This is a genomic window from Bradyrhizobium tropiciagri, assembly GCF_001189845.1.
GTDB classification, from domain to species: Bacteria; Pseudomonadota; Alphaproteobacteria; order Rhizobiales; family Xanthobacteraceae; genus Bradyrhizobium; species Bradyrhizobium tropiciagri.
This window is the reverse complement of sequence record NZ_LFLZ01000031.1, coordinates 1-57350: the sequence shown is the minus strand read 5'-3', so window position 1 is coordinate 57350 and position 57350 is coordinate 1. Positions and strand designations below refer to the sequence as shown.

The following is a 57350-nucleotide window of genomic DNA, read 5'->3' as shown; positions in this document are numbered from 1 at the left end:
ACCATCGCCGAGCAGCCCGACACCACGGGTTCGTCCAAGCCGGACAGCGCGTCGGGCACCGTGACCTTCACCGATGTGGACCTCAGCGACACCCACACGATGACCATCACGGGCGTCGCCGAAGCCGGAGCGACCGCGGGCCTGCCCGAGGACCAGTCCACCATCCTGAACTGGCTGTCGCTGGGGACGCTGACGGATTCGACCGGCGGGCTGACCGGATCGCAGGCCTGGACCTTCTCGGCCGCGGACCAGAATTTCGACTACCTCGCCGCCGGCGAGACGCTGACGCTGACCTACACGATCCAGCTCGACGATCATCATGGCGGCGTCGTCAACACGCCCGTGACGATCACGATCAACGGCGCCAACGACGCGCCGACGCTCGCCGACGTCAATGCCGGCACGCTCACCGACACCGCCGCCTATGACACGTTCAGCCCGCTCACCGGCACGCTGCACGGCCATGACGTCGACGACGGTGAGACGGCGACACTGACCTATGCCGCCCTCAATTCCGACCACGCCGCGGTCACGCAGATCGCGGGTCTCTACGGCCTGCTCACCGTCAACCCGGACGGCACCTACAGCTATGTTCCCGACGCCGCCGCGATCAACGCGCTGGCCAAGGGGACTTACGCGGACACGTTCACCGTCGAGACGATCGACACGCATGGCGCTGTTGGAACGGCGACGCTGACGGTCGACGTCATCGGCGCCAACGATGCGCCCGTGATCCATACCGACAACATCAGCATCACCGAAAATCCCAACGGGACCGACACGATCTCCGGCCTGACCGTCACGGATGTCGACGCGACGGCCACCGAGAATTTCTTGATGGCGGCGACGACGGTCGGTTCGGGCAGCAGCGTGACGCCGCCGGCGCAGGCGGGCCATCTGGCCGATATCAACGCTGCGCTGGCATCGTCGGCTCTCACCTATCACCCCGGCACCGCGCCGACCGACACCGTCACGCTCTCCGTGACCGACGGCAACGGCGCGAGCGACACGGTCAACCTGATATTCAACGTCCAGCAAAATCCGACCGCGCCGGTAACCCTGACCAGCACCGTCGGCAAGGACGTGTTGTTCGGGACGGCGGGTTATCAGGACCAGTTCGTGTTCGCGCCGAACTTCAACCACGACACGATCCTGAACTTCAAGCCCGGCGTCGACCACATCGACCTCACCGCGGTGGTGTCGACCAGCAGTGTCGATACCTGGATCAGCCAGCACGTTGCGCAGTCGCCGACCAATGCGGCCGATACGCTGATCACGGTCGACAGCGCGGACACCATTACGCTGCGCAACGTCAGCCCCGCGGCGCTCGGCCACAACGACTTCCTGCTTCACGTCACGTGACGGCTACCCGGCCGAGCCGCCATTGGCGGCGCGCCCGGTCGGCTCATTGTGCATCGCGCATGCCTGCTCGATTGGAACAACCCTCCGCGCGTGATATCCAGACGCCATGAGACGGCTGAAGGCGATACGAAGGTGGTTCGGGCGGCGCTTCGGTTATGCGCGGCTGGCCTGCGTGGCGCTGTTGGTCGGCTTTGCCGCGCTGCGGGCCGTGGATCCGGCTCCGGTGCAGGAGCTCCGCGTCAGGACGTTCGACACCTTCCAGGTGCTCGAACCCCGTCAGAAGACCGCGCGGCCCGTCACCATCGTCGATATCGACGAGAGGAGTCTTGCCGATCCCCGGCTCGGGCAGTGGCCGTGGCCGCGGACACGGCTCGCCGACATCGTCATCAATCTCACCCGGCTCGGCGCCGTGGTGATCGCGTTCGACGCGGTGTTCTCCGAGCCGGACCGTCTCAATCCCGATATCGCGGCGGATACGTTCAGCAGCCTCGACGAGGAGATGCGCGCCAGGCTGCGGCAGCTGCCGAGCAATGACAGCATTTTCGCCGACGCCATCAAGAACTCGCGCGTGGTGCTCGGCGAATCCGGCGGTCCCAATGTCCGCGCCGATCTCAACGAAAAGCTGCCGGTCACCGGGCTTGCGATGCTCGGCGAGGAGCCGCAGCAGTTCATGTTCCAGTTTCCGGGTTTGTTGCGCAACGTGCCGGTGCTTGAGGAGGCCGCCGCCGGGCGAGGCCTGTTCACGATCAGGCCGGAGCGCGACGGCATCGTCAGGCGGGTGCCGATGATGATGGTCGCGCAGGGCGTCACCATGCCGTCGCTGACGTTCGAAATGCTGCGGGTGGCGAGCGGCTCCGGCACCATCCTGATCAAGGCCGACAAGGGCGGCATCCAGAGCCTCGGCATCAAGGGCTTTGCGATCCCGACCGATCAATACGCCCAGCTCTGGATCCACTACGCCCGCCGCGACCCCTCGATCTATGTTTCGGCCGTCGATGTGCTGGATGGCCGGGTCCCGCCGGACCGGATCGCCGGCAAGCTGGTCCTGATCGGCACCTCCTCGGTCGGGTTGAACGACATCAAGACCACGCCGGTGACGCCGGCCATGCCCGGGGTCGAGGTTCATGCCCAGGTGCTGGAGAGCGCGCTCACCGGCGACGTCGTTTCGCAGCCGAGTTACGGCATCGCCATCGAATTCCTCGCCGCGATGATCATGGGGCTCCTGGTCATCGCCTTCGCGCCGAAATTCGGGCCGATCACGCTGGTCATCGTCGGCGGCATGTTCGCCTCGGTGCTGACCGGCACGTCCTGGTATTTCTATTCCCAGCATCGGCTCCTGATCGATTTCACCTATCCGCTGATGTCGACCACGGCGATCTATCTGACGCTGATCTTCTCGGCCTTCGTGCGCGAACAGCAGCAGCGCCGGCAGATCAGGTCGCAATTCGTGCAGTACATGTCGCCGGCGCTGGTCGAGCAGCTGGCGCAGTCGCCGGAGCGGCTCGTGCTCGGCGGCGAGGAGCGCGAGATGACCATCATGTTCTCGGACATGCGCGGCTTCACCACGATCTCGGAAACCTACAAGCGCGATCCGCAGGGCCTCACGGCGCTGATGAACCGCTTCCTCACGCCGCTTTCCAACGCGATCCTCGCTCGCAAGGGCACCATCGACAAATATATGGGCGACGCCATCATGGCGTTCTGGAATGCGCCGCTCGACGACAAGCAGCATCAGCTCAACGCCTGCGACGCTGCGCTCGACATGCTGGAGCGCGTCGACGACCTCAACCGTGCGCGCGAGCAGGAGGCCAAGGCCGGCGGCCATGTCTATGTGCCGCTCAACATCGGTGTCGGTCTCAACACCGGCACCTGCGTGGTCGGCAATATGGGCTCCGACGTGCGCTTCGACTATTCGGTGTTCGGCGACAGCGTCAATCTGGCCTCGCGGCTGGAGGGGCAGTCCAAGGAGTACGGCTTCCCGATCATCGTGGGATCGAAGACCGCGCTTGCCGTGAAGGAGAAGTTCGCGATCCTCGAGCTCGACTTCATCATGGTCAAGGGCAAGAAGGAGCCCGAGGTGATCTATGCGATTGCCGGCCGCGAGGACGTCGCCGGGTCCGGCCGCTTCCAGCGATTGCGCAACCTGACCATCGAGATGCTAGCCTGTTACCGCAGCCGTGACTGGGATGGCGCACTCGCTGCGATCGAGCGCGGCCGCAAGACCGACGAGGCGCAGACGCTGCAATATCTCTACCGCCTCTATGAGGCGCGCATCCGCGCCTTCCAGAAGGAGCCGCCGCCGGACGATTGGGACGGCGCCTTTGCGTTGACGACAAAATAGGCGCCGCACATTCGTCGTCGTCCCGGCGAAGGCCGGGACCCATAACCACAAAAGGCTGTTGACGAAAGATCGTCTGGCCGCGTGCCCATTGCGCCGGCCGCGGAGTATGGGTCCCGGCTCCCGTGCGCAATCGCGCACTAATTAGGCCGGGACGACAGCGGAGAAAATCACTCCACCCCGATCTGCGTCAGATCCTGGAACCAGTGCTGCGCCTGCACGAAGGTCTTGATCTTCGGCGACAGCGCATGCGGATTGGTGTCGTGCACCACCCATACCAGCGCGGCATCGTCGACGATCAGCGCGTGGGCTTGCGCCAGCAGCGCATCCTGTTTGCCGCTGTCGAAGGTCTGCTTGGCCTCGTCGATCAGCGCGTCGACCTTCGGATTCTTGTAGCCGCCCCAATTGACGCCCGTCGGCGCCACCTGGCCGGAATGGAAGAACCGCACGATGGCATACAGCGGGTCCGATGTGACATAGGCGATGTTGTTGGCGGTGATGCCGGCGTTCATCTCGTCGGCCGCGCCCTTGCGCCAGTGCGAATACAGCGTTTCGAGCTCGACCACCTTGAAATCGATATCGATGCCGATCTCCTTGAAGCTCTGCTGCAGGAATTCGTTCATCGGCAGCGACAGCATCTGGCCGGTGCCGCCCTGGGCGATGATGAAGGTCGTCTTCAGCGGCTTGTCCTTGGAATAGCCGGCTTCCTCCACCAGCTTCCTGGCGGCCGCGAGGTCGTATTTCAGCTCGAAGTTAGGCTTGCCGAACCACGGGCTCGACGGGTCGACCTGGCCCTTGGCCGGCTTCGCCAAACCATTCATCAGGCCGACCACCGCGTCGCGGTCGATCGCAAGGTTGAGTGCCTTGCGCAACCGGATATCGGTCCATGGCGAGCCCGGCAGCACGCTCAGGTGATAATTCCAGACATGCGGCGTCACGTTGTCGATGATCCTCATGCCGGCGGCCTTGAGCTGCGGCACGGCGTCGGGCGCCGGCGTTTCGATCAAATCGACCTGCCCGGCGAGCAGCGCGTTGGTGCGGGTCAGCGCTTCCGGCATCGGGATCAGGATCAGCTTGTCGGCCTTTGCGAGCCGCTTCTTGTCCCAATAGTCCGGGTTCTTGGTCAGCTCGGCGAGTTCGCGCGGCACCAGCTTGGTCAGCTTGAACGGACCGGTGCCGGAGGGCTGGCTCGCGAACTTGTCCCAATCCTTGCCGAGCTTGTCATATTGCGCGGGGCTCGAGACCAGAAACCAGAGCATCTGGTAGGGGAAGAAGGAATCGACCGTCTTGGTGGTGATCTCGACGGTGAAGTCGTCGATCTTGGCGTAGCTCGCAACCGAGGGCAGGCGGGTCTTCACCTGCGCGCTCTGCCGCTTATCGAATTGCGGCGCCTTGTCGTTCAGCACCTTGTCGAGGTTCCAGATTACGGCATCGGCGTTGAAGTCGCTGCCGTCATGGAATTTGACGTTCTTGCGCAGCGTGAAGCGCCACTTTGTCTTGTCGTTGTCGTCGACCTTCCATTCGGTCGCAAGCCCGGGCACCAGTTTGCCCGGCCGGTCGGCAACGTCCATCTCCCAGGCGACCAGCGGATCGTAGATCGTGTAGGCCGTGAACTGATAGGCGCCGGCGCCGCGATCCGGCTGGCCGGTCGTCAACGGAATGTCGGCCATCGAAATGCCGTAGCGCACAATGGACTCTGCCCGCGCTGATATCGCCGGCCAGCCCGCGGTCAGGGCGAGCGTCATCGCCGCCATCAGGATCGAATTGCGCGCACGCATAGAAAGGCTCCGTTGATGAGAAGTCGGAGCCAAATCAAGCAAGCATGATGCCAGATTAGGCATCTTCGCTTCACTGCGGTGCGATGTGGGAAGAAATGACGCGGCGAACGGTATTTTGCTGAAGAACTATTCCCCTTGGCACAGGCATTGCATACGCTTGCCCAAGAAATAATCACCAAAAACGTCACCAGACTTCGAAGGGGTTGCTCAGATGCGTAACAGGAAGACCAATGCGACGGCGATCATGCTGGCGCTTGCGATCGCCAATTGTGTGCCGGCGATCGCCAGCGCCGAGACCGTGCTGCGCATTGGCATGACGGCTGCCGATATTCCGCGCACGCTCGGGCAGCCCGACCAGGGATTCGAGGGCAATCGCTTCACCGGGCTCACGATGTACGACGCGCTGACGATGTGGGACCTGTCCTCGTCGGACAAGGCGAGCGCGATGATCCCGGGCCTCGCCACCGAGTGGAAGGTCGACGATTCCGACAAGACCAAGTGGATTTTCAAGCTGCGTCCCGGCGTCAGCTTTCACGACGGCTCGCCGTTCAACGCCGACGCGGTGGTCTGGAACGTCGACAAGGTGCTGAAGCAGGACGCGCCGCAATATGACGCGAGCCAGGTCGGCGTCACCGCCTCGCGGATGCCGACCTTGGTGTCGGCGCGCAAGATCGACGACATGACGGTGGAATTGACCACCAAGGAGCCCGACAGCTTCCTGCCGATCAACCTCACCAATCTGTTCATCGCAAGCCCGGCCAAGTGGCAGCAATTCTACGACAAGGCCGAAGGCGCCGATGCCAAGGCGAAGTCGCAGGCCGCATGGGCCGCGTTCGCCAAGGACGCGTCGGGCACCGGCCCCTGGAAAATGTCGAGCTTCACCCCGCGCGAGCGCCTTGAGCTGGTGAAGAACGATAAGTACTGGGACAAGGCGCGGGTGCCGAAGACCGACAAGATGGTGCTGTTGCCGATGCCGGAAGCCAATGCGCGCACCGCGGCGCTACTGTCCGGCCAGGTCAACTGGATCGAGGCGCCGGCGCCGGATGCGCTGCCGGAGATCAAGCAGCGCGGCTTCAATCTCTATTCCAACGAGGAGCCGCATGTCTGGCCCTGGCAGTTCTCCCGCGTCGAGGGCTCGCCGTGGAATGACATCCGCGTCCGCAAGGCCGCCAATCTCTGCATCGATCGCGAAGGATTGCGCGACGGCCTGCTCGCGGGCCTGATGGTGCCGGCCACCGGCACGTTCGAGCCCGGCCATCCCTGGCGCGGCAACCCGACCTTCCAGATCAAGTATGACAAGCCGGCCGCCCAGAAGCTGATGCAGGAGGCAGGTTTCGGTCCGAACAAGAAGCTGACGGTCAAGATCCAGACCTCGGCGTCGGGGTCGGGCCAGATGCTGCCGCTGCCGATGAACGAGTATCTGCAGCAGGCGTTGGCCGAGTGCTATTTCGATGTGCAGCTCGACGTCATCGAGTGGAACACGCTGTTCACCAACTGGCGGCGCGGCACCAAGGATCCGTCGGCCAACGGCTCGAATGCGATCAACGTCACCTATGCGGCGATGGATCCGTTCTTCGCGCTGGTGCGCTTCCTGCAATCGGGCATGGCGCCGCCGGTCTCGAACAATTGGGGCTTCAACAATAACCCGAAATTCGACGAGCTGGTGAAGAAGGCCCGCCAGACCTTCGAACCTGCGGCCCGCGACGCGGCGCTCGCCGAGCTGCATGCGGCCTCGGTCGACGACGCGGCATTCCTCTATGTCGCCCACGACGTCGCACCGCGCGCGATGAGCTCGAAGATCAAGGGCTTTGTGCAGCCGAAGAGCTGGTTCGTCGACTTCTCGCCGGTCACGGTCGCGCCGTGAGCGATTAGCGACATGCTCGTTACACCCTCTCCCCTTGTGGGAGAAGGTGGCTCGCGAATGCGAAGCCGGGTGAGGGGTTGCCTCCGCGGACGCCTCTTCCCGAATTGAACTGACTGCATCCGCGGAAAGAACCCCTCATCCGGCGCGCTTTGCGCGCCACCTTCTCCCACAAGGGGAGAAGGAAGAAAGAACGCAAACGTGCTCGCCTATACGTCCAGACGGATCGTCTACGTCATTCCGATCGTGCTCAGCGTCGCGCTGGTGTGCTTCCTCCTGGTGCACATCACGCCCGGCGATCCCCTGGTCGCGGTGCTGCCGGCCGATGCCTCGCAGGAGCTCGCCGCGCAATTGCGCGCCGCCTATGGCTTCGATCGTCCATTGCCGGTGCAATTCGGTCTCTGGCTATGGCGCGCGATCCATGGCGATCTCGGCAATTCGATCGCGACCGGGCGGCCGGTCCTGTCGGAGGTGATGCGCGCGGTCGGCAACACCGTGATGCTGGCGATTGCGGCTGCGATGATCGGCTTCACGCTCGGCCTGCTGTTCGGGCTGATCGCCGGCTATTTCCGCGACACCTGGGTCGACAAGGTCGCGACGTCAATTGCGATCGCCGGCGTCTCGTTGCCGCATTACTGGCTCGGCATGGTGCTGGTCATCATCTTCTCGGTGCAGCTCAACTGGCTGCCCGCGGTCGCGCCGGGCCCGGCGGCTCCGGCGCCTGGGCGTGGGACTGGGAGCACCTGCGCTACCTGGTGCTGCCGGCGATCACCACCTCGGTGATCCCGATGGGCATCGTCACCCGCACCGTGCGTGCGCTGACCGGTGACATCCTGAGCCAGGATTTCGTCGAAGCGCTGCGCGCCAAGGGCCTGCGCGAGACCGAGGTGTTCCGTCATGTCGTCAAGAACGCGGCGCCGACCGCGCTCGCGGTGATGGGCCTGCAGCTTGGTTACATGCTCGGCGGCTCGATCCTGATCGAGACGGTGTTCTCATGGCCGGGTTCGGGCCTGTTGCTCAACTCGGCGATCTTCCAGCGCGATCTTCCGCTGCTGCAGGGCACGATCCTGGTGCTGGCGCTGTTCTTCGTGCTGCTCAATCTCCTGGTCGACATCGCGCAGGCCGCGATCGATCCGCGCATCAAGCGGAGCTAGAGCATGATCCGGAAAAGTGGAGACCGGTTTTCCGTGAAGATCATGCTCCAACTAAGAGCCTTCCTATGAGTGCGATGTCGGATACTGCATTGCAGGCCGCACCAGCGAGCAAGGCGCGCGGCTATTGGGCGACGGTTGGGCGCCGCATCCGGCGCGACAAGGTCAGCATGGCCTGCGCCGTCATCCTGCTGCTGATCCTTGCCTCGGCGCTGCTGGCACCGTGGCTGCATCTCGCCGATCCCTATCAGGGCTCGATGATCCGCCGCCTGCGCCACATCGGCACGCCGGGCTATCCGCTCGGCACCGACGAACTCGGGCGCGACATGCTGGCGCGCCTGATCTATGGCGGACGTCTTTCGCTGGTGATCGGCATCCTGCCGGTGATCCTCGCCTTCGTGATCGGCACCTCGCTCGGCCTCGTCGCCGGCTATGTCGGCGGCAAGCTCAACACCGCGATCATGCGCACGGTCGACGTGTTCTATGCCTTTCCGTCGGTGCTGCTGGCGATCGCGATCTCGGGGGCGCTCGGGGCCGGCATCACCAATTCGATCGTGTCGCTGACCATCGTGTTCGTGCCGCAGATTACCCGCGTCGCCGAGAGCGTCACCACCGGCGTCCGCAACATGGATTTCGTCGAGGCAGCGCGCGCCTCGGGCGCCGGTCCCTTCACCATCATGCGGGTGCACATGCTCGGCAACGTGCTCGGCCCGATCTTCGTCTACGCCACCGGCCTGATCTCGGTGTCGATGATCCTCGCCGCCGGTCTGTCCTTCCTCGGGCTCGGCACCAAGCCGCCGGAGCCGGAATGGGGCCTGATGCTGAACACGCTGCGCACCGCGATCTATGTCAATCCGTGGGTTGCGGCGCTGCCGGGCGCGATGATCTTCGCGGTCTCGATCTGCTTCAACCTGCTCAGCGACGGCATGCGCAGCGCCATGGACATCAGGAACTAGCGATGAGCGACACCAATCTTTCAGCCGACATGCTGGAGCCGGTCGCCGATATTGGCGGCGCCGCGCAGCCGCTGCTGCAGGTCAACGGGCTGACCAAGCACTTCCCGGTGCGCGGCGGGCTGTTCAGCCCGCGCAAGACCGTGCGCGCGGTCGACGACGTCAGCTTCGCGGTCATGAAGGGCGAGACCGTCGGCATTGTCGGCGAATCCGGCTGCGGCAAGTCGACCACCGCGCGGCTGTTGATGCATCTGATGACGCGCGATGCCGGCGACATCATCTATGATGGAAGGCAGGTCGGTCCGTCGCTCTCGCTGCGCGACCTGCGCCGCGGCGTGCAGATGGTGTTCCAGGACAGCTACGCCTCGCTCAATCCGCGCCTCACCATCGAGGAGTCCATCGCCTTCGGACCGAAAGTCCACGGCATGGCCGATGACACGGCACGGACGCTGGCGCGCGAGCTGCTCGGCAAGGTCGGCCTGCGGCCGGAGATCTTCGCCAACCGCTATCCGCATGAAGTGTCGGGCGGCCAGCGCCAGCGCGTCAATATCGCCCGCGCGCTCGCGCTGTCACCGCGGCTCGTGATCCTCGATGAGGCGGTGTCCGCGCTCGACAAATCGGTCGAGGCGCAGGTGCTCAACCTGCTCGCGGACCTGAAGCGCGAATTCGGCCTGACCTATCTCTTCATCAGCCACGATCTCAACGTTGTACGCTACATCTCCGACCGCGTTCTGGTGATGTATCTCGGCGAAGTCGTCGAGCTCGGTCCGGTCGATGCGGTCTGGGATGCGCCGGCGCATCCCTATACCCGCGCGCTGCTGGCGGCGATGCCGTCATCGGATCCCGACAGGCGCACCGAGGTGCCGCCGATCTCGGGTGATCCGCCCAACCCGATCGATCCGCCGTCGGGCTGCCGGTTTCACACCCGTTGTCCGTTTGCGGAGCCGCTCTGCGCAAACGACACGCCTAAACTCAGCGATCTCGATACAATGGGCCATCAAGCGGCGTGCTTCATGGCCATTCCTGGCTCGGGGCACAGCCGCGCGCCGGCAAAAGCAAAAGGAGAAAACGCGGCATGACCAGACCCACCCCCAAGGACGTCAAGGTGATCGCGCACGTCGCCGACGTGCCCGCCGACGACGAAACCGCCGCCCGCATCGCCAATTCGATCGGACCCGCATTCGACGGCTTCGCCCCGATCTCCGGCACGCTGCCCTTCGACCTCGAACCCGCGAGCTTCCTGCTGGCGCAGATCGCGAAGGTGTCGAAATGAGCTCTGATCCGGCCCTAATGACACTGACCGCAGTCGCCAAGGCGATTGCAGAGAAGAAGGTCTCCTCGCATGAGGTGACGCGCGCCGTGCTGCATCGGATCGCCGAGTGGCAGCCGCGGCTGAATGCCTATATGGCGATCGAATCCGAACAGGCGCTTGCCGCCGCAACCGAGGCCGATGCCGCGCTCGCCAAGGGCAACAGTCGCGGTCCGCTGCACGGCGTGCCGCTGGCGCACAAGGACATGTATTACGAGGCCGGCAAGGTCGTGACCTGCGGCTCGCTGATCCGCCGCGATTTCGTGCCGAAGGCAACCGCGACAGCGTTGCAGCGGATGAAGGATGCCGGACAGGTCCGGCTCGGCTCGCTGCAGATGGTCGAGTTCGCCTACGGGCCGACCGGCCACAACGTGCATTACGGCGCAGTGCGCAATCCCTGGAACACCGAGCATATCACCGGCGGCTCGTCGTCGGGCTCGGGCTCGGCGGTTGCCGCGCGCTTGACCTTTGCCGCACTCGGCTCCGACACCGGCGGCTCGGTGCGGATGCCCGCGCATTTCTGCGGCGTCACTGGCCTGAAGACGACGGTCGGCCGCGTCAGCCGCGCCGGCGCGATGCCGCTGTCGCAGTCGCTCGATACCGTCGGCCCGCTGGCGCAGACCGCGGAGGATTGTGCGCTGCTGCTCGGCCTGATGGCCGGCGCCGATCCTGAGGATATGACGGCATCGACACAGCCGGTGCCGGACTACATGGCTGCGACCAGGCAGTCGCTGAAGGGTCTCAAGATCGGCGTCCCGACGGCGTTCTATGTCGACGACCTCGATCCCGAGGTTGCGCGCATCCTCGACGAGACGGTGGCGACGCTGACGAAGGAAGGCGTCGAGATCGTCAAGGTCGAGCTGCCCGATCAGCGCCAGCTCAGCGCCGCGTCGCAACTGGTGCTCGCGGTCGAGGCCGCGGCGCTCCACAAGCGCTGGATGATCGAGCGGCCGCAGGATTATGGCGCGCAGGTCCTGATGCGGTTGCAGAATGGCCTGACCATTCCCGCGGTCACCTATCTCGAGGCGATGCGCTGGCGCGGACCTGCGCTCGCCGCGCACAACGCGGCGGTCAGCGGTGTCGATGCCGTGATCGCGCCGTCGGCCCCGGTGTCGGCGCCGACCATCGCCGAGAGCGATGTCGGCAACGGTCCGGGCGCGGAAGCGGTGATCCAGCGGCTGACGCGGTTCACCCGTCCGGTCAATTATCTCGGCCTGCCGTCGCTTTCGATCCCCTCGGGCTTCACCAAGGAGGGTCTGCCGGTCGGGATGCAGCTGATCGGCCGCTCCTTCGAAGAAGCCACCTTGCTTCGGATCGGCGTCGCCTTCCAGCGTGCGACCGACTTCCACGCCAGGGTGCCCAAGCTCGCATGACTAGCCTCGTCGAGATCGACAACCTCAACATCCGCTTCACCGGCGATCGCACGGTCCATGCCGTGAACGATCTCAGCCTGCAGCTCGGCGAAGGCGAGGTGTTGGGGCTGCTCGGCGAGTCCGGCTCGGGCAAGAGCGTGACCTTGCGCGCGCTGATGCGGCTGCTGCCGCGAAAACGCACGCAGATCTCCGGCAGCGTGAAGGTGCTGGGCCGGGAGGTGCTGGCGATGGACGACGAGGCGCTGTCCGCATTCCGCGGCCAGACCGTCTCGATGATCTTCCAGGAGCCGGCGCTGGCGCTCGATCCGGTCTACACCATCGGCCGCCAGATCGCCGAGACGGTGATGCGTCACGAGGGCAAGAGTGAGCGCGAGGCCACGGCCCGCGCGCTCGAGATGCTCGAAGTGGTGCGGATCCCCTCGGCGAAGCGGCGGCTGGAGTCCTATCCGCACGAGATGTCGGGCGGCATGCGCCAGCGTGCGATGATCGCGCTGGCGCTGGCCTGCAAGCCGAAGATACTGCTCGCGGACGAGCCGACCACGGCGCTCGATGCCACCGTGCAGATCCAGATCCTGCTGCTGCTGCGTGAATTGCAGCGCGAGTTCGGCATGTCCGTCATCTTCGTCACCCATGACATCGGCGTTGCCATTGAAATCTGCGACCGCGTCGCGGTGATGTATGCCGGGCAGATCGTGGAGCAGGGCGCCTTGCGCGATATCGTCCGTACGCCGGTGCATCCTTATGCGAAGGGCTTGCTGGCTTCGACCATTCACGGCGCGATGCGCGGCCAGCGGCTCGAGACCATCCCGGGCACGCCGCCGTCGCTCGACAATGCGCCGGCCAGTTGCTCCTTTGCACCACGCTGCAAGTTCGCCGAGCCGCGCTGCAGCGAGAGCCTGCCGCCCTGCGTGCAGGTTGCGCCCGGCCGTCTGGCACGCTGCGTCCTGGCCGAGCCAACGGCAGTGACGGTCTAGCTCGCCCGCGCAACCGCGTCGGCGATCCAGCGCCGCACCGCTGATATCCGCCGGTCCCGCGCCTGCTCGGTGCGGGAGACCAAATAGATCGTCTCGTGATGCGCCGGCTCGAACGCAAACGGCGCCACCAGCCGCTTGCCGAAGCCAGGCCGTGCCTTGATGAGAGGCGCCATCGCGAGTGCCACGCCGAGCCCGTGCTCGGCGGCTTCCAGCATCGCCGGTACGCTGTCGAGCCACAGATGCCCGCGCGGGGCGAGCTGCGGCAGCCCGGCCTCCTTCAGCCAGGCCGGCCATGCGCGCGGTTGCGTCGTGACGTGGATCAGCACCTCGCGCGACAGGTCTGCAGGAGCCCGAAGCCCTGCCTTGACCAGCGCCGGCGTGCAGACCGGCAATCCCCTGACCTGGACCAGCGGCTCGACCCTCAGCCCGGCGGCATGTTCCCGTCCGTAGCGGATCGCGACGTCGACGCGGGAGCTGGTGAAGTCGGCATATTGATGGGTGGCCTCGATCCGCAGAGTCAGTTGCGGATGGCGACGCTTGAATTCCGGCAGCGCCGGCAGCAGCACCGCGCTGGTGAAGAACGGCAGTGAGCTGATCCACAGTTCCCCGCCGGTCTCGCCGCGTTGCCGCAGCATGTCGCGGCTCGCCTCGTCGAGCGTCGCCAGCGCCGCCGACACCTTTGCAAGGTAGCGCTCGCCGTCCGTGGTCAGCCGCACCGAGCGCGCGCCACGGACGAATAGCCTGGTGCCGAACTGCTGCTCCAACCCGCGGATCTGGTGGCTGATCGCCGACGGGCTCAGCGACAGGTCGCGGGCGGCGCGGCGGAAGCTGAGCTGCGTGGCGGCGCGCTCGAAGGCGAGCAGCGCCGCCAGCGGCGGGATGACCCGCGGATCGGGGGCATCCAATGGGTGAATCCTGCTCACCTCAAGTGATGAATGGCCTTTTGTCATGGCACTATTCTTGGATCAGATTGGCCAAACGCTCAATCCCGCTCACCTCAGGGACTGCTCGCCTTGGCCATCTTCGAACCTACAGCCACGCCGCATCACTGGAGGCCCGCTGCGCTGGCGGCCGGGCCGTTCGCTGGCCTCCAGGGCGGCGCGGTCGCGAGCCTCCTGACCGCCGAGGTCGAGGCCATGGCCAATGCGCGCAATTGGGGCACCGCGATCTCGGCCTCGGCCTGGTTCCTGCGGCCGACGCCAATGGCGGAGTTGCGTACGCAAGTGACGGTCGTGACCGAAGGCGGCCGGGTCAGCGTCGTCGACAACACGCTCTGGCCGGCCGGCGAGGCGCAGCCCTGTGCGACCGTGCGCGTGACGCTGTCACGCGAACGTGCGGTCGAGATCCCCGGCTTTCACCGCAACGCAGCCGACCCGGTCGATCCCATGCGCTTTCCGTTGCGCAGCCTGCACGCCGTCCATGGCCGCAGCTGGTTCATGGACGCGATGGAGGCCCGGGCCGGCGGCGATGTCGCCTGGTTTCGCATGCATCATGACGTGATTGCGGATGCCGGCCCGCTCGCGCGGGTGCTCGGTCCGGCCGACTGGACCCATGGCATCGCGCGCCCGGTGCAGAACGTGGTGGCCGATCCCAATCCGAACCTCGCGGTGCAGCTGTTCAGGCCGCCGCGGGGCGCGTGGATCGGCGTTCGCGCCGAGGCGCGCTGGCGCCCGGAGGCCGGGCTTGGTGTCGGCAGCGGGGTGTTGCTCGATGTCGATGGCGAGATCGGCCGGGTCTCGATGTCGGTCGTTCTCGTGCCCTTTCCGAGAAGCGCCCCCGGCTCAGGCCAAGGTTCCGCGGCCGGTTAACCCTAATTATTCCGTCAACTGTCTGTGGGATCACAAAAATAGCTGGCGAACCGTGCTCTGCTAGGCGCGACTTGAAATGGACGGTGGTCGCAAACGTCTGTACAACGTGGTGATCACGTAACTCTTTTGTTTTGCAGAGATCGGTTTTTATGGCAGCCGCGCCCGCTGTCCGGCGTTCCGAACTGGCTGAGGCGCTGCGCGCATGCCGCAGTGCCTTCATCGGCGTCGGCCTCATCAGTTGCATGATCAACCTGCTGTATCTGACAGGTTCGATGTTCATGCTGCAGGTCTATGACCGCGTGCTGCCGAGCCGCAGCGTTCCGACGCTGGTCGGCCTCGTCGCCATCGCCGCCGTGCTCTACATCGCCCAGGGCGTGCTCGATCTGCTGCGCGGACGGATCCTCGGCCGCGTCGGCACCTCGCTCGACGAGGCGCTCAATGCGCGGGTGTTCGACACCATCGTGCGGCTGCCGCTGATGGCGGGCAATCGCAGCGAGGGCCTGCAGCCGCTGCGCGATCTCGACAATGTGCGCTCCTTCCTCGGCAGCATGGGCCCCGGCGCGTTCTTCGACCTGCCCTGGCTGCCGTTCTACATGCTGATCTGCTTCGCGTTCCACTGGCTGCTCGGCGTCACGGCGCTGGTCGGCGCCATCATCTTGGTGACGTTGACGCTGATCACCGAATACATGTCGCGCACGCCGGCCAGGGAAGCGATGTCGCTCGCGGCGCGGCGCAACGATCTCGCCGCCTCCAGCCGCCGCAATGCCGAAGTGCTGGTGGCGATGGGCATGGCCGGGCGGATGAACAAGCGCTGGAACGAGGCCAACGAGGAGTATCTGTCCGGCAATCAGCGTGCCAGCGACGTCACCGGCGGCCTCGGTGCGGTCGCCAAGGTGCTGCGCATGATGCTGCAGTCAGCCGTGCTCGCGGTCGGCGCCTATCTCGTGATCCACCAGGAGGCCACCGGCGGCATCATCATCGCCGGCTCGATCCTGAGCGCGCGGGCGCTGGCGCCGGTCGATCTTGCGATCGCGCATTGGAAGAGCTTTGTCGCCGCGCGGCAGAGCTGGCAGCGCCTCAACCGCCTGCTGCAACAGATTCCGGCGCGGCCGGAGCAGACGCTGCTGCAGCCGCCGGAGAAGAAGCTCACGGTCGAAGCGGTGACCATGGTCGCGCCGGGCGACCAGCGTCCCATCGTGCAGGACGTCAGCTTCGCCGTCGAAGCCGGCAGCGGCGTCGGCGTGATTGGCCCGAGCGGCTCCGGCAAGTCGTCGTTGATCCGGGCGCTGGTCGGCGTCTGGATGCCGGTGCGCGGCAAGGTGCGGCTCGACGGCGCCGCGCTCGATCAGTGGTCGTCGGATGAACTCGGCCGCCATGTCGGCTATCTGCCGCAGGATGTCGAACTGTTCGCCGGCAGCGTCGCGCAGAACATCTGCCGGTTCGATCCCGAGGCCAAGTCCGACGGCATCATCGCGGCGGCCAAGGAGGCCGGCGTGCATGAGATGATCATCAAGATGCGCGAGGGCTACGACACACAGGTCGGCGAGCAGGGCACTGCGCTCTCCGCCGGTCAGGCCCAGCGCGTGGCGCTGGCGCGCGCGCTCTACGGCAGTCCGTTCCTGATCGTGCTGGACGAGCCGAATTCCAACCTCGACAGCGAAGGCGACGAGGCGCTGACCCGCGCGGTGCGCGGCGCCCGCGAGCGCGGCGCCGTCGTCATCGTGGTCGCGCACCGGCCGATCGGCATCGAAGGGGTCGACCAGTTGCTGGTGCTGAAGGACGGCCGCATGCAGACCTTCGGGCCGAAGGAAACCGTGCTGGCGCAGGTGCTGCAGCGCGCCGCCCCGCCGGTGCCGACGCCGATCAAGATCGTCGCCGATGCCGGGGCGGCCAAGTCATGAGCGACCGCGTGACCGATCAACCGCGCAACGCACATGCTTCGATCCGGAAGCACCTCGTGGTCGGCCTCGCCGTGGTTCTGGTGCTGGGCGGCGGCGTCGGCGGCTGGGCGGCGACGGTGCCGATCTCGGGTGCGCTGATCGCGCCGGGCTCGGTGGTGGTCGATACCAACGTCAAGAAGGTGCAGCATCCGACCGGCGGCGTCGTCGGCGAAATCCTGGCGCGCGACGGCGACACGGTCAAGGCGGGCGATGTCGTGGTGCGTCTCGACGAGACCGTCGTGAAGGCGAGCCTTGCGATCGTGGTCAAGACGCTGAACGGCCTCTATGCGCGGGCGGCCCGGCTCCAGGCCGAGCAGCAAGGCCTCGACAAGATCGCGTTTCCGCCGCAGCTCACCGAACAGGCGAGGGATCCCGACGTTCGCGATATCATGACGAGCGAAACCAAGCTGTTCGAGGTGCGGGTCAACGGCCGCGCCGGCCAGAAGGCGCAGCTGCGCGAACGCGTCACCCAGCTCAACGAGGAAATCGCCGGCCTGCAGGCGCAGGAAACCGCCAAGGACAAGGAGATCGCGCTGGTGCAGCAGGAGCTGGTCGGCGTCCGCCAGCTCTATGAGCAGCATCTGGTGCAACTCACCCGCCTGACTACGCTGGAGCGCGACGCGGCGCGGCTCTCCGGCGAGCGCGCGCAGTACATTGCGTCGCGCGCCCAGGCTAAGGGCAAGATCACCGAGACCGAGCTGCAGATCATCCAGGTCGACAAGGACATGCTCTCGGAGGTCTCGAAGGACCTGCGCGAGGCCAACGACAAGATCGGCGAATTCGTCGAGCGCAAGGTGACCGCCGAAGATCAGCTCCGCCGCATCGACATCCGCGCGCCGCAGGACGGCGTCGTGCTGCAATCCACCGTCCACACCGTTGGCGGCGTCATCACCGCGGGCGATGCCATCATGATGATCGTGCCGAAGGCCGACGATCTGTCGGTCGAGGCCAAGGTCAATCCGCAGGACATCGACAAGCTTCAGGTCGGACAGAAGACCGTGCTACGGCTCTCCGCCTTCAACCAGCGCACCACGCCGGAGCTGAACGGCGTCGTCACCCGCGTCTCCGCCGATACCACCACGGACCAGCGCACCGGGCAGAGCTACTACACCATCCGCGTCTCGATGCCGCCTGAGGAGGTCGCACGCCTCGGCAGCGAGGTGAAGATCATCCCCGGCATGCCGGTGGAAGCCTTCGTCCAGACCGGCGACCGCACGATGCTGTCGTATCTGATGAAGCCGCTGAGCGACCAGTTCATGCGCTCGTTCCGCGAGAAGTAGGGTCTAGCCAGGCTCTTTCCTCGCGTCTCCCTGCGAAAGCAGGGACCCATAACCACCGCTGGCTATTGGGATGCACGGCTGTGGCCGCAGCATCCTTCACAACGAAATCCTGTGGTTATGGTCCCGGGTCGCGCTCCGCTTGCCCGGGACGACAGAGAGGGATCACCGCTCCAAATTCTTCAACAACAACTCCAGCGCCGCCTTCGCGAACGCCTGCATGTTGGCCTGCCGGTCAACGCTTCCGGTCTCCAGCGTGATCACCTGCTGCCTGGGACCTGCGACCGCCATGCAGCTATGGCCGGCGGCATCGCCGTAGCGGTTGCCGGTCGGACCGGCGGCGCCGGTCTCCGACAATCCCCAATCGGTCGAGAGGCGTTCGCGGATCTGCCGCGCCAGCAACTGCGCATAGGGTTCCGACGACGAGCGAAGCCCGCGCATTGCGTCGTCCGGAATATCCATCAGCGCGCGCCGCGCATCGCGGGTGTAGATCACGCCGCCGCCGAGGAAGTAGGCAGACGCGCCCGGTACTGCGAGCAGCGATGCCGAGATCAGCCCGCCGGTGGACGATTCCGCGACCGCAATCGTCTGCTTGTTCGTGATCAGTTTCGCGGCGACCTGTTCAGCGATGGATGTGAGTGCGTTCATCGGCGCTCTTTCTCGTTGCTTGCCATGAAAATCCCGTGGGGCGTTCTGCCTTCCTAGCACACCACATCGGCCTCTGCCGAGTTGCGGAGCACAGCCCGGGCTGCTTGAATGCCAGACAAGAACCAGGCGCCGCCCGGCAGATTGCCGTGAGAGCGTGCGCAGAGGAAACTCGCCGAGGAAACCTGATGACGTCGCCGATCGCAGGCGGCGTGGATTGCGATCTGCATCCCGCCGTGCCTCACCTCACCAGCCTGCTGCCATACTTGAACGATTACTGGCGCGATCAGGTGACGACGCGCGGCATGACCGATCTGATCTCGCAATCCTATCCGACCAATTCGCCGATCTCGTCGCGGCCGGACTGGCGCCCCGCGCAAGGCAAGCCGGGCTCAAACCTTGCCGACATGCAACATCAGGCGCTCGACAGGTTCGGTACGGCGTACGGCATCTGCAATCCGCTTTACGGCGTGCAGATGGTTTTCTCCGAGGACATGGCCGATGCGTTCTGCCGCGCGCTGAACGACTGGCTGGTCAAGGAATGGCTCGACAAGGACGATCGCCTGCGCGGGTCGATCGTGATCCCCGTGCAGAGCATCGAGAAGGCGGTCGCCGAGATCGAGCGCTGTGCGCAGGACCAGCGCTTCGTGCAGGTGCTGATGCTTGTGATGGGCGACATGCCGCTCGGCAAGCGTCACTACTGGCCGATCTATGCCGCCGCCGAACGGCTGGGCCTGCCGATCGGCATCCATGCCGGCAGCGCCTATCACAACCCGCCGACCTCGGTCGGCTGGGGCTCCTACCACATCGAGGATTATGTCGCGCAGGCGCAGGCGTTCCAGACCCAGCTCACCAGCCTGATCGTCGAGGGCGTGTTCGCGCGTCATCCGAAGCTGAAGATGGTGATGTTGGAATCCGGCTTCACCTGGCTGCCGCCGTTCCTGTGGCGACTGCACAAGTTCTGGCGCGGCGTGCGCATGGAAACGCCGTGGGTCGACCGCGCGCCGCTGGAAATTGTGCGCAGCAACATCCGCTTCTCGCTGCAGCCGGTCGACGCACCGCCGGAACCAGAGACGCTTAACCGGCTGTTCGACCATATGCAGTCGGACGAATTGCTCCTATTCTCATCAGATTATCCGCACTGGCAGTTCGACGGTGACGAGGTGCTGCCGCAGGGGTTGTCGCAGGAGTTGGTCCGCAAGATCATGATCGACAATCCGCATGCGACCTATCCGCGGCTCAAGGTGGGGCATGATCCCGAAAGGTGGCCTCCGGTTTTCGGACAAGATCATGCCCAGAACTGAAGAGGAGACGACGCGATGAACATCCAGATTCGGGAGCGCCCGGACGCGGCATCGTCAACCGGCATCAAGACCGCGATCGCGGATTGCGACATCCATCCGGCACGCGCGACCAAGGACGAGCTGTACCCCTATCTGGCCAAGCGCTGGCACGCGCATCTCGAAACCTTCGGCATCCAGGCCTATCAGGGCATGATGGAAGGCCCGCCCTATCCGAAGGCGCAGCCGAACGCGTCGCGCCGCGATGCCTATCCGCCGGAAGGCGGCCCGCAGGGCTCGTCGCTGTCCTTCATGCAGAAGCAGCATCTCGATCCCAACAATGTCGCGCTCGGCGTGCTCAATCCGCTCGCCACCGGACAAGGGCTCCGCAACCAGGATCTCGCCGGCGCGGTCTGCTCGGCAATCAACGACTGGCAGATCGAGAAATGGACCAGCAAGGACTCCCGGCTGAAGGGCTCGGTCGTCGTCGCCAATGAGGATGGCGCCTCGGCCGCGGCCGAGATCCGCAGGCGCGCGGGCGACAAGAATTTTGTCCAGGTGCTGCTGCTGAGCCGCAATGTCGAACCGCTCGGCCAGCGCCGTTACTGGCCGATCTATGAGGCGGCCCAGGAAGTGGGTCTCCCGATCGGCGTGCACGCCTTCGGCTTCGGCGGCAACCCGATCACCGCCTCGGGCTGGCCGAGCCACTACATCGAGGAGATGGTCGGGCATTCGCAGTGCCAGCAGACCGCGCTGGCGAGCCTCGTGCTCGAAGGCGTGTTCGAGCGCTTCGCGAAACTGAAGATGGTGATGGTCGAGGCCGGCTTCGGCTGGGCGCCGTCGCTGGCGTGGCGGCTCGACAAGGTGTTTGCGCGGCTGCACAGCGAGGTGCCGCATTTGAAGCGCAAGCCGTCGGAATATATCCGCGATCACATCTGGTGGACGACGCAGCCGATGGAGGACCCGGAGAGCCGCGACCATCTGTTCCAGACCATCGAGTGGATCGGTTGGGACAAGCTGCTGTTCGCGACCGATTACCCGCATTGGGACTACGACGAGCCGTCGCGCGTGCTGCCCGCTGGCGTCAGCGACGCCAACCGTCAGGCGTTCTATCTCGACAATGCGAAGCAGCTTTACGGTATCGCATGATCCGAAAAAGTGGGAACCGGTTTTTCGAATCAGATCATGCGTGAGATCAACTGATGGCAAGGCATGTGATCGCTCCGGTGGACGAGTTGCCGCCGGGGTCGCGAAAATTCCTCGAGATCGACGGGCGGCCGATCGCTGTCTTCAACGTCAAGGGCGAGTTCTTCGGCCTGTTGAACCGCTGCCCGCACCAGGGCGCGGCGCTGTGCGAGGGGCCGTTGATCGGGCTTGCGTCGTCGTCGGACCCCGGTGAGATCGAATACACCAAGCTCGGCGAAATCCTGCGCTGTCCCTGGCACGGCTGGGAGTTCGATATCCGCACCGGCCAGTCCTATTGCGATCCGCGCCGCTTCCGCGTGCGCGCCTATCCGGTCAGCGTCGAGCCGGGCACCAATGTGGTGAAGGGACCGTATGTCGCCGAGACCATCAAGGTCGCGGTGGAAAGCGACTACGTGGTGGTGGATCTGTAGCCGCGATCGTCCCGGAATCCAGTTCACCGGAGATGGCAATCGGTGAGCGTGATGCGAAGCATTCTGTTGCGCGCGTTTGGCCGTCCGCAAGGCCTGCTGGGCAGGTTGGGCGGCGTCATCATGGCGCGTACAAATGCCGATTGCGGCGCGTGGGTGACGGATCTTCTTGAGGTCGAACCGGACGACCGCGTACTGGAAGTGGGGTTCGGCCCCGGCGTCGTCATTCAACGCCTGTCGAGTTTGGTGCTTGCCGGCTCCATCGCGGGCATCGATGCGTCACCGGAGATGGTCGGGCAAGCTCGCGCACGGAATGCGACCGCGGTCCGGGATGGCCGTATCGACCTGAGGCTCGGCTCGGTGGAGCACTTGCCGTTCGACGACGGCAGCTTCGACAAGGCGCTGGCGATCAACTCGATGCAGGTTTGGCCGGACGCCGTCGCCGGACTGCGGGAGATCCGGCGCGTGGTGAAGCCGGGCGGGAAGGTCGCGCTTGGGTTCACGTCCCATTCCGGACAGCCAAGGGAAGGAGTGGTCGAGAAGCTTGAGGCCGCGGGCTTCACGGCGGCTCGCTTGGTGGACGCGGAGGAGCGGTTCTGTGCTTTGGCGACGAAAACCTCGTAGGGTGGGTTAGCGAAGCGCAACCCACCACTTTTGTTCGCTGTGCCAAGAAGGTGGGTTACGCCTTCGGCTAACCCACCCTACATTCCACATTCATTCCGCCATCATCTGCCGTTCGCGTGCGTAGCGCACCAGCGCGACGAAGCGGTAGATGCCGTGCACGAATTTTCCGTAGGGCATCGTGATGAACAGCGCGAACACCACGCCGAGATGCAGCGCCAGCAGCGGGCCCATCGCGGCGCTCTCACGCCACAACAGCAAGGCAAGGCCGGTGATGCTGGTCAGGAACAGCATCAGGATGAACGCGGTGTCCATGCCCATGGCCTGCTCGTCGACCAGCACGCGGTCGCGCTTCCATTTCTCCGACAAGAGCCCAATCGGGCCGACCACGAGGCCGATGCCGCCGAGCGTGCCGAGCACGACCGGCAGGTCCCACCACGCATAGGGCGCCTCGCGTGCCAGCAGGTAGTGATAGAGTGTGCCGACGCAGGTTGCCGCGAAGCACAGCGCGAAGCCGTAGAACGTGAAGTGGTGATACAGCTTGCGGCGGTCGGTCGGATGGTCGTCCTCGTTGAAGCAGCCGACGCCGCCGCCGTCGAGATAGCGCAGCTCGCCGGCGTCGCGGACCGCCTGCAACAGCGCCTTCGCGTCGGTCGTCATCCCGACCGGTTCGCCGATATCGCGCCAGAACGCGCGCACGCCCATCGCGAGCGCCAGGATGGCGTAGAGCAGGGCGGCGCCGAACAGCAGCGCCATCGCATTGTGCGGCATCAGCTTGTAGAACGCGCCGGGACCGGTATGGATGCCGGTGAGCACGCCGCGGTCATTGATCGCGGCGAAGCCGAAGATGAAGGCCGCGACGCTAAGCGCCGCGATCACGCTGATGATCAGGCCATTGCGGGCGAACGCGCCGGAGAACGCACGCGGCCAGGCATAGGCGGCGTAGGATTCGGCGCGCGCCACCGCGAGCGTCTTCGGGACGTTGACGTTGAATTCGTGCGGCGGCGAGAACTGGCAGTCGGTGTAGCAGGCGCCGCAGGAGTGGCAGAGATTGGCGAGATAGTTGAGGTCGCCGTCGGAGAACGCGCGGCGCATCTCCATCGCGGGAAACACCGCGCACAGGCCCTCGCAATAGCGGCAGGAATTGCACACCGTCATCAGACGGTCGGCTTCCTGCAATGTCCTCGTCCCGTGCATCGCAGACTCTTTGTTTGACGCGTTTTCTTGACGCGAACCGGTTCCCACTTCGCTTGAAAACGCTATGTTACTTCTTCGTCAGGCCCTTGCCTTCCAGCCATGTCTGGATCAGGCCGGCGACCTCGGCGTTGTTCTTGTCCATCATCATCATGTGCGAATTGCCCTTGATGCCGGCCTTGGGCAGATCGACCACATCGACGCTGCCGCCGGCGGCACGGATGGCGTCGGCAAAGGCGCCACCGGTGGCGCGGATCTTCGGCCAGCGTGAATCGCGCTCGATATAGTCGCCATAGACCATCAGCGTCGGAATGTTCTTCAAGCTTTCGACCTTGGCGGGATCGCCGACGCCGGCCGGCTCGATCGCGATCAGCGCCTTCACCTTGTCGGGCCGTGCCTGCGCGACCTTGAAGCCGAACGTGCCGGCCTGGCTGTGGAATAGGATGATGCACGGGCCGACGCGATCGATCTCGGCGATGTAGGCGGCGATCGTTGCATCGTCGGTGGTGGTCCAGCGCGGCACGTTCTGCTTGACGAAGTTCTCGTAGCCTTCGTTCGGGAACTGGCTGCCGGGCATCAGCCGACGCTTGGCCGGATCGGGATCGTAGGAGCCCGGGCCGTCGCCAATCCGGAAGCGCTCGAACGGATTGGCCGTCGTGAGAAACACCGGCTCGCCCTTGAAGATATCAGGGTATTGCGCCCAGCCGGCGCGGCCGCGCTCGACGGCATCCGAATTGTAGACGCTCCAGCCCTTGCGGAGGAAATAGTTCAGCCAGCCTTCGCGTCCGTCCGGCGTCGTCTCATAGGTGACGCCGGTCAGCCCGCCGCCATGCCACAGCAGCAGCGGATAGGCGCCCTTCTCGTTCTGCGGAAGGAAGTACTGCACGTACATCTGCTCGACCTGGTAGGTGCCGTTCGGGTCGACCTTGGCCGGCACGCCGCCGGGCGTGAAGGTGACTTCCTTGACCGGCTTGCCTGTAATCTCGACCAGGCGGCCGCCGACATGGAACGAGCCCATGTCGCGCAGCGCGATCGGCTCGGCGGCGTGAGCGGGCTCCGAAGCTACCAGGATCGCCGTAGTGGCAGCGATGGCAAGGCGTGACATGCGTCCTCCGATCTTCCCTTTCTCCCCGCGTGCGGGGAGAAGGTCGGGATGAGGGGGGCTCTCCCAGCACCGTGCTCTTGGAGACTCCCCCTCACCCGGATCGCATCTTCGATGCAATCCGGCCTCTCCCCGCAAGCGGGGCGAGGTAAGCAAGGTGCGAGACTCAGTTCCGCGCATTCTTTGCCGCCTCTCGCCCGGCGACGCGGCCGAACACGCTGCCGATGGTCATGCCGATGCCAGCGGCGTAGCCCTTGCCGAGCACGTTGCCGGCCATGATCTCGCCGGCGGCGAACATGTTGGCGGACGGCTTGCCGTCCTTCATCAGCATCCGTGACTGCTTGTTCACGCGGGTGCCGAGATAGGTGAAGGTGATGCCGGGCCGCACCGGATAGGCGAGGTAGGGCGGCGTCTCAATCTTGCGCGCCCAATGCGTCTTGGCCGGGGTGATGCCTTCGGTACGGCAGTCGTCGAGGATGGTGTGATCGAACGTCCCCGGTTGCACCGCGGCGTTGAAGTCGGTGATGGTCTTTTCCAGCGCGCCAGCGTCGAGCTCGAGCTTGCCGGCGAGCTCGGCAATCGTGGCGCCCGCGATCGGCGGAAACAGCGTCGGCATGAAGCTCGTCACCACCGTCGAGTCGAAGATGATGTAGGCGATCTGGTCCGGTTGCGCGGCGACCAGTCGGCCCCAGATCGCATAGCGCTTCGGCCAGATGTCCTCGCCCTCGTCGTAGAAGCGCTCGGCATGCTTGTTGACGACGATGCCGAACACGACCGAGTCGTGGCGGGTGATGATGCCGCCGTCGAATTTCGGCGCGCGGGCGTCGATCGCCACCGCATGGCACTGCGTCGGATCGCCGATCTCCTGCACGCCCTTGGCGAGCAGCATCTTCAGGATTGCGCCGCGATTATAGGGCGTGCCGCGGATCAGGAAATTGTCGGCGGCCTCGCCCCAATATTGCTTCAGCCATTCGATATTGGCCTCGAAGCCGCCGGCGGCCGCGACCAGCGTCGAGGCGCGCACCTCGGTCCTGCCGCCGACCGGCTGCTTCAGCTGCGCCGACAGGAACATGCCGTGCTCGATATTCAGATCGATCACCTCGCATCGTACAGAATGTCGACGCCGAGCTCCTCGGCGGTGCGATAGAGCGCGTTCAGCATCGCGCGGCCGCCGCCGAGGAAGAACGAGTTGGTGCGGCCGAGGCTGAGCGTACCGCCGAGCGAAGGCTGCCAGCGCACGCCCTGTTCGACGATCCAGTTCAATATGTCCTTGGACTCGTGGATCATGAAGCGAGCCAGCTCCTCGTCGGTCTGGCCGCCGGTCACGAGCAGCAAATCCTTCCAGAATTCCTCCTCGGTATAGGGACCGGTGAGGATCTCGGTCGCCGCGTCATGGGCGCAGCGCATGTTGCGGGTATGGCGGGTGTTGCCGCCGCGGTAGAATTTCGGGGCGCCTTCCAGCACCAGCACGGAGGCGCCGGCGCGCTGTGCGCTGATCGCAGCGCAAAGGGCGGCGTTGCCGCCGCCGATCACCAGCACGTCGAACCTGCGTGTCAGATCAACCATGCGTTCTTGTGATCGTTGTTAGCATGGAAAGCAACATGTCGGGGCAGGCGATCGGCCTGCCCCGAATGCATATGCCAATCAGGCCGCAACCGTCTTGCGCTGCTCGATGGTCTGGCCGCCGCGATAGACGATCAGCGCGGCGATGATGCCGAGCGCCGCGCCGAACATCAGCCAGTAGGCCGGCGAGGCCTTGTCCTGGCCGGTCATGGCGATCAGCTTGGTTGCGACAAACGGGGTCGACGTGCCGAAGATGCCCGCCGCCAATGCGAACGCGATCGAGAAGCAGGTGGTGCGCACATGCGCCGGCACAATCTCGACCAAGCATCCCAGCATGGTGCCGCTGTAGACGCCGAAGTAGAACGAGAACATCATCTGCACAGCCAGCAGCTTCCCGAGCGTCGGCTCATGCGAGAGCCACGACAGGGCCGGGTAGGCGGTCACGAACGACAGACCCGCGATCGTGAGCAGCACCGGCTTGCGGCCGATCCGGTCGGACAGCGCGCCGCCGACCGGATTCCAGATGAAATTCGTCACCGCAACGAGCAGCGTCACCAGCAATGTGCCCGACGCCGACAGATGCAGCTCCTTGCCGAAGCCCGGCGCATACACCGTGATGAAATAGAACGTCGTGGTGGTCAGCACCGCGATCATCATGCCGAGGAAGACGATGCGCCAGTTCTCGATCGCCGAGGCGAACACTTCGCTCGGCGTCGGATGCTTCTTCATGGCGAGGAAGGCCGGCGTTTCCTCGAGCGAACGCCGCAGCATGAAGATCACGGGAATGATGAGGCAGCCGACGAAGAACGGGATGCGCCACTTGGCGATGCCGCCGATCGCATCGAGGAAGGTATCGCCCGGCATGACCTCGCGCAGAACATAGCCGATGATCGCGGCAACGAAGATCGCGACCTGCTGGCTCGACGATTGGAACGAGGTGTAGAAGCCGCGGTTGCCAGGCGTCGCGATCTCGGAGAGATAGACCGACACGCCGCCCAGTTCGACGCCGGCCGAGAAGCCCTGGATCAGGCGGCCGATCAGAACGATGACCGGTGCGGCAATTCCGATCGCGGCATAGCCCGGGCAGAACGCGATCACCACGGTGCCGAGCGCCATCAGCGCGAGCGTCACGATCAGGCCCTGGCGGCGGCCGATGCGGTCGATGTAGGAGCCGAGCACGACCGCGCCGACGGGGCGCATCAGCGCGCCGAGCCAGAACACGCCATAGGCATTGAGCAGCGCCGCGGTCTCGTTCTGGGCCGGGAAGAACGCTTTCGCGATGTCCTGCGCATAGAAGCCGAACAGGAAGAAGTCGAATTGCTCGAGGAAATTGCCGCTGGTCGCGCGCAGGATGGCGCCGAGACGTGACTTGATTTGCGGTACTTGCGATGGACTCGACTGCGACATAACGCCCTTTCCTCCCCGTGACGAAATGGCCGGCGCAAATTGTCTCGCCGGCCAAGGCAGTTGACTGCCATATGCGGCAATTTGGCACGCCCATCCGGCGTGACCAACCCGAAATCGCGCCGCCGCTATCGGAAAAAAGCCGTAGAGAAAAACTGCGTGCGCCGCATCAAGCGGTGGTATGCGCCGTGGCGCCGAGCCAGGAGCGGAATGCCGACAGCTTCGGTGAATCGGCGCGTCCCTGCGGCGTGACCAGATAGAAGCCGGCGTCGGCCGGCAGCGCGATCTTGAAGGGAACCACGAGGCGGCCTTTGGCGATGTCGTCCTGCACATAGGAGGTGCGGCCCATCGCGATGCCGATGCCGTCGATCGCGGCCTGGATCGTCACGAACAGCAGGTCGAAGGTCACGCCGGGCTGCTTCGAGATGTCGGTCGGCAGACCGGCCGCAGTCAGCCACAGCCGCCAGTCGTCGCTGTTGGCGTTGCTGGTGTGCAGCAGCACGTGGTCCCTGAGGTCTTCGGGGCATTTGAGCGGCCTGGTTCCCTGCAGCAGCGACGGGCTGCACACTGGAAACAGCTCGTCCGCCATCAGCCAGTCCGCGCGCAGGCCGGCCCATTGGCCGCGGCCGTAACGGATCGCGGCGTCGACCTTGTCGCGCTGGAAGTCGACCAGGCTGGTCGAGGTGGTGATGCGGACATCGATGCCGGAATGCGCCTCCTGGAAGGCCGACAGCCGCGGCAGCAGCCATTTCGCCGCGAGCGATGCCAGCGTCGAGACCGTCAGCACGTGACCGTCATCCCGGCGCAGCAGCCGGTCAGTCGCGAGCCTGAGATCGTTGAAGGCGGCGCGGACGCCGGGAAGGTATTCGGTAGCCTCCGGCGTCAGGCTTAGCGAGCGGTTCTGGCGGATGAACAGGCGGACGCCGAGCTCTTGCTCGAGGCGGCGGATCTGATGGCTGATCGCGGTCTGCGTCACGTTCAATTCGGACGCGGCCAGCGTGAAGCTCATGTGCCGCGCGGCGGCCTCGAATGCCCGGAGGCCGTTCAGCGAAGGCAGGCGGCTGGTCATCCCCGGTTGCTCTCCAAATGCATGACTTTAATTCATGCGAAGCGGTACAAAGTGTCGTTTGTGAACAGGCCGAATAGCGCCGATATTACCGCCAACAGGTTACCGATAGGAGCCGTAAATGTCCATTTTCATCCATGAATCGATGACAAATCATCATACGCCGGATTATCACGCGTCGGGCCTTTTGAACCAGGTCGGCGAAACCCTCCATGTCTGGTGGGAGCGCTATGAGCGCCGCCGCGAGCTGTCGCAGTGGACCGAGCGTGACCTGCACGACATCGGCATGTCCCGCAGCGACATCGTTTTCGAGACCGAGAAGCCGTTCTGGCGGGCCTGACAAGGACGCCTTCGCTGGCGCCACCTCGATGAGGGGCGCCGGCCAATTTCTTCACCCGAGGAGCGTGTCATGACTGCGCTGCATCTCGACGATCTCAAGCAATACTCTGACGTGCTGCGCGCCAAGAACGGCAGCGAGATCAAGGTGCGCTTCGTCGAGCCGCGCGACCGCGAAGAGCTGCAGAGCTACATCCGCTCGCTCTCTGCGGCGTCCCGTTACAACCGCTTCCTGGGTGCACTGAGCGAGCTGCCGAAGACGGAGCTCGAGCGTTTCGTTCATGTCGGCGAGGCTGACCGGTTCACGGTGGTCGCGACGATGCTGGTCGATGGTTTTGAGACCATCGTCGGCGAAGCCCGCTACGCCTTCCATGCCGATACGTCGAGCGTCGAGTTCGGCCTGTCGATCGATGACCGGTGGCAGGGCCACGGCATCGGCAAGGCGCTGTTGAAGAATCTCGAGTGCCGCGCGGCGTCCTTTGGAGCCGAGCGCATTTTCGGCGACACGTTGCGGTCCAACGCGACGATGATCGGCCTCGCCCGCAAATCCGGTTACGCCTTCGCTGCAAGCCCCGGCGACTGGAAGCTGGTGCGCTTCGCGAAAGGGATCCACGTCGAACCGCAAGACATTCCTTGTGCCAGCTGGCGGCTTGCCGCCACTTCCCGCTCGGCCGCGATGTCCTCGCTTGCGGTTTGACTGACTAGGCCCGGTTCTGGCCTCCCCAGAACCGGGCCCTTTTCTTCTCGCTTGCTCTTCATTTGCCACTTGCTCAGGTGCCGCCTCTTCCCTTGTGGGAGAGGCCGCAGCGCATGCAGCGCAGCGGAATGCGTTGCGGGTGAGGGGTGCAGTCCCTCGGCAGATTCGCTCTCACGGACAGACCTGAACCCCTCACCCGGAATTCAAGCTGAGCTTGAATTCCGACCTCTCCCACAAGGGAAGAGATGACTTCAAGGGCGCTACGCGCTCAGCTTCCCCGGAACACCGGCTTGCGCTTCTCGACGAAGGCCTGCACCGCTTCCTTGTGATCCGCGGTCGTGGTGAGCCGGATCAGCCGCTCGGCCTCGTGGTCGCGCGCGGTGGCGAAGTCGAACTGCAGCGCCTCGTCGAGATTGTCCTTCATGTAGCGCAGCGCCAAGGTCGGGCCTTCGGCCATCGATTTCGCCAGCGCAAACGCCTCGTCCTGCAGCGTCTCGTCCGGCACCACGCGGTTGACGAGGCCGATCTGCTCGCACCTTGCGGCGTCGACCTTCTCCGAGGTGAACATGAGTTCGCGGGCGCGCGAGGTACCGACCAGGCGCGTCAAAAGCCAGGCCATGCCGTAGTCGCCGCTCATCGCCACGCGCAGATAGCCGGTCGAGATGAAGGCGGATTGCGCCGCGATCCGGATGTCGCAGGCCATCGCAATGGCGAGCCCGGCGCCGACCGCGGGGCCGGGCAGGGCGGCGATGGTCGGCTTGCGCACCGAGGCGAGCGCGCCGGTGAGCAGGCGCTGGCGCTCCTGCAAATCCGCGACCTTGTCCTCATAGGACATTTCGAGCTTCTTCGGGTCGCGATTGGCGCCCATGCCCTTGACGTTGCCGCCAGCGCAGAACGCCTTGCCGGCGCCGGTGATCAGCAGCACGCCGACCTCGGGGTTCTCGCCGCAGGTCCGGATCATCGTGCGCAGCGCCGGCGTCAGCGTGTCCGACAGCGAGTTGCGGGCGTCCGGGCGGTTCAGCGTGATGACGGCGACGCGGTCGCGGATCACGCAGAGCAGTTCGTCGGTGCCGGTCTCGATCTTGATTTCGCTGGTCATGTTTCCTCCGAGGCCAAGTTTTGGCCGTCATTGCGAGGAGCGAAGCGACGAAGCAATCCATGCTTCGGCTTGCCGCGATATGGATTGCTTCGCTTCGCTCGCAATGACGGATGCAGCGGGTGGTTCGGCCCTCAGCCTACGCCGCTTACATGATCTCCGTCATCTCAAAACTTCTCAACCCAGGGCCGCAATTCCAGCTCCCAGGTCCAGGCGCTGCGCGGCTGTTGCAGCACGTTCCAGTAGCTCAACGCGATCGCGTCGGGATCGAGCATCGAGTCCGGCTTGTCGGCGGGCTCGGTGCGGGCGGCGCTGCGGATGCCACCGTCGATCACGAAATGCGCGACATGGATGCCCTGCGGCGACAGTTCCCGCGCCATGCTCTGCGCCAGGCCGCGCAGCGCGAACTTGCCCATCGCAAACGGCGCCGATTGCGCATAGCCCTTGACGCTGGCGGAGGCGCCGGTGAACAGGATCGCGCCTTTCTTGTTGGGCAGCATGCGCTTCGCCGCCTCCTGCGCCACCAGGAAGCCGCCGAACGCCGAGACCGCGATCGCCTGCTCGACCTCGGACGGGACGAGTTCGACGAACGGCCCGCGCGAGCGGCCGGAGGCATTGTAGACCACGAGATCGGGTGTTCCGATTTCGCGCTCGACCAGACCGAACAGACGTTCGACATCCTCGGCCTTGGTGGTATCGCAGGCATAGGCCCGCGCGCCGGTTTCGGTGCAGAGCGCGCCGAGCTTCTCGATGCTGCGGGCGCCCAGCGCCACGCGAATTCCCTCTCGCGAAAATAGCCGCGTCAGCGAGGCGCTGAGGCCCGCGCCGGCGCCGACGATCAGGGCGATCTTGTACTTGGGAATATCCATTGGGCTTTCCTTTGCTCGGCCGGAGGAGGATAGTCGTGCCCAAACAAATGAGCACCGCAGCCGGGAATTCAATGCAGCCGCACAAGCAGGACCTGAAAACGCCATCCGCCAGTCAGCCGGGCCTGCTGGCGCCCGACACGACGGGAATGAATTTCTACCGGGCCGATCCGGCGCTGACTGATCTTTTGAAGCTGCATTTACCCGAGGCGTTGTTCCGCCACATCGAGCCGCATCTCGACCGGCTCGGCGGCTTGGCCGGCGGCACTCTCGACGAATGTGCGCGGCTTGCCGATCGGCACACGCCGGTGCTGCACCAGCGCGACAAGTTCGGCCGCGACGTGCAAACAATCGAATATCATCCGGCCTATCGCGAGATCGAGAAGGCCGCGTTCGGCGAATTCGGCATCCACGCGCTGTCAATCCGCAAGGGCATCATGGGCTGGCCCGACAAATATCCGGTCGTCGCCAAGCACGCCTTCACCTTCCTGTTCAACCAGACCGAATTCGGCATGGGCTGCCCGATCAACGTCACCGATGGGTGCGCCAAGCTGCTCAATAATTTCGGCAGCGAGGCGTTGAAGGCGAAATACCTCGACGGCCTGACACAGACCGACATGAGCAAGCTGACGCAGGGCGGCCAGTTCATGACCGAGAAGGAGGGCGGCTCCGACGTCGGCACACTGACCACGCGCGCAGTGCAGGAGGGCGACCACTGGCGGCTCTATGGCGAGAAATGGTTCTGCTCGAACGCCGACGCCAAGGTGGTGATGCTGCTGGCGCGCCCTGAGGGCGCGGGGCCGGGTACGAAAGGCGTCGGCCTGTTCCTGATGCCGCGTTTCCTCGATGACGGCTCGCAGAATCACTACCGGATCGTGCGGCTGAAGGACAAGCTCGGCACGCGCTCGATGGCTTCGGGCGAAATCAAGTTCGATGGCGCGATCGCGTACGCGGTCGGCAAGCTCGATCGCGGTTTCGTGCAGATGGCCGAGATGGTCAACTCGTCGCGGCTCTCCAACGGCGTGAAATCCACCGCGCTGATGCGCCGGGCCTGGCACGATGCCATCACCGTGGCGCGGAGCCGCGTGGTGTTCGGCCAGCGCATTATCGACCTGCCGCTGGCACGGCGGCAATTGATGAAGATCATGCTGCCGACCGAGCAGGCGCTGTCGATGAGCTTCTTGACCGCGGATGCGCTCGACCGCGCCGAGGCCGGCAGCCAGGATGCCGCGGCGCTGCTCCGCATCCTGACCCCGACCTTGAAATTCCGCGCCACCCGCGATGCCCGCAAAGTCTGCGGCGATGCGATGGAGATGCGCGGCGGCATCGGCTACATCGAAGAATTCGTCACGCCGCGGCTGCTGCGCGATGCGCATCTCGGCTCGATCTGGGAGGGCACTGGCAACATCGTTGCGATCGATGCGCTGAAGCGCGCGGTCGGGCGTCATGGCGCCGACAGCGCGCTCGCCGCCGATCTGCATGCGCGGCTCGACGACAGTCCCAACGTGCCGCAGGCCTGGCGCAACCGGCTGCGCGATCTCAGCGATCGCGCGATCGCGTTTGCGCGCGAGGTCGCGAGCCGTATCGACAATGAGGGCGATGCGCGGCACGCCACCAGCCTGCTCTATCATGTCGCAAGCGCCGTGGCGCTGGCGTGGGAAGGCGGACGCATCCACGAGATGCGCGGCGACGCGCGCCGGCTGTTGCTGTCGCGGATGGTGATTGATCACCGCGTGACGCCGGGCGATCCGTTCCGGCTAACGGAAAATACCGTTCAGCGCAGGATGACCGAGCACCTGCTCGGCGATCGCGCCGTCGGCATGGCCGAGGTTGGCGAATTGCTCACCGCAGCGTAGGCTCGCCGTGGCCGCTCGCGCAGTCTCACCTCTCCCATCGGGAGAGGTCGGATCGCGCCAGCGATCCGGGTGAGGGGTTACGCTCTATCGATAGATCCGAACCCCCCACCCGGACCGCATCTTCGATGCGCTCCGACCTCTCCCTCTGGGAGAGGTGGAGAGCGTGCGTAACAAAAACATGAGAGGAAATTCCGATGAAGGCCGCCGTCCTGCATGAAGTCAATCAGCCGCTGGTGATCGAGGATGTCAGCGTGCCCAATCCGGGGCCGCGCGAGGTCCTGATCCGCACCGCGGTCGCGGGCCTCTGCCATTCCGACCTGCACTTCATGGAAGGGCTTTACCCGCATCCGCTGCCGGCGGTGCTCGGCCATGAATCGGCCGGCGTGGTCGAGAAGGTTGGCTCCGACGTCAATTACGTGAAGCCCGGCGATCACGTCGTCACCTGCCTCTCCGTGTTCTGCGGCACCTGCGACAATTGCACAACCGGCCGCACCGTGCTGTGCACCGACACCACGGTGAAGATGCTGCCCGGCGCCTCAAACCGCCTGTCCTGGGGCCGGAAGGAGAAGCTCAACCAGTTCCTCAATCTGTCGTCCTTTGCCGAGCAGATGCTGGTGCACGAGAACGCCATCGTGAAGATCAAGAAGGAGATGCCGCTCGATCTCGCTGCGCTGATCGGTTGCGGCGTCATCACCGGCTACGGTGCCGTGGTGAACACCGCGAAGGTCACCGCAGGCGAGACCGTAGCCGTGATCGGCTGCGGCGGCGTCGGCATGGCCGCGATCAACGGCGCGCAGATCGCCGGCGCCGGCCGCATCATCGCGATCGACACCAATCCGGCGAAGCTGCAACTCGCGACCAAGCTCGGCGCGACCGACATCGTCGATCCGGCCCGCGGCGACGTGGTCCAGCAGGTGCGCGAGCTCACCGGCGGCGGCGTCCAGCATTCCTTCGAGGTGCTCGGCCGCAAGGACACCGCCGAGCAGGCCTTCGCCATGCTGGCAGCAGGCGGCACCGCGACCATCGTCGGCATGATCCCGTTCGGCCAGAAGATCGAGCTGCACGGCTTCGACTTCCTGCGCGAGCGCCGTATCCAGGGCTCGTCGATGGGCTCCAACCACTTCCGCGTCGACATGCCGCGCCTCGTCGACTTCTACATGCGCGGCAAGCTGCATCTGGAAGACTGGATCTCGGCCAAGCTGAAGCTCTCCGAGATCAACGAGGGTTTTGCCAACATGAAAGCCGGCAAGACGCTGCGCAGCGTGATCATGTTCGATAGCTGACGAACTTGTCGTCGCCCGGCTCGACCGGGCGACCCAGTACGCCGCGGCGGAAGTTGTGTGAACCAACAGCTGCCGCGGAGTACTGGATGCCCCGCATGAAGCGGGGCATGACAGCGGAGAGTGACGCCGCGAGCGTCGCCCTCACCGCGCGACGTGCGCCGAGACGGCAAGCCATTTTCCGTTCTGCCTCGCCCAGCAATCGGTGTAGCGGCCATAGGCCTGCTCGCCGTCGGCGTTGAGATAGCTGGTGCGGGCGTGGATGATGGCGAAATCGCCGAGGATGCGGATTTTGACGTCCTCGGCCTTCAGCCCCTTGATCTTCACCGGGATCTCCGTCTGCTTCAGGAAGGCGGCGCGATCGACCAGGCTCTTGTCGGGATTGGTGGCGTAGAAGTCCTGCGCCAGGATTTCATCGAACCGCTTGACGTCGCAGTTCTGGACGGAATCGACGTAGTCCTTGTTGAGCTTTGTCAGCTCTTCGAGGTCCTTGCTCATTGGTTTTCTCCCTATCCCTTCGTCATTGCGAGGAGCGAAGCGACGAAGCAAATCCATGCTTTCGCATACGCGGATATATGGATTGCCTCGCTTCGCTCGCAATGACGGCAGCAACTCACTTAATCATCAAACATCTTCGGCGGCACGAAGCCGCCGAATTCGCGCTCGATCAGCTCGGCGAGCTTGAGCGGCGTGCGGTCTTCGAGCCAGGGGCCGACGATCTGCACGCCGATCGGCAGTCCGTCGGGCGCAAAGCCGGTCGGGATCGCGGTCGAGGGCAGGCCGGGCAGGGTCGCGATGCCGGGCCAGGCGAGCTGGTCGGTGTAGACGTGCGGCTCGCCGTCGATCAGGATCTTGCGCCGCTCCTGGTCGGGCGAATGATCATGCGGATAGGCCGGTGTCGGCATGATCGGGCAGATCACTGCGTCGAACGATTTGAACAGCTCGCGCCATTGCGCGCGCAGCCGCGCGCGGCCGCCGTCGGCGATCACCCAGTCGCGATGGCTGAGCGCGATGCCGCGCAGCCGCTCGGCCTGCAGGCTGGTGTCGCCGGCCGGCAACGCGGCTGCCGCCGCGCAGGCGCCGGCATAGACCTCCGGCGGGAAGGTCGCCGCGAGGAACGACAGCAGGATGCGCATATAAAGCCGCGAGGACGCGGCGAAGTCCGGCAGCAGCGGGCTCGAGCGCGACACTTTCGCGCCGGCCTTGTCGAGATTGCTCGCGAGCTTGTCGATGCTTCCGCGGATCACCTTGTCGGTCGGCAGCACCGGATCGCTGTCGATCACGAGGATACGGAAATCCTTCAAGGCGGTGTGGCGCGCCGCCGGCAGCTCCAGCCGGTAGGCCTTGCCGGCTTCGAGCGGATCGGGGCCGGCCATCACGTCGAGCACGAGTGCGAGGTCGGCCGCGCCGCGCGCCATCGGACCGATCACGGACAGATCGCGATCGAATGGCAGTGGCGGCAGCGGCGGCGGGGTGTGGCCGCGCGACGGCAGCAGCGCGAAGGTCGGTTTGTGCGCATAGATGCCGCAGTGGAAGCCCGGTACGCGCAGCGAGCCGCCGATATCGGAGCCGAGCGACAAGGCGCCGTAGCCCGCGGCAAGCGCCGCCGACGATCCGCCGGAGGAGCCGCCCGGCGTCCGGCCGAGGTCGTAGGGGTTATTGGTGGTGCCGTAGATCTCGTTGTAGCTCTGCCAGTCGGCGAGCGCGACCGGCACGTTGGTCTTGCCGAGGATCACGCCGCCGGCGTCCTTCACCCGCTGGATCGAGAGGGCGTCCTCAGTCGGTACGAAATCCTTGTGCGGCGGAAAGCCCCAGGTCGTCGGCAATCCGGCGACGTTGAAGGATTCCTTCACCGTCATCGGGATGCCGAGCAGCGCTCCGTGCTCGCCGCGTGCGATCGCGGCGTCGGCGGCGCGGGCGGCAGCGAGGCCCCGCTCGAAATCGCGCACGCAGACCGCGTTGACCTTGCCGTCATGACGCTCGATGCGGCCGATCGCGTCTTCCGCGAGCTCGACGGCCGAGACCTGCTTGTTGCGCAGCGCCTCTGACAATTCGACGGCGGTCTTGAAACTGTATTGTGATTTGGCCACGGCGTGCTCCCTGATTTTGGCGGCGATCATGCGCAGAATGGAGCGGGCCGGCAAGACCGGCTTGATCGCAATTGCGCTGGCGCGCCGGGGCGACGTCACACATCGCCTAACGTGATCGTGATCGTCGGGTTCTGCTTGAGCGACGAATCCGACGCGCGCCTAATACGGCGTGCTGCGTGCCGACAGATGCGCCATCGGATTGATGGCTCCGCTCGCGCTGGCGCGCTCGCTGTCCTGCTTCGTTCCGGGCACTGGAAAGGCATAACCGATGATGGTCTTGACGACGAACCGGTCGGAGGCCCGTGTCAGGCCATAGCCGACACCGAAATCGATGTCGACGTCACCCACCTTGAAGTCGGTCACCGCGAACAAGGTATGCTGCTGCTCGGCGAGCGGGCTGAAATTGCCGATCTTGCCGAAATCGGCGTAGTATTCGAGCCCGACATATAGATCGTCCTTCAGCTTGCGCGCCACGCGTGCGGCAGGCGCGAAATCCGCCTCGCCATATCGGCCGAAGCCGACATCGACGATCGGGTTGACGATGAATTCATAGTCCGCGTTGCGCACGCCCATGATCGGCCGGATTTCGAGGCCCCAGCGGGTCTGCGCGAATTTCGGCATCTCGTAGCTGAGCTCGAAATTGATGCCGTAGAACAAATTGCGCTTGTCGGCGTTGGGCGAGACGAACAGCGTGCGCAGCTTGAAGGCATCGGACAGGAACTGCCGGTCCTGCACGGCAAATGGCAGATAGAGCCCGAGCTCCCACCAGTCCGTCATGCCATAGGCAAATTCCGGCGTGCCGTTGAGGCTGTGGTTGGATGGAAAACCGCCGGGGAAGGGCGGATCCTTCTGGCCGATGCCGACGTAGTTGAGATGCTGCTGGACGGTGAGCTGGCCGACTGCCGCGATCCCGGCGTTGTAGACCTGGATCTCGTCGGTAGCTTGTGCGTGGCTGCTGTATCCGACCGCCGCGAGCGCAATCAGCGCCGCGCCGGCCGTATCTCGATATTGGCGTCGGGATCGCACCGGTGACCTCGCCGTCCTACGCCGCGCCGATCAAGATGCCGACCGCGAGCACGATCGCGCCGCCGAGCACGATCTGGAACACCGCCTGCAGGAACGGCGTGTCCATGTAGCGCGAGCGGATGAAGGCGATCGCCCACAATTCGAAGAACACCACGATTCCGGCGATCGCAGTCGCGATCCAGAATGCATTCGGCCAGGCATCGGGCACGAGATAGGGAATGGTGTGGCCGAGACCGCCGAGCGTCGTCATCAATCCGCAGGTCAGGCCGCGCAGCCATGGCGAGCCGCGGCCGGTCAGCGAGCCGTCGTCGGACAGTGCTTCGGCAAAGCCCATGCTGATGCCGGCGCCGATCGAGGCGGCAAGGCCGACCAGAAACGTCTGCCAGTTGTGATGGGTGGCGAAGGCGGCGGCGAACAGCGGCGCGAGTGTCGAGACCGAGCCGTCCATCAGTCCGGCGAGGCCCGGCTGCACATATTGCAGCACGAACATCCGCCGCCGCGTGCGGTCTTCCTCGGCGCGCACGTCGGGCTTGAGGATGTCGCCGGTCAGCTTGACCGCGAGTTTTTCGTGGCCCTTCTCCTCTTCGGCGAGATCGCCGAGCAGGCGGCGTACGCCGGTATCCTCGGCCTTCTCCGCCGCCTTGGCATAGAAGCGCTCGGCTTCCAGCTCCATGGTCTCGACTTCCTTGCGGATGGTGTCGAGCGGCAGGTTCTTGGTCAGCCAGATCGGACGCCGGCGCAGGAAGCCTTTGACGTCCTCGCGCCGGATCGGCGGCAGATGCGGGCCAAAGCGCTGCTCGTAGGTTTCGAGCAGCCGGTGGCGATGGCCGCGCTCCTCCTCCGCCATCTCCTCGAAGATCTTTGCGGTATCGGGATAGCGGCCGGCGAGGTCCTCGGCGAAGGACATATAGATGCGGCTGTCCTCTTCCTCGGAGGCAATCGCGACCGCCAGCACCTCGCGCTCGGTCAGATCGGCGAAATTCTTCACGGCAACGCCTTCTTCACCTAACTTAGAATTAGAATAATTCTAATATTGGTTCGCGATGCCGTGGTCAATCCAAAGGGCCCTGCCTTCGTTGCGTTTTTGATCACGAACAGGGGAACCAGGCGATCGCGGGCCCGTTCGAGTTCCGGTCCTGAGCAGCGGAGACTCCATGAGCACGGTCAAATATCGCCTGAACGATCCACGCCTGGCACCGCGGCGGACCAAGCTCGAGATTCCGGGCTGGGCGGGACGACGCGAGCCGCGCACCGACGGCTCACGCGAGCAGGTCTGGCACTGCGTGCCGTTCTCGGAAGGCGCGCAGTATGGGATCGAGTTGTTCTACCCATACGGCTTCGAGCTGCACGTCACCACGCGCGACGGCCGGTTGCACCTCGATGCGGATTGGGGCGAGCCGCCGGACAGCGGCGTGCAGTGGCCGCCGTTCCGGAATTTTGGCGACACGTTCTACACCTACCAGATCCTGCTCGACCTCAAGGTCGAACAGGGCATGGCGGTTCGCACCGAGCCGCATCCGCGCTTCTACACCGACCGCACCGACACCGTGCCGATCGCCGTTCCGGCGCTGATCCGCAATTGGTGGCCGATGATGTTCTTCTGTGTGTTCAAGGCACCAGTGGAAGGACGCACGCACGTCTTCCGGCCGAATGAGCCGTTCGCGCAGATCATCGTGATTCCGGAAGAGGCGGATTTCCAGCTTGAGCCGATGGGCGAGGAGGAAGCCGCCGAGCGCGAATTGCAGGCGCGCCGCATCTACAGCAATCGGCCCAAACTGGCTGCCGGCACCGAATGGACCTCGTCGACCGACACGGTGTTCGACGGCACCTACCGCCATCTCCACCGCGCCGCCAAGGAGAAGACGCGAGGGGCCTGAGGCGCCGTCGCATCATTGCGGCAAAACAAACCGGGCCTGCAGGCCCATTTGTCGCGTCGCCCAACCGCCGCGGCTCAGTAATCGCGCCGATAGAAGCTGTGGTGATGATGGTGGTGGTGATGATGGTGATGGTATCGCCGATAGCGCGGCACCACGATGACCGGAGGTCCATAGCCACGATCATAGCCGCGATAGTAGCCATGGTGGTGGTGATGGTGATGATGGTGGTGATGATAGAACTGCGCGAGCTGGACGGTCTCGCGCGCCGGAGGCGGCGTCGCCTCGTCCAGGGCTTGCAGCTTTGCCGAGGCGTTGGTGATCGGCTCCAGCAGTTCTGCGTAGGAGTTCGCCTGTAGTACGTCGGTCGGCGCGGGTGCCGGCGCAGCTTGCGCGGCCCCGAGCGCGCCCAGCGATGCGACCGCTCCCAACAATCCGGCAATCTTCTTTTCCATAGTCCTCCTCCACGTCGGTCCGCCGGACAAGACCGGCTGGCTGCAACGCCAGGCTCCATGGAATGTTCCCGGAAATGCCCCGACGATTCCCGGAGATTTTTCCTTGCGTCAGCCCGTCACTGCGCCGCGCGCGCGAGGAACTGAAGCAGCAGCCGGCTCACTTCATCGGGCTGTTCCTGCTGCACCCAGTGGCCGGCGCCGTCGACCAGATGGCAACCGATCATTTTGGTACAGGCCTTCGTCTGCATCGCCTCGAACACGCCGGGCCGCTGATAGGTGCCCCAATCCTGCTTGCCCGAGATGAAGGCGGACGGCTGGTCGATGGTGCGGCCGCTCCAGGTCTGCAGCTCCGCCGTGAACGCGCCCGAGGTGCCGCAGCGGTACCATTGCAGCCCGCCCTGGAATCCCGTGCGCTGATACTCGGCGCTGTAATAGGTAAGCTCGCGGTCCGGCAGCCAACTGTTGGCGGCGATCGCTGCGCGAGACGGCATCTGTTCGGCGACCGTCGCGGCCATGTCCTTGGCGAGATCCATCACATAGTAGGTCGGCAGCTTTGCCAGTTCGCCCGCAGACCATGACTCCAGCCGGTAGGGTTTGTTGTCCTTCCAGTCCGCGCTCTTGTGATGGTAGTAGGCGCGCAGAAAGTCGTGCACGCCCTGCGGGGCGCGATGCATGTCGTCATTCGCCTGATACGTCGAATAGTACCATTGGTAGTGCTTGCGCGGACGCGGCAGCGCGGCGAGCTCGCGATGCACGGGGTCGTCAGTCGCGGGCCTTGCCGGTTCGTTGGCGGTGTTGAACGGCAGCGACGGCGGGCCCGAGAAGGGCGCGCTCATCATCACGACCGCGCGGAACACGTCGGGGCGGATCAGCGCGCACCACGCTGCGACCGACGAGCCGAAATCGTGCCCGATCACCGCATCGACGTGGCTGTAGCCGAACGCCGCGACCAGCCCGAGCGCATCGCGCACCAGGTTGGGCAGGCGGAAGGCGGTGAGGTCGCCGTCATAATTTGCGCTCCAGCCCGTCGTGCGGCCATAGCCGCGCTGGTCCGGCGCGATCACGTGATAGCCGGCGGCGGCAAGCTTCGGCATCACCTTGCGCCAGGAAAATGCCAGCTCCGGAAAGCCGTGCAGCAGCAACAGGCAGGGCCGGCCGGCTGTCTCGAAGCCTGCTTCGAGCACATGCATGCGCAGGCCGTTGATCCCGTCGACATAACGCGAGCGGATGGTAGAGGGCAGCGGGACGTCGGAGAGGGCTTCCATCTGAGATCACCTGTTGGGCATCGCCGCACAACCAGCGCAATTTGCTGTATGCTGGCGGCCATTGTTCTGACGATAGCAACATTGCCCAGGGGAAGCATACCGCATGCGCCACGCGAGGATTGCAGAGCTGCCCGGCTGGATGTCGCGTCTCGGTCTGACGATCGCGGCGGCAAGCCTTATGCTGAATTCGGCCGTGCGCGCCGCCGACATCAAGCAGCTGACCGAAAAACTGCCGCGCGCCTATATCGGCGAATTCCTGTGGGACGGCGATACCACGGTGCAGAACGTCGTCGTCACCTTCGACAAGGTGCAGGCCCTGAACGAGCAGAATGCCGAAGCGCGCGGATGCGGGTCATATGAAGTCGGCCGCCACGTGACCAAGATCGGCGTCGAGATGTTCATCCGGCTGTCCGATCTCGAGGTCGAGATCTTCGAACGGCCGCCCGATGGCGACGGTGCGTTCGAGTCCGAGGGCAGCCATCGCGGCAAGCTGTCGGAGGATTTGCAGCAGATCGATGCCCAGTGGACCACCACGGCATCAGGCAAGCACGGCCAGCTCCACCTGCGCGCCGCGACCTCCGCCGCCTGCGAGCCGGCGGCGGAGTTGTAGGTAACGGATTTGCTGGACGCAGCATTCCGCTTCACCCTCCCCTGGAGGGGGAGGGTCGGCTCACAGCGAGCGCAGCGAGATGTGAGGCGAGGTGGGGTGATCTCTCAACACGGGCGGCGCCTAATATGAGAGACCTTCACCCCACCTCGGTTCGCATTTCATGCGAACCGATCCTCCCCCTCCAGGGGAGGATAAGAGGCGTCCCCTCCAGGGGAGGGTGGGGCGCGTCACGCCTTGGCGAGAGCTTTCGGCCAGTACTTGTCGCGCAGGTGGCGCTTCACCAGTTTGCCGGTCGGCGTGCGCGGCAGCTCCTGCTCGAAGTCGATGCTCTTCGGGCATTTGATCGGCGACAGATGCTGGCGGCAGAACGCGATCAGCTCGCTTCGAGCTCCTTGCCGGCCTTGCCGATGTCGTGCGGCTGCACCACGGCCTTGACCTCTTCGCCCATCTCCTCGTTCGGCACGCCGAACACCGCGACGTCGGAGACTGCGGGGTGCGTGATCAGCACGTCCTCGGTTTCTGCGGATAGATGTTCACGCCGCCGGAGATGATCATGTAGCTCTTGCGGTCGGTGAGATAGAGGAAGCCTTCATCATCGAGGTAGCCGACATCGCCGAGCGTCGACCAGCCCCTGGCGTTGTAGGCCTTCTTCGTCTTCTCGGGATCGTTGTGATAGCTGAAAGCCGGCGCGTCGGCGAAGTAGACCTGCCCGATCTGCCCCGTCGGTGCCTCCTCCTCGTTCTCGTCTAGTATCTTGACCTTGCCGACCACCGCGCGGCCGACCGTGCCGCGGTGGGTCAGCCATTGCTGCGAGGTCGAGACCGTGACGCCGTTGCCTTCGGAGCCGGCGTAGTACTCGATCAGGATCGGTCCCCACCAGTCGATCATCCTGGCCTTGACGTCGACCGGGCAGGGCGCCGCGGCGTGGATCGCGCCCTTCAGCGAGGAGACTTTGTAGCGGGCGCGTACCTCGTCGGGCAGCTTCAGCATGCGCACGAACATGGTCGGCACCAGCTGCGACTGCGTCACCTTGTGCTTCTCGACCTGCTTCAGGAATTCCTCGGCGTCGAAATGCTCCATGATGACGGAGGTGCCGCCCAGCACGGTTGCCATCATGTTGAAGCGCAGGGGAGCCGCGTGATAGAGCGGCGCCGGCGACAGGTAGACGCTGTCAGCGTTCATGCCGCACATGTCGGCGGTGAGAATCCGCAGGAACGGGTTCGGCACGTCGATCCGGTTGCCCTCGAACTCCTTCTTGATGCCCTTGGGGCGGCCGGTGGTGCCGGAGGAATACAGCATGTCGTAGCCGGCGACCTCGTCGGCAACCGGCGTGGTCGGCTGCGCGGCGGCCTCCTTGTCATAGGAGCGGAAGCCCGGTGCAGGCTCGTCCATCATGTAAAACAGCGGTTCGCCCGGCTCACCCTTGATCAGGCCCTTCACCTTGTCGGCACACTGCGGGGTGGTGATGAACACCTTGGCGCCGCAGTCCTTGATGATGTAGGCGATCTCCTCTTCGGTGAGGTAACGGCTGATCGCCGTGTAATACAGCCCCGAGCGCTGCGCGGCCCAGCAGATCTCCATGAAGGCGAGGCGGTTTTCCATCAGCAGCGCGATGTGGTCGCCGGCTTTCAGGCCGAGCGAGCGGAACAGATGCGCGCCCTGGTTCGAGAGCTCGTCGAGCTCGCGATAGGTGATGGCCTTGCCGGATGCCGCCATCTGGTAGGCGATCTTGTCCGGATGGTTGCGCGCGTGGATGGATGGATGGGTCAAAGATGTTTCCTCAAACAAGCTGGTCTCCCGGCGAAGGCCGGGACCCATAACCACTAATTATTGTTGTTGGACTGGGTTGTGGCCCCAGCCGGGCCTAACCACAAACGGCTGTGGTTATGGGTCCCGGCCTGCGCCGGGACGACATCTTTTATGTGGAGAGCCTCGGGTTCGCCTAACGCGACTTTACAGCCGCTCGACAATCGTCACGTTCGCCATGCCGCCGCCTTCGCACATGGTCTGCAGGCCGTAACGCTTGTTGCGCTGCTTCAGCGCATGCAGCAGCGTCGTCATCAGCTTGGTGCCGCTGCCGCCGAGCGGATGGCCGAGCGCGATCGCGCCGCCATTGACGTTGAGCCGGGCCGGATCGGCGCCGGTGGTCTTCAGCCACGCGGTCGGCACCGAGGCGAAGGCCTCGTTGACCTCGAACAGGTCGATGTCGCCGATCTTCATGCCGGCCTTCTGCAGCGCGCGCTGGGTCGCCGGCAGCGGCGCTTCCAGCATGATCACGGGATCGCCGCCCATCATGGTGAGGTGATGGATGCGCGCCATTGGCTTCACGCCGAGCGCTTTCAGGCCCTTCTCGTTGACGACCATCACGCCGGAGGCGCCGTCGCAGATCTGGCTGGCGCTCGCCGCTGTCAGCTTGCCGTTTTCGGCGATCAGCTTGACGCCCTTGATGCCGTCGAGGCTGGCATCGAAGCGGATGCCTTCGTCGATGTGGTGGGTGTCGGTCGAGCCGTCGGCACGGGTGATCTTCACCGGCACGATCTCGTCCTTGAAATGGCCGGCTTGGGTCGCCGCGATCGCGCGCTGGTGGCTGTTGTACGAGTATTCGTCGAGCTCATCCTTCGACAGGCCGTACTTCTCGGCCATCATCTCCGCACCGGTGAACTGGCTGAAGACGATGTTGGGATATTTCGCCTCGATCCCCGGGCTCTTGTAGTGGCCGAAGCCGTTCTTGGCCGGCAGCGAGGAGGCGAGCCCCATCGGCACGCGGGTCATCGATTCCACGCCGGCGGCGATCACGCAGTCCATGGTGCCGCTCATCACGGCCTGCGCCGCGAAGTGCAGCGCCTGCTGCGAGGAGCCGCACTGGCGGTCGATCGAGGTGGCGGGCACGCTCTCCGGCAGCTTGGAGGCCATCACCGCGTTGCGCGCGATGTTGGTGGATTGCTCGCCGGTCTGCATCACGCAGCCCATGATCACGTCCTCGACCTGCGCCGGGTCGGCTCCGGAGCGTTCGACCAGCGCATCGAGCACGGTGGCGGCCAGATCGGCCGGATGCCAGCCGGCGAGACGCCCTCCCTTGCGGCCGCCCGCGGTGCGAGCGGCGGCGACGATATATGCCTCGGCCATGTCTGATCTCCCTGATGTTTTCTGGATTGGGGGCCCTAAAAGTTGGGCCGGATTTAAGGGGCGGCTCAGCATTTAGTCAATCAATCAATTAACTCTTGAGTGCTGCCCCGCCATGGGCTTATGTGCGGCCTCGATTTACCGTCGAGTCCAGACACCAAGCGGGACCAGAGCGCAGTTGAATACCAGCGTACCGACGAAACTCGCCGCGGGCAGAAACGCCACTGCCGACAAGCTATTGGTCGCAGCCAGCGAGCTGATGATCGAGCGCGCCTCGATCGAGGTCTCGCTGTCCGACATCGCGCAGAAGTCCGGGGTCAACGCTGCGCTGGTGAAATATCATTTCGGCAACAAGGACGGGCTGTTGCTGGCGCTGCTGGCGCGCGATGCCGCCACCGAGATATCGCAGCTCGAATATCTGCTGGCGCAGCCGATCACGCCGGCGGAGAAATTGCGCCTGCATATCGGCGGCATCATCCGCGCCTATCACCAGTTCCCCTATATGAACCGGCTGATCCATTATCTCCTGCACGAGAGCTCGGCTGGCGCTGCGGACGAAGTGTCGAAATTCTTCGTCGCGCCACTGCTGGATTTTCACCGCCGGCTGCTCGCAGAGGGCATCAAGGCTGGCCAATTTCGCAAGATCGATCCGGTGCTGTTCTACACCAGCCTGATCGGCGCCTGCGATCACCTGTTCTTCGGCCGCCACGCGATGTCGCGCGCGGTCGGTGTCGGTCCGGTCACCGACGAGGTCTGCCGCGAATACATCAGGCATATGGAAGCCTTGATCTTCGGCGGCGTGCTCAATCCCGATAAGGAAACGGCAGCGATCGCCGCCGGATAAAAAAGTTCGAGTCTAGAGAAGAAACGCCCAAGGAAAGGTTGTTCTCATGCAGTTGAAAGACGTTGCCGTTCTCATCACCGGCGGTGGCTCCGGGCTCGGCGCCGCAACCGCGCGCGCCATGGCCGCCAAGGGCGCCAAGATCGGCGTGATCGACCAGAACAAGGAAAACGCCGAGAAGGTTGCCGCTGACGTGAAGGGCGTTGCCCTGCACGCCGACGTCACCGACGAGGAAGCGATCAAGGCGGCGATCGCCAAGGCCGAGGCCGCGCACGGCATCGCGCGGGTCTTGATGAACTGCGCCGGCATCGGCGGCTCGCAGCGCATTATCGGCAAGGACGGAACGTACCCGCTGGCGAAATTCGTCCGCATCATCAACGTCAATCTGATCGGCACCTTCAACGTGCTGCGCCTGTTCGCCGAGCGCCTCGCCACCGCCGAAACGATCGGTGAGGAGCGCGGCGTCGTGATCAACACCGCGTCCGTCGCGGCCTATGAGGGCCAGATCGGTCAGATCGCCTATTCGGCCTCGAAGGGCGGCGTCGTCGGCCTCACGCTGCCGGCCGCGCGCGACCTCGCCAGCCTGAAGATCCGCGTCAACACCATCGCGCCCGGCCTGTTTCTGACGCCGCTGCTGATGGGTCTCAACGAGGAAGCGCGCAAGAGCCTCGGCGCCCAGGTGCCGCATCCGGCCCGCCTCGGCGACGCTTCGGAATACGGCAACCTCGCCGTCCACATCGTCGAGAATCCGATGCTCAACGGCGAGACCATCCGTCTCGACGGTGCCATCCGCATGGCGCCGCGCTAACGCGGATTTCGCCTCTTGTCCTCCCCCCTTGCGGGGGAGGGCGGCAGCGAAGGCTGCCGGGAGAGGGGTTCTCCCCGCGGCCACCCCTCTCGGAAGCGGATACGCGGCACCGACGCACATGTCCTCTCCCGCAAGGGGAGAGGGCGCATTAACCGGCACCGCATCTGCAGATGCAGGAGTGTGACGCGTGTCTCAACCGCTGCTGATCGAACATCACGATGGAGTCGATTGGGTCACGCTCAATCGTCCCGAGAGCCTGAACGCGCTGGATCCCTCGCTGATCGATGCGCTCAACGTCTATTTCCAGGGCTTGCAGCGCAATCGCGACACCCGCGTCGTGGTGCTGAAGGGCGCCGGCGCGAATTTTTGCGCCGGGCTTGATCTCAAGCACGCGATGGCCCGCCGCGGCGGACAGACCGAACCGCCGAGCGTCGCTGACTCCCTGGACTCGCAGCGCCGCATTGCCGACATCGTGATGCTGATGCGGCGCGCTCCGCAGCCGATCATTGCGCTGGTGCAGGGCGCGGCCGCCGGCGGCGGTTTCGCGTTGGCGCTCGCCGCCGACATCCGCATCGCCGCGAAGAACGCGCGGATGAACTGTGCCTTCATCAAGCTCGGCTTAGGGGGCTGCGACATCGGCACCAGCTATTTCCTGCCGCGCCTCGTCGGCGTGTCGGTCGCCTCCGAATTGATCCTCACCGGACGCTTCATCAACGCCGATCGCGCGCTCGCTGTCGGTCTCGTGTCTGAAGTCGTCGAGGCCGCCGATCTCGATACCGCCGCCAATCCTTATGTCGATGCGATGATGACGGCCTCGCCGGTCGGTCTGCGCCTCTCGAAGGAATGCATCAACATGAGCGTCGATGCCGGCTCGATCGAGGCCGTGATTGCGATGGAGGATCGCAATCAGGTGCTGTGCAGTCGCTCGGAAGATTTCCAGGAGGGCATCAGGGCCTTCCTTGAGAAACGAAAGCCTGTCTATATCAGGCGCTGAGAACAGATCCTCAAAAGGACAAGAATTCCGGGAGACGCAAAATGGATGGAGACGCGGCGATGCTGACGAAGCCCGCCTTCCGCAAGGTGGATTGGCTCGCGCGTGACATCGTGATTGATCGGCGCGCCGACGGCACCGTCGTCCTGAAGTCGCGGATCCCGCTCCAGGCCTATGAGACGCATATCCCGGCCTATCTCGCCAAATGGGCGGCGCAGGCGCCGGAGCGCATCTGGCTGGCGCAACGCGGCGGCCCCGATCGGCAGTGGCGCAAGGTCTCCTATGGTGAAGCCAAGCGCACCGTCGATGCGCTGACGCAAGGCCTGCTCAACCTCGGCGTTGCCGACGGCCGGCCCGTCGCGATCCTCTCGGGCAATTCGATCGAGCACGCGCTGATGACGCAGGCCGCGATGCAGGCGCGGCGGCCGGCCGCGCCGGTGTCGCCAGCCTATTCGCTGATGAGCCAGGACCATCTCAAGCTCAAATATCTCTTCAACCTGATCAAGCCCGCCGTCGTGATGGTGCAGGATGGCCCGACCTTCGAGAAGGCGCTCAAGGCGATCGACCTCACCGGTATCACGGTCGTCCACGTACAGCGTTCCTGCGAGGGCATCAGGAGCGTGGCCTTTGCCGAGCTCGCGGCAACGCCCGTCACGGCTGATGTCGACGCGTCGATCGCGAAGATCACGCCCGACACCGTCGGCAAGCTGCTGTTCACCTCCGGCTCGACCGGCATGCCCAAGGCCGTCATCAACACCCAGCAGATGATGTGCGCCAACGCGGCGATGATGATGCAGGTGCGGCCGCGCGAAACGGCCGGGCCGATCCCGACCGTGCTCGACTGGATGCCGTGGAATCACACCATGGGCGGCAACGCCGCGTTCAATCCGGTGCTGGTTGACGGCGGCACGCTCTATATCGACGACGGCCGGCCGATGCCGGGCCAACTCGAGGAGACCATCCGCAATCTGCGCGAGGTGTCGCCGACCTATTACGCCAACGTGCCGGCCGGCTATGCCGCGCTCGCGGCCGCGATGGAGAAGGACGAGGCGCTGTGCCGGAGCTTCTTCAAGAATCTCTCGATCATGGCTTATGGCGGCGCCCGCCTGCCCGATGATCTCTATGACCGCATGCAGGCGCTGGCGGTGAAAACCACAGGCGAGCGCATCGTGTTCTACACCGGCTGGGGTTCGACCGAGACCGCGCCGACCTCGACCGGCACCTATTGGGATACTGAGCGCGTCGGCCTGATCGGGCTGCCATTCCCTGGCGTCGAGCTGAAGATGGTGCCGTGCGGCTCGAAGTATGAATTGCGGCTGCGCGGCGTCAACGTCACGCCGGGCTATTTCGGCCAGCCCGATCTCACGGCGAAGATGTTCGACGAGGAAGGCTTCTACTGCATTGGCGATGCCGGCGTGTTCGTGGATCCCGCGGATCCGCTGCAGGGCATCATCTTCGCCGGCCGCGTGGTCGAGGACTTCAAGCTGACCACCGGCACCTTCGTCCATGTCGGCTCGCTGCGCACCGATGCGATATCAGCCGCGACGCCGGTCGTGCATGATGCGCTGGTGGCGGGACAGGACCGTGAGTTCATCGGCCTGCTGTGCTGGCCGAACCTGCATGCCTGCCGCCAGCTCGTCGGCAATGCCGATGCGAGCTATGAGGAGGTGATCCGGCATCCGGACGTGATCGCCTGTCTGGAAAAGGGCTTGCAGACGCACAACGCGTCCACTACCGGCAGCAGCATGCGGATCGCGCGCGCGATGCTGATGGTCGAGCCGCCATCGATCGACGGCAACGAACTCACCGACAAGGGCTACATCAACCAGCGTGCCGGCCTCGAACGCCGCGCCGCACTGGTGGAGAAGCTCTACGCCGAGCAGCCCTGCGGCGAGGTGATCATTTTGAACTGACAGTAGGATGGGTAGAGCGCAGCGAAACCCATCATCTCGAACCACACAACCGATGGGTATCGCTTCGCTCCACCCATCCTACGAACAACAACAGCAACGCGGGTAAGCGCCATGAACTTCGATTTCTCCGACGAACAAAAGCAGATGCGCGACGAGGCGCGGAAGTTCCTCAGCGAACAGTGCCCGCCGAAGGCCGTGCGCGAGGTGCTCGACGCAAGGCGCCTTACGACAAGTCGCTGTGGAAGGGCCTCGCCGAGATGGGCTTCCTCGGTGTCGCGATCCCTGAGCAGTTCGGCGGCGCGGGCGCCGGCCATCTCGAGCTCTGCGTGATCGCGGAGGAAATGGGCCGCGCGCTGGCGCCGGTGCCGTTCTCTTCGACGGTCTATCTCGCCGCCGAAGCGATCCTGATCGCGGGCAGCGACGCACAGAAGCAGAAGTGGCTGCCGAAGATCGCGTCGGGCGACGCCATCGGCACGCTGGCGCTGTTCGAAGGCAAGGGCAATCCCTCGCCGAAGGCGGTCAAGGTCACGGCCAATGGCGGCGTGCTCAACGGTGTCAAAAAGCCGGTGCCGGATGGCGCGATCGCCGATTTCGCCGTGGTCGCTGCGCGCACCGGCTCAAGCGGACGCGAGTCCGATATCTCCCTGTTCATCGTCGATCTCAAGGCCGGCGGCGTCGAGGTGAAGTCGCTGACCAACATCGATCTCACCCGCGGCCAGGCCGAGATCACCTTCAAGGACGCCAAGGCCGAGCCGCTCGGCGCCACCGGCGAAGGCTGGAGCGTCATCACCCAGGTGCTCGATCGCGCCGCCGTGCTGACGGCGTTCGAACAGGTCGGCGGCGCAGACCGCGCGCTCGAAATGGGCCGCGACTATGCGCTCGACCGTATCGCATTCGGCCGTCCGATCGGCTCGTTCCAGGCGGTCAAGCACATGCTGGCTGACATGTATGTCTCGGCAACGCTGGCGCGCTCGAACTGCTACTACGGCGCCTGGGCGCTCTCGACCAACGCCGGCGAATTGCCGGAAGCGGCGGCTGCCGCGCGCATCAGCGCAACGCAGGCGTTCCAGCACTGCGCCAAGAACAACATCCAGGTCCATGGCGGCATGGGCTTCACCTGGGAGTTCGACTGCCACATGTACTATCGCCGCGCCAATGCGGTCGCGCTCGGTCTCGGCAGCCTGTCCTATTGGGAAGACGCGCTGATCGATCGCATGCGCAAGAAGAACGCGGCGTAACGATTGTTGATTTGTAGGATGGGTAGAGCGCAGCGAAACCCATCATGACGCGGGTGGTCCAAGAGATGGGTTTCGCTTCGCTCTACCCATCCTACGGCGCCGGCGAAGGATGAAAGATCATGAATTTCGACGACACCCCGCAGGAAGCCGCATTCCGCGCCGAGGCGAAGGCCTGGATCGCGGCCAATGCGCCGAAGCAATATGAGGACGAGCTGCGCAAGGCCTCGCTCGGCCGCGTTGCGCTCCAGGGCGCCAACATCCTTGAGGTCGCCAAGGCCTGGCAGAAGAAGAAGGCCGATGCCGGCTGGGCCTGCCTGCATTGGCCGAAGGAGTATGGCGGCCGCGGCGCCTCGCCGATCGAGCGCGTGATCTGGCAGCAGGAGGAGGGCCCGTTCGGCCGCCTGAGCTCGATGTTCATCATCGGCCACGGCATGTGCGGCCCGACCATGATGGCGTTCGCCGGCGAGGAGCAGAAGCGCAAATATCTGCCGCCGCTCGCCTCCGGCGAGAAGGTCTGGTGCCAGCTGTTCTCGGAACCGGCCGGCGGCTCGGACGTCGCAGGCCTGCGCACCCGCGCCGAGAAGAACGGCGACGAATGGGTCATCAACGGCCAGAAGATCTGGACCTCGGGCGCGCATTATTCCGACTACGGCATCCTGCTGACCCGCACCGATCCGACCGTCGCGAAGCACAAGGGCCTCACCATGTTCTTCCTGGACATGAAGAGCCCGGGCGTCGAGGTGCGGCCGATCAAGCAGGCGAGCGGCGCCTCCGACTTCAACGAGGTCTACTTCACCGACGTGCGGATTCCGGACTCGCAGCGGCTCGGCAACGTCAATGACGGCTGGAACGTGTCGCTGACCACGCTGATGAACGAGCGGATGTCGATCGGCGCCGGCGTCGCCACCGGCTTCCCCGAGCTGTTCGATTTCTGCAACAGCCTGATTCTGGACGATGGCCCTGCGATCGAGAACCGTGCGGTGCGCTCCAAGCTCGCCAACTGGGCGGTGAAGGCGAGCGGGCTGAAATACACCAGCATGCGCGCGATCTCCGCGCTGTCGCGTGGCGAGCGTCCGGGACCGGAGAACTCGATCGGCAAACTGGTCGCCGGCTCGATGATCCAGGACGTCGCGACCTACGCGCTCGATCTGCAGGGCGCCGCGGGCGCTTGAGCGGCCCTGAGGATGCCGAGGTCGCCGGCAAATTCCAGGCGATGCTGCTGCGTGCGCCGGGCACCCGCGTCGAGGGCGGCACCGACGAGATCATGCGCAACATCATCGCCGAGCGCGTGCTCGGTTTGCCCGGCGACATCAGGGTCGACAAGGACGTTCCCTTCAACAAGATCCCGACCAAGGGCCGCGCGTAACGGCGCCGGAATAACGAGAGAGGTTCGCCATGAATTTCGATGACACGCCGCAGGAAGCCGAGTTCCGGTCCATCGCCCGCAAGTGGATCGCCGCCAACGCGCCGAAGGAGTTCGAGGAGGAGCTCTCGAAGTCCTCGCTCGGCCGCATCAGGCTCGCCAAGCACGACATGGTCGAGGTCGGCAAGGCCTGGCAGAAGAAGAAGGCGGAGGGCGGCTGGGCCTGCCTGCACTGGCCGAAGGAATATGGCGGTCGCGGTGCCACCCCGATCGAGCGCGTGATCTGGCAGCAGGAAGAGGGCGTCTACGGCAAATTGACCCAGCCGTTCCAGATCGGCGAGGGCATGTGCGGCCCGACCGTGATGGCCTGGGGCAGCGAGGAGGCCAAGCGCCGCTATCTGCCGAAGCTCGCTGCGGGCGAGGAGATCTGGTGCCAGCTGTTCTCCGAGCCGTCGGCCGGCTCCGACGTCGCGGGCCTGCGCACCCGCGCCGAGAAGAAGGGCGACAATTGGGTCGTCAACGGCCAGAAGATCTGGACCTCGGGCGCGCACTACTCCGACTACGGCCTGTTGATCGCGCGCACCGATCCGAATGTGCCCAAGCACAAGGGCCTCACGATGTTCTTCCTCGACATGAAGAGCCCCGGCGTCGATGTGCGGCCGATCAAGCAGGCCAACGGCATGCAGGAGTTCAACGAGGTCTATTTCACCGACGTCGTGATCCCGGACAGCCAGCGGCTTGGCGCGGTTGGCGAGGGCTGGAGCGTGTCGCTGACCACGCTGATGAACGAGCGCATGTCGATCGGCGCGCGGCTTGCGACCGGCGTGCCCGAGATGTTCGAGTTCTGCTCCAGCCTGATGCTGGAAGATGGTCTTGCGATCGACGATCCAGCGGTGCGCTCCAAGCTTGCGAGCTGGGCAGTGAAGGCGAGTGGATTGAAATACACCAGCTACCGCGCCATCTCCGCGCTGTCGAAAGGCGAACGTCCCGGTCCGGAAAACTCCATCGGCAAGCTCGTCTCCGGCCTGATGCTGCAGGACATCGCGACCTATGCGATGGATCTGGAGGGTGCCGCGGGCAGCCTCACCGGCACTGACGAGGAGCAGGCCAACGGCCAGTTCCAGCAGATGCTGTTGTCGTCGCCCTCGATGCGCATCGCCGGCGGCACCGACGAGATCCTGCGCAACATCATCGCCGAGCGCGTGCTGGGCCTGCCCGGCGACATCCGGGTCGACAAGGACGTGCCCTACAACAAGATCCCGACCAAGGGGCGCTGAGCATGGATGCGAAAACGAACACGCGCTATTCATCCGAGGACCGCATCGGCGCGCTCGGGGAGCTGCTCAACGAGCGCTACTCGGTGCGCGCGTTCCTGCCGCGCGAGGTGCCGCGCGAGGTCATCGAGCACATCCTCGGCGTCGCACAGCGCACCGCGTCCTGGTGCAACAGCCAGCCCTGGCAGGTGCTGATCGCATCAGGCGAGGCCAAGGAGCGCTTCCGCAAGGCGATCTATGCCGAGGCTGCGTCCGGCGCCAAGGACGACCACGACTTCACGCCGCCGCGCGAATATGTCGGGGTCTATCTGGAGCGACGGCGCGAGAGTGGCTTCCAGCTCTACAACACGCTGGGCATCGCGCGCGGCGACAAGGCGGCCTATTCGAAGCAGGCGCTGGAGAACTACAATTTCTTCGGCGCGCCGCATGTCGCCGTCATCCACACCAACGAGCCGCTCGGCATCTATGGTGCGATCGACTGCGGCGGCTATGTCTCGAACTTCATGCTGGCCGCGCAGGCGCTCGGGCTCGGCACCATCCCGCAGGCCGCGCTCGCGCGCCATTCCGGCTTGATCCGCCGCCATTTCAACCTGCCTGACGACCGCCGGGTTGTCTGCGGTATCTCGTTCGGCTATGCGGACCATGCGCACAAGGTGAACAGCTACCGCACCTCGCGCGCAACTGTGGCTGATACTGTCACATTCGTTGATGTATAGTTTCCTCAAGGCGGGACGTATCCTCCCGCCGAGGACAAGAAGAAGCGACAAGAAAAGCCCAAGAAGAACAATGGCGAACAACGCCGCTCCGACGCCGGCCGAGATCAGCTGGCAACTGCACCGTCTGCCTGCGCTCGAGCGCGACGCGTTCATTGCGGCGCATTATCTGGGACAGCCCGTTGCCTGGAAGACCCGCTTCTTCGACGCGATCGACTGGGGCGCGGGCGAGGTGCTGCAATTCAGCTTTCTGCAACGCGGTTGGCACCGCCATGCGCGGCTCGACAATCCGATCTATGCCTATATCGACGTCGGGCAACATCCGGAAACACGCGGCCTGCGCCGCGGCCGTCGGATCGATCTCCAGGGCACGATCAAGGGCGTCGATTTCGTGACCGGGATTACGCTTGAGCTGGACAAGTTCGAGATCCTGCCGGTCAATTTCCTCGACCGCTTCGTCATCAGCTCCGACAGCCGTTACTGACCAGGGCTTGATGAGAGCAAGTATCAGCGGCATCGGTACCGCCTCCCCTCCCCCGCTTGCGGGGGAGGGCTAGGGTGGGGCTCTCTCCGCGAGTCACATCGTGGAGAGAGCCCCCACCCGGCGCTGCGCGCCGACCTCCCCCGCAAGCGGGAGAGGTGCAGCGACTCAGCCGCACCATTCGACCCAATCTCATCGCGCTTTAGCGCCCGCAACGTGGCGCCGCGGCGCATCCGCATAGCGCGCGGCCATCGCGCCGGTGAGTTCTGCCATCTTCTCGCGCAACCCGCCGGGTGCGATCACCTCGGCCTCGGCGCCGAGGCGCAGCAATTCGGTCGCCGCATGCCACACCGTCTTGCCGACCGGCATGGTGGCGATGTGCCAGCCGTCGGCGTCGGTGCCATCAGCAAGCCGCATCCGCGCCTTCACGTAGGGATGCGCCAGCGCATCGAACAGCTTCAACCCGAGCGGCGACAGCCGCACCGTGGCCTCGTTCGGATGCAGCTCGGCCTCGAGCCGCTCGATCGAGGCACGCCAATATGCGGCGAGGTCGAAGTCCGCCGGCCGCGCGAACGGCGTCTCCAGGATCGTGCAATCCAGCACGCGCGCGACGCGGTAGGTGCGCACATTGCCGTCGACGAGGCCCACGAGATACCAGCTACCGCCCTTCAGCACGAGGCCGAGCGGCGCCGCGCGCCGCCGTTTCTCGGCCTTCCAGCTCTGGTAGCGGATCTCGATCAGGTTCTCGCGCAGCACCGCGCCGGCAATCGCGCGCAGGTGCTTCGGCTCCTCGGTCTCGCCGAACCAGCCCGGCGCGTCGAGATGAAAGCGCTGCTGCATCCGGTTCGCGTTGGGGCGCAAATTCTCCGGCAGTGCCGCCATCAGCTTGGTCTGCGCCGCCACCATCGCAGCATCGAGGCCGAGCGCGGCGGCCGGTCCCGGAAGTCCGGCCATGAACAGCGCCTCGGCCTCGCCCTGCGACAGCCCGTTCAGCCGCACCCGATAGCCGTCGAGCAGGCGATAGCCGCCCTCGGCGCCGCGGTCGGCATAGACGGGCACGCCGGCGGCGGCCAGCGCGTCGATGTCGCGATAGATCGTGCGCACCGAGACCTCGCAGGCCTCGGCCAATTCAGGCGCGGTGACCTGTCCCCGCGCCTGCAGGGTGGTGAGGATGGAAAACAGCCGGCTTGCGCGCATGGGAAAATCATACCTGACATAAGATGTCAGGTATAGGCGGACATAAGGAGGCCATGCCCCTGTCGGCGCAAGGAGACCTGCCCATGACCACCGCTGCGACCACCGTCCCCGTCACGCTGTATTACTCGCCGCAGAGCCGCGCCACCGGCACCCGCGTGCTGCTGGAGGAGCTCGGCGCGCCCTATGATCTGCACATCCTCAACATGAAGGCCGCCGAGCAGCGGCAGGCCGCCTATCTCGCCATCAATCCGCTTGGCAAGGTGCCGGCGATCCGCTACGGCGACGCGCTGGTGACCGAGCAGGTCGCGATCTTCATCTATCTGGCCGATCTGTTTCCGCAGGCCGGCCTGACGCCGGCGCTGAACGACCCGCGCCGCGGCCCGTATCTGCGCTGGATCGCCTATTATGGCTCCTCATTCGAGCCCGCTGTGATCGACCATTTCATGAAGCGCGTGCCGGCGCCGATCACGCAGTCGCCCTATGCCGATTACGACACCATGCTGGGCGCGCTTGAGGCGCAGCTCGCCAAGGGGCCCTATCTGTTCGACGAACAGATCACGGCGGCCGACATCCTGTGGGGTGTCGCGCTGAGCTGGACCATGATGTTCGGCATCGTGCCGAAGAGGGACGTCTTCGTCCGCTACGCCGAACGCATCACCGCACGCCCGGCTTTCGTCCGGATATCGAAGGCCGACGACGAGATGGCGGCGCAGCATGCGGCCGCCGCGGGAGTGTGATACGGATCGTGTCGATGGCGAAAGTCCTGCACAGCACCAACTGCTTCAACACCCTGATCCGCGTCGCCGAGGATTGCCCGGCGCAGCGCGGCGAGGAGCCGCAGCCGCGCGGCGGCCAGCCGACGGTCGCCGTGCTGCAATTCCGGATGATTTCAGGCGCGCCCTACAAATACACCTCCGACGACGTGGTGTTCGCCACGTCGTCGGCCGGCCGCGCGCTCGATGCGAAAGCCGCGAAGAGGGAGCGCAACCTCGCCCGCGAGACCTTCTTCTCCCGCGGCCAGGCCTGCATGCGCGCCTCGCCGCTGGGAAAGCGTTTTGGTTGGGGCGTGCACGCCGATGCCGAAGGCCGCATCGCGATCTACGCCGTCGACAGCAAGCGCTACCAGGCGCTTGCGCGCGACCCCGACATCACGCAGACCCGCGCGATGCGGAGCAAGCGGGCGTAGGGGGCGCATGCGGACACGCTGGCAATGGCTCTCATCCTCCCCTGGAGGGGGAGGATCGGTTCGCATGCAATGCGAACCGAGGTGGGGTGAAGGTCTCTCCAAGCAGGCGCTGCCCGTGTTGAGAGATCACCCCACCCCGTTCGCATTGCATGCGAACCG

General features: G+C 65.0%; 47 protein-coding genes and 5 pseudogenes (1 of these 52 running past the window's edge). 33 read left to right on the top strand and 19 right to left on the bottom strand.

Annotation, left to right across the window (positions count from 1 at the left end):
• Both AKN84_RS23730 and AKN84_RS23725 read left to right on the top strand, forming a co-directional pair.
• A protein-coding gene (locus AKN84_RS23730; RefSeq protein ID WP_050423020.1) for a VCBS domain-containing protein crosses the window boundary here: on the top strand, positions 1-1362 show its final stretch. The gene continues 2793 nt to the left of window position 1, outside the view; only the last 1362 of its 4155 coding nucleotides appear in the window; the start codon falls outside the window, past its left edge; it ends in the stop codon at positions 1360-1362.
• Between the two features lie 106 nt (positions 1363-1468).
• Positions 1469-3703 (top strand): CHASE2 domain-containing protein, encoded by a 2235-nt coding sequence (locus AKN84_RS23725; protein ID WP_050423019.1) that lies wholly within the window; start codon positions 1469-1471, stop codon positions 3701-3703.
• Positions 3704-3870: 167 nt separating this feature from the next.
• Here AKN84_RS23725 and AKN84_RS23720 read toward each other — a convergent pair whose 3' ends face one another.
• On the bottom strand, positions 3871-5478 hold the full coding sequence (locus AKN84_RS23720; protein ID WP_050423018.1) for an ABC transporter substrate-binding protein: 1608 nt from the start codon (positions 5476-5478) through the stop codon (positions 3871-3873).
• Between the two features lie 211 nt (positions 5479-5689).
• Between AKN84_RS23720 and AKN84_RS23715 the strand changes: the two genes are divergently transcribed.
• The 7 genes and pseudogenes from AKN84_RS23715 (at position 5690) to AKN84_RS23685 (ending at position 13099) form a co-directional block, all read left to right on the top strand.
• A complete protein-coding gene (locus AKN84_RS23715) occupies positions 5690-7342 on the top strand; it encodes an ABC transporter substrate-binding protein (RefSeq protein ID WP_050423017.1) in 1653 nt (550 codons plus the stop codon).
• 198 nt (positions 7343-7540) lie between these two features.
• Positions 7541-8493, top strand: a pseudogene (locus tag AKN84_RS23710) (ABC transporter permease).
• A 74-nt stretch (positions 8494-8567) separates the two neighbouring features.
• Complete coding sequence (locus AKN84_RS23705) at positions 8568-9446, top strand: ABC transporter permease (protein WP_050423054.1); 879 nt, start codon at positions 8568-8570, stop codon at positions 9444-9446.
• A 2-nt stretch (positions 9447-9448) separates the two neighbouring features.
• Positions 9449-10522, top strand: a complete 1074-nt coding sequence (locus AKN84_RS23700) for an ABC transporter ATP-binding protein (protein ID WP_050423016.1) — start codon at positions 9449-9451, stop codon at positions 10520-10522.
• Complete coding sequence (locus tag AKN84_RS23695; protein ID WP_050423015.1) at positions 10519-10716, top strand: hypothetical protein; 198 nt, start codon at positions 10519-10521, stop codon at positions 10714-10716. The genes AKN84_RS23700 and AKN84_RS23695 overlap by 4 nt, the downstream gene beginning before the upstream one ends.
• A complete protein-coding gene (locus AKN84_RS23690; RefSeq protein ID WP_050423014.1) occupies positions 10713-12125 on the top strand; it encodes an Asp-tRNA(Asn)/Glu-tRNA(Gln) amidotransferase GatCAB subunit A in 1413 nt (470 codons plus the stop codon). The genes AKN84_RS23695 and AKN84_RS23690 overlap by 4 nt, the downstream gene beginning before the upstream one ends.
• Positions 12122-13099: an ABC transporter ATP-binding protein gene (locus AKN84_RS23685; RefSeq protein ID WP_050423013.1), complete on the top strand. Its 978-nt coding sequence runs from the start codon at positions 12122-12124 to the stop codon at positions 13097-13099. The genes AKN84_RS23690 and AKN84_RS23685 overlap by 4 nt, the downstream gene beginning before the upstream one ends.
• Here AKN84_RS23685 and AKN84_RS23680 read toward each other — a convergent pair.
• Positions 13096-14004, bottom strand: coding sequence for a LysR substrate-binding domain-containing protein (locus AKN84_RS23680; protein WP_050423012.1), 909 nt, complete (start codon positions 14002-14004; stop codon positions 13096-13098). The two genes, AKN84_RS23685 and AKN84_RS23680, sit on opposite strands and share 4 nt — an antisense overlap.
• A gap of 108 nt (positions 14005-14112) precedes the next feature.
• On the opposite strand from AKN84_RS23680, the gene AKN84_RS23675 reads away from it, so the two are divergent.
• The 3 genes from AKN84_RS23675 (at position 14113) to AKN84_RS23665 (ending at position 18127) form a co-directional block, all read left to right on the top strand.
• The gene (locus AKN84_RS23675) at positions 14113-14907 is read left to right on the top strand and encodes an acyl-CoA thioesterase domain-containing protein (protein WP_050423011.1); all 795 of its coding nucleotides are present in this window, start codon (positions 14113-14115) and stop codon (positions 14905-14907) included.
• A 149-nt stretch (positions 14908-15056) separates the two neighbouring features.
• Positions 15057-16808, top strand: coding sequence for a type I secretion system permease/ATPase (locus AKN84_RS23670; RefSeq protein WP_050423010.1), 1752 nt, complete (start codon positions 15057-15059; stop codon positions 16806-16808).
• 8 nt (positions 16809-16816) lie between these two features.
• Positions 16817-18127: an HlyD family type I secretion periplasmic adaptor subunit gene (locus tag AKN84_RS23665; protein WP_430649924.1), complete on the top strand. Its 1311-nt coding sequence runs from the start codon at positions 16817-16819 to the stop codon at positions 18125-18127.
• 162 nt (positions 18128-18289) lie between these two features.
• Here the strand turns inward: AKN84_RS23665 and AKN84_RS23660 are convergent, their stop codons facing one another.
• Positions 18290-18772, bottom strand: coding sequence for a CinA family protein (locus AKN84_RS23660; protein ID WP_050423008.1), 483 nt, complete (start codon positions 18770-18772; stop codon positions 18290-18292).
• 185 nt (positions 18773-18957) lie between these two features.
• On the opposite strand from AKN84_RS23660, the gene AKN84_RS23655 reads away from it, so the two are divergent.
• From AKN84_RS23655 to AKN84_RS23640, 4 genes are read left to right on the top strand one after another with little or no spacing between them, the layout of a single operon-like run.
• Positions 18958-20073, top strand: coding sequence for an amidohydrolase family protein (locus AKN84_RS23655; RefSeq protein WP_050423007.1), 1116 nt, complete (start codon positions 18958-18960; stop codon positions 20071-20073).
• A gap of 15 nt (positions 20074-20088) precedes the next feature.
• Complete coding sequence (locus AKN84_RS23650) at positions 20089-21198, top strand: amidohydrolase family protein (RefSeq protein WP_050423006.1); 1110 nt, start codon at positions 20089-20091, stop codon at positions 21196-21198.
• A 53-nt stretch (positions 21199-21251) separates the two neighbouring features.
• The gene (locus tag AKN84_RS23645; protein ID WP_016846808.1) at positions 21252-21665 is read left to right on the top strand and encodes a Rieske (2Fe-2S) protein; all 414 of its coding nucleotides are present in this window, start codon (positions 21252-21254) and stop codon (positions 21663-21665) included.
• Positions 21666-21716: 51 nt separating this feature from the next.
• Positions 21717-22286: a class I SAM-dependent methyltransferase gene (locus AKN84_RS23640; RefSeq protein ID WP_128971103.1), complete on the top strand. Its 570-nt coding sequence runs from the start codon at positions 21717-21719 to the stop codon at positions 22284-22286.
• A 90-nt stretch (positions 22287-22376) separates the two neighbouring features.
• Here AKN84_RS23640 and tcuB read toward each other — a convergent pair whose 3' ends face one another.
• The 5 genes and pseudogenes from tcuB to AKN84_RS23615 form a co-directional block, all read right to left on the bottom strand.
• On the bottom strand, positions 22377-23480 hold the full coding sequence (gene tcuB / locus AKN84_RS23635; protein WP_050423005.1) for a tricarballylate utilization 4Fe-4S protein TcuB: 1104 nt from the start codon (positions 23478-23480) through the stop codon (positions 22377-22379).
• A gap of 67 nt (positions 23481-23547) precedes the next feature.
• Complete coding sequence (locus AKN84_RS23630) at positions 23548-24582, bottom strand: alpha/beta hydrolase (RefSeq protein ID WP_050423004.1); 1035 nt, start codon at positions 24580-24582, stop codon at positions 23548-23550.
• Between the two features lie 163 nt (positions 24583-24745).
• Positions 24746-26145: pseudogene (gene tcuA, locus AKN84_RS23625) on the bottom strand (FAD-dependent tricarballylate dehydrogenase TcuA).
• Positions 26146-26223: 78 nt separating this feature from the next.
• Positions 26224-27549 carry an MFS transporter gene (gene tcuC, locus AKN84_RS23620; RefSeq protein ID WP_050423003.1) on the bottom strand — a complete coding sequence of 442 codons (1326 nt, stop codon included), beginning with the start codon at positions 27547-27549 and terminating at the stop codon, positions 26224-26226.
• A 166-nt stretch (positions 27550-27715) separates the two neighbouring features.
• Positions 27716-28615: a transcriptional regulator GcvA gene (locus AKN84_RS23615; protein ID WP_050423002.1), complete on the bottom strand. Its 900-nt coding sequence runs from the start codon at positions 28613-28615 to the stop codon at positions 27716-27718.
• 118 nt (positions 28616-28733) lie between these two features.
• On the opposite strand from AKN84_RS23615, the gene AKN84_RS23610 reads away from it, so the two are divergent.
• Entirely contained in the window at positions 28734-28952 is a 219-nt protein-coding gene (locus AKN84_RS23610; protein ID WP_050423001.1) for a DUF1127 domain-containing protein, read from the top strand.
• Positions 28953-29021: 69 nt separating this feature from the next.
• Positions 29022-29645 (top strand): GNAT family N-acetyltransferase, encoded by a 624-nt coding sequence (locus AKN84_RS23605; protein ID WP_050423000.1) that lies wholly within the window; start codon positions 29022-29024, stop codon positions 29643-29645.
• 268 nt (positions 29646-29913) lie between these two features.
• On the opposite strand, the gene AKN84_RS23600 is transcribed toward AKN84_RS23605, so the two are convergent.
• Positions 29914-30744, bottom strand: a complete 831-nt coding sequence (locus AKN84_RS23600) for an enoyl-CoA hydratase (protein WP_050422999.1) — start codon at positions 30742-30744, stop codon at positions 29914-29916.
• Between the two features lie 164 nt (positions 30745-30908).
• Entirely contained in the window at positions 30909-31610 is a 702-nt protein-coding gene (locus AKN84_RS23595) for an SDR family NAD(P)-dependent oxidoreductase (protein ID WP_050422998.1), read from the bottom strand.
• Positions 31611-31681: 71 nt separating this feature from the next.
• Between AKN84_RS23595 and AKN84_RS23590 the strand changes: the two genes are divergently transcribed.
• Positions 31682-33463, top strand: coding sequence for an acyl-CoA dehydrogenase family protein (locus AKN84_RS23590; protein ID WP_050422997.1), 1782 nt, complete (start codon positions 31682-31684; stop codon positions 33461-33463).
• Between the two features lie 194 nt (positions 33464-33657).
• Positions 33658-34746, top strand: a complete 1089-nt coding sequence (locus tag AKN84_RS23585) for a Zn-dependent alcohol dehydrogenase (protein ID WP_018269116.1) — start codon at positions 33658-33660, stop codon at positions 34744-34746.
• Between the two features lie 141 nt (positions 34747-34887).
• Here the strand turns inward: AKN84_RS23585 and AKN84_RS23580 are convergent, their stop codons facing one another.
• The 4 genes from AKN84_RS23580 to mbfA form a co-directional block, all read right to left on the bottom strand.
• Complete coding sequence (locus tag AKN84_RS23580; protein ID WP_050422996.1) at positions 34888-35241, bottom strand: nuclear transport factor 2 family protein; 354 nt, start codon at positions 35239-35241, stop codon at positions 34888-34890.
• Positions 35242-35360: 119 nt separating this feature from the next.
• Complete coding sequence (locus tag AKN84_RS23575; RefSeq protein WP_050423052.1) at positions 35361-36833, bottom strand: amidase; 1473 nt, start codon at positions 36831-36833, stop codon at positions 35361-35363.
• Positions 36834-36992: 159 nt separating this feature from the next.
• The gene (locus AKN84_RS23570; protein ID WP_244485443.1) at positions 36993-37859 is read right to left on the bottom strand and encodes a hypothetical protein; all 867 of its coding nucleotides are present in this window, start codon (positions 37857-37859) and stop codon (positions 36993-36995) included.
• Between the two features lie 16 nt (positions 37860-37875).
• Entirely contained in the window at positions 37876-38847 is a 972-nt protein-coding gene (mbfA, locus tag AKN84_RS23565; protein ID WP_050422995.1) for an iron exporter MbfA, read from the bottom strand.
• 166 nt (positions 38848-39013) lie between these two features.
• On the opposite strand from mbfA, the gene AKN84_RS23560 reads away from it, so the two are divergent.
• The gene (locus AKN84_RS23560) at positions 39014-39736 is read left to right on the top strand and encodes a hypothetical protein (RefSeq protein WP_050422994.1); all 723 of its coding nucleotides are present in this window, start codon (positions 39014-39016) and stop codon (positions 39734-39736) included.
• A 74-nt stretch (positions 39737-39810) separates the two neighbouring features.
• Here the strand turns inward: AKN84_RS23560 and AKN84_RS23555 are convergent, their stop codons facing one another.
• Both AKN84_RS23555 and AKN84_RS23550 read right to left on the bottom strand, forming a co-directional pair.
• The gene (locus AKN84_RS23555; protein WP_050422993.1) at positions 39811-40188 is read right to left on the bottom strand and encodes a hypothetical protein; all 378 of its coding nucleotides are present in this window, start codon (positions 40186-40188) and stop codon (positions 39811-39813) included.
• 116 nt (positions 40189-40304) lie between these two features.
• Entirely contained in the window at positions 40305-41453 is a 1149-nt protein-coding gene (locus AKN84_RS23550) for an alpha/beta fold hydrolase (protein ID WP_050422991.1), read from the bottom strand.
• Positions 41454-41556: 103 nt separating this feature from the next.
• Here AKN84_RS23550 and AKN84_RS23545 point away from each other — a divergent pair, with 103 nt between their 5' ends.
• A complete protein-coding gene (locus tag AKN84_RS23545; RefSeq protein ID WP_050422990.1) occupies positions 41557-42063 on the top strand; it encodes a hypothetical protein in 507 nt (168 codons plus the stop codon).
• 227 nt (positions 42064-42290) lie between these two features.
• Here AKN84_RS23545 and AKN84_RS23540 read toward each other — a convergent pair.
• Together AKN84_RS23540 and AKN84_RS23535 are read right to left on the bottom strand one after the other, a co-directional pair.
• A pseudogene (locus AKN84_RS23540) lies at positions 42291-43833 on the bottom strand (acyl-CoA synthetase).
• Between the two features lie 183 nt (positions 43834-44016).
• Positions 44017-45189: an acetyl-CoA C-acetyltransferase gene (locus tag AKN84_RS23535; protein ID WP_050422989.1), complete on the bottom strand. Its 1173-nt coding sequence runs from the start codon at positions 45187-45189 to the stop codon at positions 44017-44019.
• 112 nt (positions 45190-45301) lie between these two features.
• Here AKN84_RS23535 and AKN84_RS23530 point away from each other — a divergent pair, with 112 nt between their 5' ends.
• The 9 genes and pseudogenes from AKN84_RS23530 (at position 45302) to AKN84_RS23490 (ending at position 54811) form a co-directional block, all read left to right on the top strand.
• Positions 45302-46030 carry a TetR family transcriptional regulator gene (locus tag AKN84_RS23530; RefSeq protein ID WP_050422988.1) on the top strand — a complete coding sequence of 243 codons (729 nt, stop codon included), beginning with the start codon at positions 45302-45304 and terminating at the stop codon, positions 46028-46030.
• 46 nt (positions 46031-46076) lie between these two features.
• Positions 46077-46835, top strand: a complete 759-nt coding sequence (locus tag AKN84_RS23525) for an SDR family NAD(P)-dependent oxidoreductase (RefSeq protein WP_050422987.1) — start codon at positions 46077-46079, stop codon at positions 46833-46835.
• A gap of 187 nt (positions 46836-47022) precedes the next feature.
• A complete protein-coding gene (locus AKN84_RS23520) occupies positions 47023-47829 on the top strand; it encodes an enoyl-CoA hydratase/isomerase family protein (RefSeq protein ID WP_050422986.1) in 807 nt (268 codons plus the stop codon).
• Positions 47830-47870: 41 nt separating this feature from the next.
• Positions 47871-49739: an AMP-binding protein gene (locus tag AKN84_RS23515; protein ID WP_050422985.1), complete on the top strand. Its 1869-nt coding sequence runs from the start codon at positions 47871-47873 to the stop codon at positions 49737-49739.
• A gap of 111 nt (positions 49740-49850) precedes the next feature.
• Positions 49851-50977 (top strand): annotated as a pseudogene (locus tag AKN84_RS23510) (acyl-CoA dehydrogenase family protein).
• Positions 50978-51096: 119 nt separating this feature from the next.
• Positions 51097-52343, top strand: a pseudogene (locus tag AKN84_RS23505) (acyl-CoA dehydrogenase).
• A gap of 29 nt (positions 52344-52372) precedes the next feature.
• Entirely contained in the window at positions 52373-53617 is a 1245-nt protein-coding gene (locus AKN84_RS23500) for an acyl-CoA dehydrogenase (RefSeq protein WP_050422984.1), read from the top strand.
• 2 nt (positions 53618-53619) lie between these two features.
• Complete coding sequence (locus AKN84_RS23495; protein WP_050422983.1) at positions 53620-54330, top strand: nitroreductase; 711 nt, start codon at positions 53620-53622, stop codon at positions 54328-54330.
• 70 nt (positions 54331-54400) lie between these two features.
• Positions 54401-54811, top strand: coding sequence for a hypothetical protein (locus AKN84_RS23490; RefSeq protein WP_050422982.1), 411 nt, complete (start codon positions 54401-54403; stop codon positions 54809-54811).
• Positions 54812-55000: 189 nt separating this feature from the next.
• Here AKN84_RS23490 and AKN84_RS23485 read toward each other — a convergent pair whose 3' ends face one another.
• Positions 55001-56005: a helix-turn-helix transcriptional regulator gene (locus AKN84_RS23485; protein ID WP_050422981.1), complete on the bottom strand. Its 1005-nt coding sequence runs from the start codon at positions 56003-56005 to the stop codon at positions 55001-55003.
• Positions 56006-56088: 83 nt separating this feature from the next.
• Here AKN84_RS23485 and AKN84_RS23480 point away from each other — a divergent pair, with 83 nt between their 5' ends.
• Together AKN84_RS23480 and AKN84_RS23475 are read left to right on the top strand one after the other, a co-directional pair.
• On the top strand, positions 56089-56742 hold the full coding sequence (locus AKN84_RS23480) for a glutathione S-transferase family protein (RefSeq protein WP_050422980.1): 654 nt from the start codon (positions 56089-56091) through the stop codon (positions 56740-56742).
• Positions 56743-56756: 14 nt separating this feature from the next.
• Entirely contained in the window at positions 56757-57191 is a 435-nt protein-coding gene (locus AKN84_RS23475; protein ID WP_050422979.1) for a DUF6157 family protein, read from the top strand.
• The last annotated feature ends 159 nt before the right edge of the window (positions 57192-57350 follow it).

Excerpts from the sequence above, each read along its gene's own strand:
- AKN84_RS23490 (WP_050422982.1), top strand. The coding sequence starts at position 54,401 with ATGGCGAACAACGCCGCTCCGACGCCGGCCGAGATCAGCTGGCAACTG.
- AKN84_RS23640 (WP_128971103.1), top strand. The coding sequence starts at position 21,717 with ATGCGAAGCATTCTGTTGCGCGCGTTTGGCCGTCCGCAAGGCCTGCTG.
- AKN84_RS23605 (WP_050423000.1), top strand. The coding sequence starts at position 29,022 with ATGACTGCGCTGCATCTCGACGATCTCAAGCAATACTCTGACGTGCTG.
- AKN84_RS23610 (WP_050423001.1), top strand. The coding sequence starts at position 28,734 with ATGTCCATTTTCATCCATGAATCGATGACAAATCATCATACGCCGGAT.
- AKN84_RS23695 (WP_050423015.1), top strand. The coding sequence starts at position 10,519 with ATGACCAGACCCACCCCCAAGGACGTCAAGGTGATCGCGCACGTCGCC.
- AKN84_RS23480 (WP_050422980.1), top strand. The coding sequence starts at position 56,089 with ATGACCACCGCTGCGACCACCGTCCCCGTCACGCTGTATTACTCGCCG.
- AKN84_RS23585 (WP_018269116.1), top strand. The coding sequence starts at position 33,658 with ATGAAGGCCGCCGTCCTGCATGAAGTCAATCAGCCGCTGGTGATCGAG.
- tcuC (WP_050423003.1), bottom strand. The coding sequence starts at position 27,549 with ATGTCGCAGTCGAGTCCATCGCAAGTACCGCAAATCAAGTCACGTCTC.
- AKN84_RS23545 (WP_050422990.1), top strand. The coding sequence starts at position 41,557 with ATGCGCCACGCGAGGATTGCAGAGCTGCCCGGCTGGATGTCGCGTCTC.
- AKN84_RS23615 (WP_050423002.1), bottom strand. The coding sequence starts at position 28,615 with ATGACCAGCCGCCTGCCTTCGCTGAACGGCCTCCGGGCATTCGAGGCC.
- AKN84_RS23700 (WP_050423016.1), top strand. The coding sequence starts at position 9,449 with ATGAGCGACACCAATCTTTCAGCCGACATGCTGGAGCCGGTCGCCGAT.
- AKN84_RS23525 (WP_050422987.1), top strand. The coding sequence starts at position 46,077 with ATGCAGTTGAAAGACGTTGCCGTTCTCATCACCGGCGGTGGCTCCGGG.
- AKN84_RS23475 (WP_050422979.1), top strand. The coding sequence starts at position 56,757 with ATGGCGAAAGTCCTGCACAGCACCAACTGCTTCAACACCCTGATCCGC.
- AKN84_RS23660 (WP_050423008.1), bottom strand. The coding sequence starts at position 18,772 with ATGAACGCACTCACATCCATCGCTGAACAGGTCGCCGCGAAACTGATC.
- AKN84_RS23515 (WP_050422985.1), top strand. The coding sequence starts at position 47,871 with ATGGATGGAGACGCGGCGATGCTGACGAAGCCCGCCTTCCGCAAGGTG.
- AKN84_RS23580 (WP_050422996.1), bottom strand. The coding sequence starts at position 35,241 with ATGAGCAAGGACCTCGAAGAGCTGACAAAGCTCAACAAGGACTACGTC.
- AKN84_RS23720 (WP_050423018.1), bottom strand. The coding sequence starts at position 5,478 with ATGCGTGCGCGCAATTCGATCCTGATGGCGGCGATGACGCTCGCCCTG.
- AKN84_RS23685 (WP_050423013.1), top strand. The coding sequence starts at position 12,122 with ATGACTAGCCTCGTCGAGATCGACAACCTCAACATCCGCTTCACCGGC.
- AKN84_RS23555 (WP_050422993.1), bottom strand. The coding sequence starts at position 40,188 with ATGGAAAAGAAGATTGCCGGATTGTTGGGAGCGGTCGCATCGCTGGGC.
- AKN84_RS23550 (WP_050422991.1), bottom strand. The coding sequence starts at position 41,453 with ATGGAAGCCCTCTCCGACGTCCCGCTGCCCTCTACCATCCGCTCGCGT.
- AKN84_RS23690 (WP_050423014.1), top strand. The coding sequence starts at position 10,713 with ATGAGCTCTGATCCGGCCCTAATGACACTGACCGCAGTCGCCAAGGCG.
- AKN84_RS23600 (WP_050422999.1), bottom strand. The coding sequence starts at position 30,744 with ATGACCAGCGAAATCAAGATCGAGACCGGCACCGACGAACTGCTCTGC.
- AKN84_RS23630 (WP_050423004.1), bottom strand. The coding sequence starts at position 24,582 with ATGTCACGCCTTGCCATCGCTGCCACTACGGCGATCCTGGTAGCTTCG.
- AKN84_RS23705 (WP_050423054.1), top strand. The coding sequence starts at position 8,568 with ATGTCGGATACTGCATTGCAGGCCGCACCAGCGAGCAAGGCGCGCGGC.
- AKN84_RS23595 (WP_050422998.1), bottom strand. The coding sequence starts at position 31,610 with ATGGATATTCCCAAGTACAAGATCGCCCTGATCGTCGGCGCCGGCGCG.
- AKN84_RS23645 (WP_016846808.1), top strand. The coding sequence starts at position 21,252 with ATGGCAAGGCATGTGATCGCTCCGGTGGACGAGTTGCCGCCGGGGTCG.
- AKN84_RS23650 (WP_050423006.1), top strand. The coding sequence starts at position 20,089 with ATGAACATCCAGATTCGGGAGCGCCCGGACGCGGCATCGTCAACCGGC.
- AKN84_RS23530 (WP_050422988.1), top strand. The coding sequence starts at position 45,302 with ATGGGCTTATGTGCGGCCTCGATTTACCGTCGAGTCCAGACACCAAGC.
- AKN84_RS23560 (WP_050422994.1), top strand. The coding sequence starts at position 39,014 with ATGAGCACGGTCAAATATCGCCTGAACGATCCACGCCTGGCACCGCGG.
- AKN84_RS23655 (WP_050423007.1), top strand. The coding sequence starts at position 18,958 with ATGACGTCGCCGATCGCAGGCGGCGTGGATTGCGATCTGCATCCCGCC.
- AKN84_RS23500 (WP_050422984.1), top strand. The coding sequence starts at position 52,373 with ATGAATTTCGATGACACGCCGCAGGAAGCCGAGTTCCGGTCCATCGCC.
- AKN84_RS23495 (WP_050422983.1), top strand. The coding sequence starts at position 53,620 with ATGGATGCGAAAACGAACACGCGCTATTCATCCGAGGACCGCATCGGC.
- AKN84_RS23715 (WP_050423017.1), top strand. The coding sequence starts at position 5,690 with ATGCGTAACAGGAAGACCAATGCGACGGCGATCATGCTGGCGCTTGCG.
- AKN84_RS23535 (WP_050422989.1), bottom strand. The coding sequence starts at position 45,189 with ATGGCCGAGGCATATATCGTCGCCGCCGCTCGCACCGCGGGCGGCCGC.
- AKN84_RS23725 (WP_050423019.1), top strand. The coding sequence starts at position 1,469 with ATGAGACGGCTGAAGGCGATACGAAGGTGGTTCGGGCGGCGCTTCGGT.
- AKN84_RS23485 (WP_050422981.1), bottom strand. The coding sequence starts at position 56,005 with ATGCGCGCAAGCCGGCTGTTTTCCATCCTCACCACCCTGCAGGCGCGG.
- AKN84_RS23670 (WP_050423010.1), top strand. The coding sequence starts at position 15,057 with ATGGCAGCCGCGCCCGCTGTCCGGCGTTCCGAACTGGCTGAGGCGCTG.
- AKN84_RS23590 (WP_050422997.1), top strand. The coding sequence starts at position 31,682 with ATGCAGCCGCACAAGCAGGACCTGAAAACGCCATCCGCCAGTCAGCCG.
- tcuB (WP_050423005.1), bottom strand. The coding sequence starts at position 23,480 with ATGCACGGGACGAGGACATTGCAGGAAGCCGACCGTCTGATGACGGTG.